Below are 57671 nucleotides of genomic sequence, written 5' to 3' on the forward strand. Positions count from 1 at the left end.
ATGACCGAAAAAGAGCATTTTTTTTGGAATAAGCTCTTAGAGCTGGCCAAAGAGGAACTAACACAAGCCACTTTTGATTATTATGTCCTAGATACCAAGCTCATCAAAGTTCAAGATAACGTTGCTACAATTCTGCTTGAGGAAGTCAAAAAGCTATTCTGGGAAAAGAATATGCAATCTTTCATTTTGATGGCTGGTTTTGAAGCCTATAATAGTGAAATCAAAGTTGAGTACGTCTTTGACGAAGCACTCTTAAACGAGGCAAATTCAACTGTAACAAACAATGACTTTGGCAATAAAAAGGAACCGCAAACACCTGCTCTTCCTACATTGGACTCTGACTTAAATAGTAAATACACCTTTGATAATTTTATTCAGGGGGATGAAAACCGTTGGTCAGTTGCTGCATCTTTAGCTGTAGCTGATTCACCAGGAGCTACGTATAACCCTCTATTTATTTATGGAGGACCTGGTCTCGGAAAAACTCACTTACTCAATGCCATTGGTAACAAGGTCTTACATGATAATCCTCAAGCACGTATCAAATACATTACTGCAGAGAATTTCATTAATGAATTTGTTGTCCATATCCGTTTAGATAAAATGGATGAACTAAAACTTAAATACCGTCATCTGGACGTTCTCTTAATTGATGATATTCAATCATTGGCTAAAAAATCAACGCAAGCCACTCAAGAGGAATTTTTCAATACTTTCAATGTCCTTCACAATAATAATAAACAAATTGTCCTGACCAGCGACCGTAATCCAGATCAATTGAACGAGATGGAAGAGCGTCTTGTCACGCGCTTTAAATGGGGGTTAACCGTCAACATCACACCACCTGATTTTGAAACGCGAGTGGCCATTCTTACTAATAAGATTATGGACTATGATTATCATTTTCCTCCTGAAACAATTGAGTATTTAGCTGGCCAATTTGATTCAAATGTCCGTGACCTAGAAGGAGCCTTAAAAGATATTAGCTTAGTTGCCAATGTTCGCCAGTTAGATACTATCACAGTTGAAGTAGCTGCTGAAGCCATTCGCGCACGTAAAATGGATGGTCCTAAGTTAACTCTTATTCCGATTGAGGATATCCAAACTGAGGTAGGAAAATTTTATAATGTCACAGTAAAAGAGATTAAAGCAACTAAACGAACACAAAATATTGTCTTGGCACGTCAGGTAGCCATGTATCTTGCGCGTGAAATGACTGATAACTCCCTTCCAAAAATTGGAAAAGAATTTGGAGGAAGAGATCACTCAACTGTCCTACATGCATACAATAAAATCAAAAATATGATTGCTCAAGATGACAGTTTACGCATTGAAATTGATACCATCAAAAACAAGATAAAATGACACTTGTGGATAACTATTGAAAATTATCCAAACTTTTCCACAGGCTGTGCACAAGTTTAAAGCCTTGATAAAACTATGTTTTGTAGACTTATGCACAGTGTCCACAAGACCTACTACTACTACTAAAATAATACTAATAAAATAAAGGAGCATCATGATTCAATTTGCGATTAATAAAGCTTATTTCTTACAAGCACTTCATACAACTCGCCGTGCTATTTCTTCTAAAAATGCTATCCCAATTCTATCAACGATTAAAATCGAAGTTACCAGTGATGGTATCTATTTGACAGGATCAAATGGGCAAATCTCAATTGAAAATAGTATCTCAGTTTCAGAAGAAAATGCAGGCCTCTTAATTACACAGCCAGGTAGTATCCTTTTGGAAGCAAACTTTTTCATTAATGTTGTCTCAAGCTTGCCTGATGTTACCCTTACTTTTGAAGAAATTGAACAATACCAAGTTTTACTGAAAAGTGGTAAATCAGAAATTACCTTGAAAGGGAAAGATGTTGAACAATATCCCCGTATTCAGGAAGTTGATAGCTTGACGCCATTACTCATGGACACAAAAGTGTTAAAATCTATCATTGCTGAAACTTCATTCGCAGCAAGCACCCAAGAAAGTCGTCCAATTTTAACCGGTGTTCACTTCGTTCTTTCAAATCATAAAGATCTCAAAGCTGTAGCAACTGACTCTCACCGTATGAGCCAACGCCAACTTGTTTTGGAGCATTCTGCAGATAACTTTGATGTTGTAATCCCAAGTCGCTCACTTAAAGAATTATCGGCAGTCTTTAGCGATGATATTGAAAACATAGAGGTTTTCTTCTCAGCAAATCAAATTCTATTCCGTAGTGAAACAATTTCTTTCTATACACGTCTACTTGAAGGAAATTATCCAGACACGAATCGTCTCTTGTCTGATTCATTTGAAACAGAAGTTGTTTTCGAGACAGCTAGCCTTCGTTCTGCTATGGAACGTTCATATTTGATTTCTAATGCTAGTCAAAGTGGTACCGTCAAACTCGAAATCATCAATGGCAGTGTCAGTGCCCATGTTAATTCACCAGAAGTCGGAAAGGTGAATGAGGATATTGATGTGCAAGATGTTTCTGGTAGTGATCTGGTCATTAGTTTCAACCCAACCTACCTAATAGATGCTTTGAAAGCTCTTAAGAGTGAGACTGTCCGTGTACGTTTCATTTCACCAGTGCGTCCATTTACTTTGACGCCAGCAGATGACAGTGAGAATTTTATTCAATTGATTACACCTGTAAGAACAAACTAAAATCGAAAAAGTTATCCACTGTGGATAACTTTTTTACTAGAGAGGAAGTCTATGTACCAAATTGGAAGTTTAGTTGAAATGAAAAAACCACATGCTTGTACCATCAAAGCAACAGGAAAAAAAGCTAATGAATGGGAAGTGACCCGTCTTGGAGCTGACATTAAGATTCGTTGTACGAATTGTGATCATGTGGTTATGATGAGTCGTCATGATTTCGAAAAGAAACTTAAGAAGGTTTTATAACAGACATTGGGGAGTCTATATAATGAGGTTCTTGTGTTAAGAAAATTAGTTTACTAGCAATATAAAAACTTTCTAGAGTCCCTAATTATCTTCTTTATAGCATTCTTTGCCTTGCTTTCCTTTTTATGATTCTCAAAGGGAAGTTGCCTATTTTTAACAATTTTTGTGTTATAATTAACTGAATTACTTTTTTATGGAGAAATAAATTAATGGCTTTAACAGCAGGTATCGTTGGTTTGCCAAACGTTGGTAAATCAACTCTTTTCAATGCAATTACAAAAGCGGGTGCGGAAGCTGCTAACTATCCTTTCGCGACAATTGATCCAAACGTCGGAATGGTTGAGGTACCAGATGAGCGTTTGACGAAACTGACTGAACTTATTACCCCTAAAAAGACAGTTCCAACCACATTTGAGTTCACAGATATTGCGGGTATCGTAAAAGGAGCATCAAAGGGTGAAGGTCTTGGAAATAAGTTCTTAGCGAACATTCGTGAAGTAGATGCGATTGTCCATGTGGTTCGTGCTTTCGATGATGAAAATGTTATGCGTGAACAAGGGCGTGAGGATGCCTTTGTAGATCCGATGGCTGATATTGATACAATCAACCTAGAATTGATTTTGGCTGACCTTGAATCAATTAACAAACGTTATGCGCGTGTCGAAAAAATTGCTCGTACACAAAAAGATAAAGATTCTGTGGCAGAGTTTAATATTCTTCAAAAGATTAAACCTGTTCTAGAAGATGGTAAGTCTGCACGTACGATTGATTTTACTGAGGAAGAGCAAAAAATTGTTAAGGGACTCTTCCTCTTGACAACAAAACCAGTACTTTATGTGGCTAACGTTGATGAAGACCAAGTCGCAAATCCTGATGATATTGATTATGTCAAACAAATTCGTGAGTTTGCAGCGACTGAAAATGCAGAAGTAGTTGTTATCTCGGCACGTGTTGAAGAAGAAATTTCTGAATTGGATGATGAAGACAAAGAAATGTTCTTGGAAGACCTTGGTTTGACAGAATCAGGAGTTGATAAACTGACACGCGCAGCCTATCACTTGCTTGGTCTTGGAACTTACTTTACTGCTGGTGAGAAAGAAGTACGTGCTTGGACCTTTAAACGAGGCATCAAGGCTCCACAGGCAGCTGGAATTATCCACTCTGACTTCGAGAAAGGCTTTATCCGTGCTGTAACCATGTCTTACGATGATCTTATTAAATATGGTTCTGAGAAAGCTGTTAAGGAAGCTGGTCGCCTTCGTGAAGAAGGAAAAGAATATGTTGTTCAAGATGGCGACATCATGGAATTCCGTTTCAACGTTTAGAAAATAAAAAATAGTGCACAAGGCTGAAAAGTATTTTTCAGTCCTTTTGCTGTTTATCAAAGAGGAGAAATAATGACAAAATTAGTAGTTGGCTTGGGAAATCCTGGTTCAAAATACCATGAGACACGTCACAATGTTGGTTTTATGGCCATTGACCTAATGGCTAAGGAACTAGGATTAACTTTTTCTGAAGAAAAGACCTTTAAGGCTGAAGTGGCTTCGACCTTTTTAAACGATGAAAAGGTTTATTTTGTGAAACCAACGACCTTTATGAATCTATCTGGTCTAGCTGTTAGAGCATTGCTAGCTTATTACAATATTCCCATGGAGGATTTTATCGTTATTTACGATGACTTAGATATGGAAGTTGGGAAATTGCGCTTTCGTCAAAAAGGTTCAGCAGGTGGTCATAATGGGATTAAATCTATCATTGCTGAAACTGGCACTCAAGAATTTGACCGTATAAAAATTGGTATTGGCCGCCCACAGAAAGGAATGACGGTCGTTAATCATGTCCTTGGAAAATTTAGTGAAGATGATTATGCCACAATTTTACTGACTTTAGACAAGGTAGAGACGGCCCTCAATCATTACCTTAAAACCAATGATTTCGAAGACACTATGAGGCGTTATAATGGCTAATACCCTATTAGATCTTTTTGAGAAGAATCCTCAATTGCTTGAGTGGAGTGATAAAGTAACTTTATTGAGTAGACAGTTGGTTATGGGATTTTCTGGTTCCAGCAAGGCAGTTGTCATGGCATCTGCCCTTTCTGAGCAGGTTCCTAAGATTCTAATCGTTACTTCAACACAAAATGAAGCTGAGCAACTAACAGGAGATTTGTCAGCTATCTTAGGAGAGGATAAGGTTTATTCTTTTTTTGCAGATGATGTAGTAGCTGCAGAGTTTATCTTCGCTTCTCCAGAAAAGACCCATTCTCGTCTCGAAAGTCTTAATTTTTTAATAGATAAAGAGTCAAGTGGAATCTTGGTTACGAGTTTAGTTGGTACTAAGTTACATTTGCCTAATCCTGAGGTTTATAAAGACTCTCGCATTGACTTAACACTAGGGGAGGAACATGATTTAGAGGCTCTCAGTAAGCATCTGACTCATATTGGATACCAAAGAGTAGAGCAGGTTCTCTCCCCTGGTGAGTTCAGTCGTAGGGGCGATATTTTAGATATTTATGAACTGACTGCAGAACTCCCCTACCGTTTAGAATTTTTTGGAGATGAGATTGATGGTATTCGTCAGTTTGATAGCGATAGTCAGAAATCTTTAGACAATTTAGAGCATATTATCGTATCTCCGGCAGATGATATTATCTTAACAAGAGAAGATTACCAACGTGCTGAGAAGGCCCTAGAAAGTGCGGTCTCAAAGGCAGAAGGTCCTCATAAGGCTTACCTTGAGGAGGTCCTGTCGGTTACGATTGATGGTTACCGTCATAAAGATTTACGTAAGTTTTTGTCTCTTTTTTATGATAAAGCTTACACCTTATTTGACTACCTTCCAAAGGGAACTCCTGTATTCATTGATGATTTTCAAAAGATAGTGGACCGCCATGGACGTCTTGAGTTGGAAGTGGCTAATCTTTTAACTGAGGATCTTCATCAGGGCAAGTCTCTGAGTCATCTAAATTACTTAGTGGATTCATTTAAGACTTTACGTAACTATCAGCCAGCTAGTTTCTTTTCGAATTTTCATAAGGGATTGGGAAATCTTAAATTTGATAAGTTGTATCAATTCACGCAATACCCTATGCAGGAGTTCTTCAACCAGTTCCCACTTCTAGTTGATGAAATACATCGCTATACCAAGAATAAGGCAACAGTTATTTTACAAGTGGGGTCTGAGAAGCAGCTCAAATCTTTGAAGGAAACCTTGGAAGAATATGATTTAGATTTACCCCTTAGTAGTTTTGGAGATTTGATACCTCATAAGCCTCAGTTAGTCTTAGGAAACTTATCCAATGGTTTTTACTTTGCGGATGAAAAGCTTGTTCTTGTCACTGAACGTGAGATTTTTCATAAAAAAGTAAAACGTCGTGCGCGTGCCAGTCACGTTTCCAATGCTGAGCGTCTCAAAGATTACAATGAACTTGAAAAAGGTGATTATGTTGTACACCAGACTCATGGTATCGGGCAATTTAAAGGTATCGAGACTATTGAGATTAAAGGGGTGCATCGTGACTACTTGACCATCCAATATCAGGATGCTGCAACAATTTCTCTACCTGTTGAGCAGATTGAGAGTCTCTCTAAGTATGTGTCAGCGGACGGGAAAGAGCCTAAAATTAATAAACTCAATGATGGGCGTTTCCAAAAAACTAAACAAAAAGTAAGCAAGCAAGTAGAGGATATTGCTGATGATCTCTTAAAACTTTACGCTGAGCGTAGTCAACTTAAAGGTTTTGCTTTTTCACCAGATGATGATAATCAAAGGGATTTCGAAGATGATTTTGCCTATGCTGAGACAGAGGATCAATTGCGTTCTATCAAGGAAATTAAGGCAGACATGGAGTCAGACAAACCCATGGATCGTCTCTTGGTGGGTGATGTTGGTTTTGGTAAGACAGAGGTAGCTATGCGAGCTGCCTTCAAGGCGGTCAATGATGGAAAGCAAGTTGCTATCCTAGTTCCTACAACAGTTCTTGCCCATCAGCACTATCTGAATTTTAAAGAACGTTTTGAAAATCATGCTGTTGAGGTAGATGAACTCAGTCGTTTTAGAAGTAAAAAAGAGCAAAATGAGACTATTGAAAATCTAGCTAAAGGGGGTATTGATATTATTATCGGTACCCATCGCCTGCTATCCAAAGATGTTAAGTTTTCTGATTTAGGCTTGCTAGTAATTGATGAAGAACAACGTTTTGGCGTGAAGCATAAAGAGAAACTTAAGGAGTTGAAAGCTAAGGTTGATGTCCTTACGCTAACTGCGACACCTATTCCTCGTACGCTTCATATGTCTATGTTAGGTATTCGTGATTTGTCGATTATTGAGACAGCACCTACCAACCGTTATCCAGTTCAAACTTATGTTATGGAAACCAATCCTGGTCTTATTCGAGAAGCGATATTAAGAGAGATGGACCGAGGCGGCCAGATTTTTTATGTTTATAATCGTGTTGAAACCATTGATCAAAAAGTTTCTGAACTACATGAGCTGGTCCCTGAAGCACGTATCGGATTTGTTCATGGTCAGATGAGTGAGGTTATGTTGGAGAATACTCTCTTGGATTTCTTGAATGGTGATTACGATGTTTTGGTAGCAACGACCATTATCGAGACAGGGATTGATATCTCTAATGTTAATACACTCTTCATTGAGAATGCAGATCATATGGGCTTATCTACTCTTTATCAGTTGAGAGGTCGTGTGGGGCGTAGTAATCGAATTGCTTATGCCTATCTCATGTATCGTCCTGATAAAGTGTTGACGGAAGTCTCTGAGAAGCGATTGGATGCTATTAAGGGCTTTACAGAACTTGGATCAGGTTTCAAAATTGCCATGCGTGATTTATCAATTCGTGGTGCCGGGAATATTCTTGGTGCTTCTCAAAGTGGATTCATCGACTCAGTCGGGTTCGAAATGTACTCACAACTCTTGGAAGAGGCTATCAATAAACGTCAAGGTAAAACTCAAGTTCGCCGTAAAGGAAATGCAGAGTTCAATCTTCAGATTGATGCTTACCTCCCTTCTGACTATATTTCTGACGAGCGCCAAAAAATTGAAATTTATAAGCGTATTCGAGAAATTGAGAATCAGAAAGACTATCAAGACCTTCAAGATGAGCTTATTGACCGCTTTGGAGAATATCCAGACCAAGTTGCCTATCTCATTGAGATTGGTCTGGTTAAGGCCTATTTGGATGCTGCCTTTGCAGAATTAGTCGAGCGTAAGAACGATACTATTATTGTTCGTTTCGAAAAAGCCTCTCTTAAATTCTTCTTGACTCAAGACTATTTCGAAGCCATCTCTAAAACGCATTTAAAAGCAAAAATCAGTGATAACCAGGGGAAAGTAGAGATTACTTTTGATGTTCGTAACAAGAAAGACTATGAGATTCTTGAAGAATTAAAAGTTTTTGGACAGACATTTATGGAAATCAAAGAACGTAAAGAAAAAAAGGAAGCTTAAGGAAAGTTTAAGTAAGTCTCTCTATACTATAAAACATCCTAAAACTTTTCTTTTTCATAAATCTCCTGAGAGGGTCGACTAGTGTCGATTCTCTTATTTTTGTACTTGAAAAGGCTTTAGTCCCCTATTTTCTCAAAAAAATGCTATCATAGAAGAGATATCCTAACGAAAAGGAAATAGTAACATTGAGATTAGACAAATATTTAAAAGTATCACGAATTATCAAACGCCGTCCAGTTGCTAAAGAAGTGGCTGATAAAGGACGTATAAAAGTAAATGGAGTACTCGCTAAGTCATCTACAGATTTAAAAATTGGTGACCAAGTGGAAGTTCGTTTTGGAAATAAACTTCTAACTGTACGTGTTTTAGAAATGAAAGACAGTACTAAAAAAGAAGATGCGACAAAAATGTACGAGATTATAAGTGAAACAAGGATTGAAGCAGATGAGCAAGAAGCCTAATATTGTACAGCTTACGAACGATTACATTGATAATGCCAATCAAGAGCAACGATTAGAGCGTGCCGAACACGAACAAAGGAATCGCTTTATGGGGTGGATTCTCTTTGTGGTTGTTTTACTCTTTATCTTGCCAACCTACAATCTGGTTGAGACCTATATGAATATCAAACAGCAAGAGAAGGAAGTCTTGTCGCTTCAGAAAGACTATGATAAATTGTCAGATCAGACAAAGGAACGAAAGGATTTGGCTAAGAAACTTAAGGATGATGCTTTCGCCGAGAAATATGCGCGTGCTAAGTACTATTATTCACGTGAAGGAGAGTCAATCTATCCTGTACCAAGCTTATTACCCTAATGAAAGATTTACTAAAAACTGTAGAAACTTTTTTAACCTATTCAGAAGCCAAGTTAGAGGAACTATCAGAAAAAAATCAGCAACTTAAAACGGAATTACCGAGGAAAGAGGAGGTGAAGAAGCAAGCATGAAAAAGCTCTTAATAGCTGCAACTGTTGTGCTTGTATCTTCTAGCCCCCTGGTCTTACTTCCTATGGAGAAGGAGCTAACTCTGACCCCAAAGCAGGTCCAAAAATTGACTCAAAATACTACAGCTAGCTTAACTCAATTTAAACAGATTCCTAAAAATCCAAGAACGATAACAACTATCCTAACTTATAAGAACAAGGATTTAACAGAATTTAAAACTAGTATCCAAGCGGATACCAAACTATCGATTTCTGCTATTTTTTGGAATGCTAAAGGTGAGCCTGTTTTCCAACTTCAAGATGGTGATTATGTAGCCGCTAGTCAGAAATCAATTGTAGACGACAGTATCTATAATCGAAAACCAGTAGATATGACCTTCTGGACTAAAGATGGTTTAACGGTATACAAAGAACCTTACGTTTTAGGAACTGAAAAAGCTGACTCCAAACTCGCTAGTTTTAAACCCATTAAGGTTAGCCAAGCAGCTCAGACGCATGCAGGAACCTACTATTTGGTAGACGGAGAGGGGTGGATTAACGCTTCTGATTTATCAACGACTGACAATCGCATCGAGGCTGTTCAAAAAGTCCTTAATGAGAAGTATAACAATCAAGAGCGCATCTCAGTTTATGTTAAACAGCTTGATACGGACCGAGTAGCTGCTATCAATGACGAAAAAAGCATGTATGCAGCAAGCGTAGCCAAGCTTGGAGTACTTTATTATGCACAGGAACGTCTGTCTCAAAAGAAATTATCATTATCAGATGAGTATCAATATACCGCAGCTGTGAATGGTTTTCCAGGTGCCTATGATCCAGATGGTTCTGGAAAGATTAGTAAGATGCCTGATGATAAGAATTATAGCTTGGAAAATCTGTTAAAGGCTGTAGCCCAAAACTCAGATAATGTAGCGACAAATATATTAGGTTATTATGTAACTAATCAGTATGACAAGGCCTTCCAAAAATCAGTAGATAAAGCCGCAGCGACTTCGTGGAATATGGATAAAAAGGAGTTGACTGCTAGAGCCGCAGGTACTTTGATGGAAGCTGTTTACAGACAAAATGGAGATATTATCAATTATCTTTCAAGTACGGACTATGATGGCGAACGTATTTCCAAAAACATTGATGTGCCTGTCGCTCATAAAATTGGTGATGCCTACGACTTTAAACATGACGTCGCTATTGTTTATGCAGATTCTCCCTTTATTCTATCGATTTTTACGGATAAAGAGGGCTATGACAAAATCACCTCAATTGCAGATGATGTTTATGGAATTTTAAAATAATGACACAAAAATTGTTGCAAATGATGCAAGCCAAGGGTTATTTTAACCAGCACAAGAAAATTTTAGTAGCAGTATCAGGTGGAGCAGACTCTATGAGTTTGCTGCACTTTTTGTATAACCATCAAAAAGATTTGGATATTCAGTTGGGAATTGCTCACGTTAACCATAAACAACGACAAGAGTCGGAGCATGAAGAAGCGTATTTACGTCATTGGGCAGAGGAACATAAGGTCCCTTTTCACTATAGTACCTTCTCAGGAAAGTTTTCAGAAAATGCTGCCCGTACCTTTCGCTATGAGTTTTTTAAGCGGGTCATGAAAGATTATGATTACTCTGCTCTTGTAACAGCCCATCATGCAGATGATCAAGCAGAGACGATTTTTATGAGACTGTTGAGAGGAAGTCGTTTAAGACACCTGACAGGAATTTCAGCTATCAGACCATTTGGTACTGGTCAGATTATTCGTCCCTTTTTGCATCTTACGAAAGATCGGCTTCCCGTAACTTTCCATTTTGAAGATAGGAGTAATACGTCACTAGCCTATTTTCGGAATCGCATCAGATTGACCTATCTTCCTACCTTATCTCAGGAAAATCCTAAATTTAAGGAGCACCTTTGTCTTTTAGCCGAGGAGATTGGTCTTATGAAGCAAGCTTTAGGGGAGTTAACAAAGGATATTACTATTACTGATTTATCTGTTTTTCAGCAACAGTCAGATGCTGTCCAGCTCTTTCTTCTTCAGAACTATTTAGATACCTTTCCTGATTTACAGCTTTCTAAAGGCCAATTTAATCAATTGATAAGTTATCTAAGGAAAAATGGTTCAGGAAAGATTCCCCTAAAAAATGGTTATGAACTAGTAAAAACACAGACTTCTTTCCTAATAAGGAAAGAAGAGGCTATCTCTTTATCCCCTTCTTGTCTCTTAGAATTTGGAAAATCTGTTGAGTTTGAGGATTATACCTTGACTTTTTCAGAATTCAATGACGTTTCTAACGCAGATACTATTAGTATTTGGTCAGATTCCCCTATAGTGATTCGTCATAGAAAAGAAGGCGATAAGATTGACCTTGGTAGTCACCATAAAAAATTAAGACGACTATTTATAGACAATAAGATTTTAGAGAAGGATCGTCAAAAAGCCATTATAGGAGAACAAGATGATCAGATTATTTTTCTTTATGTTGCTGGGCGTCTCTATTTGAAAAAAAGACCTGAAAATGCTATACTTTATGGCACTGTAGTCATTTATAAGAATTTCTAATCAAATACCATGTTCAAATAACGATGATTGAAGTAAAAGTGGTATAATAACAGAATATTGACTTCGAGAAAGGGAACCCAAATGTTAGAAAAAGACATTAAAAAAGTCCTCTTTTCCCAAGAGGATATCGTAGCTAAAACTAAAGAACTAGGACAACAATTGACAGAGGATTATGCGGGGAAAAATCCTCTACTAGTCTGTGTTTTGAAAGGTGCTGTTCCATTTATGGCAGAACTTATCAAACATATCGATACCCATATTGAGATGGACTTTATGGTCGTTTCAAGTTATGGTGGTGGAACTGTCAGCAGTGGTGAAGTAAAGATTCTTAAAGATGTTGACACTAATGTTGAAGGACGAGACATCATCTTTATTGAAGATATCATTGATACAGGTCGTACGCTCCTTTATCTTCGAGATATGTTCAAGTACCGTAAAGCCAATTCAGTCAAAATCGCAACTCTTTTTGATAAACCAGAAGGTCGTGTTGTTGATATTGAGGCAGATTACGTATGTTACGATGTTCCTAATGAATTTATCGTTGGTTTCGGACTAGACTATGATGAAAAATACCGTAACCTCCCTTATGTCGGTGTCCTAAAAGAAGAAATTTATACAAAATAAGTAAAGGTCTAATTAATTTATGAATAATAAAAATAATAATGGCTTCTTACGGAACGCTTTTCTCTACATCATAGTTATTATTGCGGTTGTAACCGGAGTACAATACTTTGCAGGAGGAAGCCAAAGCCCAAGTCAACAATTGTCTTACACACAGTTGGTTAAGAAAATTGAAGATGGTAAGGTAAAATCTATCACTTATCAGCCAGACGGTAGTATCATTGAAGTTAAAGGTAGCTACAAAAAGGCTGAAAAGGTTGATACTGACCTTAGTCTACCATTTTTAGGTAGTGCATCATCAGAGACACGTAGCTTTACATCGACTGTGCTGCAGAATGAAACAACCATGCAGAAATTGCAGTCAGCATCAGAAGCAGCTGATGTTAATGTTAAAATGATACGTGAAAGTTCAAGTGGTGCTTGGATTTCATATCTTTTTAGTTACCTACCTTTGATTGGGATTGCTATTTTCTTCCTTTTCATGATGAATCAAGGTGGTAACCGCGGTGCAATGAATTTTGGCCGCAACCGTGCTAAGACTCAATCAAAAGAGAATATTAAAGTTCGTTTCACAGATGTGGCTGGTGCGGAAGAAGAAAAAGAAGAACTTGTAGAAGTCGTAGATTTCCTCAAAAATCCACGAAAATATAAAGCACTTGGTGCACGTATCCCTAAAGGTGTTCTCCTTGAAGGCCCTCCAGGGACAGGTAAAACTCTGCTTGCTAAAGCTGTTGCTGGTGAAGCAGATGTTCCTTTCTTTAGTATCTCAGGTTCTGATTTCGTAGAGATGTTTGTCGGTGTCGGAGCAAGTCGTGTTCGTAGTCTTTTTGAAGACGCTAAGAAGGCCGAACGTGCTATTATCTTTATTGATGAAATCGATGCGGTTGGCCGTCGTCGTGGTACTGGAATGGGCGGCGGTAACGACGAACGTGAACAAACCCTTAACCAACTGTTGATAGAAATGGATGGTTTTGATGGAAATGAGAATATCATTGTCATTGCTGCAACCAACCGCAGTGATGTTCTTGATCCAGCCCTCCTACGTCCAGGACGTTTTGACCGTAAAGTTCTTGTTGGTCGCCCAGATGTAAAAGGCCGAGAAGCTATCTTGAAAGTCCATGCGAAGAATAAACCATTGGCTGAAGATGTTGACCTTAAAGTTGTTGCTCAACAAACTCCAGGTTTTGTTGGAGCTGACTTAGAGAATGTCTTGAATGAAGCAGCCCTAGTTGCCGCACGACGTAGTAAGACTAGAATTGATGCTAGTGATATCGACGAAGCAGAGGATCGTGTTATTGCTGGACCATCTAAGAAAGACCGCCAAGTTTCAGAACACGAACGTAAAGTTGTGGCTTACCATGAAGCAGGTCATACAATTGTTGGTTTAACACTTTCTAGCGCTCGTGATGTTCACAAGGTTACTATTGTTCCACGAGGTCGCGCAGGTGGTTATATGATTTCTCTACCAAAAGAGGATCAGATGTTGTCATCTAAAGATGAGCTAAAAGAACAATTGGCAGGACTTATGGGTGGACGTGTTGCAGAAGAAATTATTTTCAACGTTCAAACCTCAGGCGCTTCAAATGACTTTGAGCAAGCAACACAGTTAGCACGTGCAATGGTTACTGAATATGGTATGAGCGAAAAACTTGGACCAGTCCAATATGAAGGTAATCATGCGATGAATCCAGGACAATTTACGACAGATAAGTCTTACTCAGCTCATACAGCTCAACTTATTGACGAAGAAATTCGATCACTTTTAGTTGAGGCACATGACAAAGCAACTGAAATTATCAATGCAAACCGAGAAACACATGCTCTCATTGCAGAAGCTTTGCTTAAGTATGAAACACTTGATGCTGCACAAATCAAGTCAATTTATGAGACTGGTAAGATGCCGGAGGATTCTCTTGGAGATTCAGAAGAAGATAATCATGCCCTATCTTACGATGAAGTCAAAGAAAGAATTGAAAATAAAAATAAAGATGAAGAAGAGTAAGGAGTTTTACTCTTCTTTTTTTAGATAAATCGAGAGAAGAAATACTATGCCCTATTGTAAAATGAAGTGCAACACAAAAGACATGTTCATCTGATATACTAGAGTTGCGAAAAACAGTATAAAGGAAGATGAACATGTCCACTAATTATTCTACCACAAATCAATCATACAAGCACTTATCTGAAGCTGAGCGAGGGGAAATTGAAGCTTATTTAAGCGTAGGACTCAAACCTGCTGAGATTGCTCGTAGACTAGGGAGAAATCGCTCTACTATTACTCGTGAAATTAATCGTGGTTCCATAACACAAGTGAAAAAAGTAAATGGGCAAAAGGTCTATTACCAACACTATTATGCAGATGCTGCTCATAACCGTTATCGTCATGCTAGAGAAGCCAGCTATTATTTGAAACTGGATTCCGTATCGGATGACTTTCTGAGAGCATTTACAGAAGCAATGAGAGAGAAACCAAGGGTGCATAGCGTGGATACCTTTGTTCATACCTATAGACTCCAACATGTAGATGCAGTTGTTCCTTCAACCAAGACGCTCTATAACTATATCCATCAAGGATTGTTAGAGATTAAGGTCATTGATTTGCCAAGAGCAGTGCGGATCCGTAAGAAATTTACCAAGCGCCCCTCTACCAAGAAACATCTAGGAAAGTCAATTGAAGAAAGGCCAGAAGAAATCAATAATCGTTCCCGTTTTGGAGATTGGGAAATCGATTCTGTTCTGGGTGGAAAGACAATAGGAGAACCTTCTATTCTAACCTTGGTAGAACGACAAACACGCTATGCTGTCACAAAGAAACTCGTGGAAAAGAAAGCAGAGTATGTCAATCAAGCAGTCTTAGAGTGTATGAAACTTTATCCCATTAAGTCCATAACTGCAGATAATGGAAACGAATTTTCATCATTGAGTAAGATAGAGGGATTAGATGTTTATTTTGCACATGCCTATTCATCTTATGAACGAGGTACAAATGAGAATTTCAATGGACTACTAAGAGAGTTCATTCCGAAGGGGTGTTCGTTAAAAGAACTAAATCAGAATCTTTTAGAGGACTATACAAAGGCTATCAATGAAAGACCTAGACGAATTCATGGCTATCAGTCCGCAAAAAAGCTGTTTGAGCTAACTCAAACAGCTTGAAAGATACTCACTTAATCAGAGGAACATCTTTGTTGCACTTGACTTGACAATTAGGGGAAGAAATACTATTAAAAATATTATAAAAAAAGAAAATTAAAATCAATACAAGTTATTGACAAGACAGGTCAGAGATGATATTATAAATAAGCTGTTTCGCGAGAGACAGCGGACACGAGAAGTGAAAAAACTTCAAAAAAAGTGTTGACAAGGCATTCTAAATTTGCTAGAATATAGAAGTTGTCTTAAGAGAGACAAAGACCTTTGAGAACTGAATAAGAAACCAAGTGCAGGGTTATAGAAGAAATTATAACCTGTCAATTTACAAGAATAAATCGTCAGACGACGGTAATGAGTTAACGCTCGAACAATTATTAAATTTTTTAATGAGAGTTTGATCCTGGCTCAGGACGAACGCTGGCGGCGTGCCTAATACATGCAAGTAGAACGCTGAAGAGAGGAGCTTGCTCTTCTTGGATGAGTTGCGAACGGGTGAGTAACGCGTAGGTAACCTGCCTTGTAGCGGGGGATAACTATTGGAAACGATAGCTAATACCGCATAACAATGGATGACCCATGTCATTTATTTGAAAGGGGCAAATGCTCCACTACAAGATGGACCTGCGTTGTATTAGCTAGTAGGTGAGGTAACGGCTCACCTAGGCGACGATACATAGCCGACCTGAGAGGGTGATCGGCCACACTGGGACTGAGACACGGCCCAGACTCCTACGGGAGGCAGCAGTAGGGAATCTTCGGCAATGGGGGCAACCCTGACCGAGCAACGCCGCGTGAGTGAAGAAGGTTTTCGGATCGTAAAGCTCTGTTGTAAGTCAAGAACGAGTGTGAGAGTGGAAAGTTCACACTGTGACGGTAGCTTACCAGAAAGGGACGGCTAACTACGTGCCAGCAGCCGCGGTAATACGTAGGTCCCGAGCGTTGTCCGGATTTATTGGGCGTAAAGCGAGCGCAGGCGGTTTGATAAGTCTGAAGTTAAAGGCTGTGGCTCAACCATAGTTCGCTTTGGAAACTGTCAAACTTGAGTGCAGAAGGGGAGAGTGGAATTCCATGTGTAGCGGTGAAATGCGTAGATATATGGAGGAACACCGGTGGCGAAAGCGGCTCTCTGGTCTGTAACTGACGCTGAGGCTCGAAAGCGTGGGGAGCGAACAGGATTAGATACCCTGGTAGTCCACGCCGTAAACGATGAGTGCTAGGTGTTGGATCCTTTCCGGGATTCAGTGCCGCAGCTAACGCATTAAGCACTCCGCCTGGGGAGTACGACCGCAAGGTTGAAACTCAAAGGAATTGACGGGGGCCCGCACAAGCGGTGGAGCATGTGGTTTAATTCGAAGCAACGCGAAGAACCTTACCAGGTCTTGACATCCCGATGCTATTTCTAGAGATAGAAAGTTACTTCGGTACATCGGTGACAGGTGGTGCATGGTTGTCGTCAGCTCGTGTCGTGAGATGTTGGGTTAAGTCCCGCAACGAGCGCAACCCCTATTGTTAGTTGCCATCATTCAGTTGGGCACTCTAGCGAGACTGCCGGTAATAAACCGGAGGAAGGTGGGGATGACGTCAAATCATCATGCCCCTTATGACCTGGGCTACACACGTGCTACAATGGTTGGTACAACGAGTTGCGAGTCGGTGACGGCAAGCTAATCTCTTAAAGCCAATCTCAGTTCGGATTGTAGGCTGCAACTCGCCTACATGAAGTCGGAATCGCTAGTAATCGCGGATCAGCACGCCGCGGTGAATACGTTCCCGGGCCTTGTACACACCGCCCGTCACACCACGAGAGTTTGTAACACCCGAAGTCGGTGAGGTAACCTTTTGGAGCCAGCCGCCTAAGGTGGGATAGATGATTGGGGTGAAGTCGTAACAAGGTAGCCGTATCGGAAGGTGCGGCTGGATCACCTCCTTTCTAAGGAAAAACGGAATGTACTTGAGTTTCTTATTTAGTTTTGAGAGGTCTTGTGGGGCCTTAGCTCAGCTGGGAGAGCGCCTGCTTTGCACGCAGGAGGTCAGCGGTTCGATCCCGCTAGGCTCCATTGAATCGCAAGATTCAAGTATTGTCCATTGAAAATTGAATATCTATATCAAATTCCATATGTAATTAATTACATATAGATAGTAACAAGAAAATAAACCGAAACGCTGTGAATATTTAATGAGTTAGGTCGAAAGACCAAAATAAGGTTAAGTTAATAAGGGCGCACGGTGGATGCCTTGGCACTAGAAGCCGATGAAGGACGTGACTAACGACGAAATGCTTTGGGGAGCTGTAAGTGAGCAATGATCCAGAGATGTCCGAATGGGGGAACCCGGCAGGTAATGCCTGTCACTCATTACTGTTAAGGTAATGTAGAGGAAGACGCAGTGAACTGAAACATCTAAGTAGCTGCAGGAAGAGAAAGCAAAAGCGATTGCCTTAGTAGCGGCGAGCGAAACGGCAAGAGGGCAAACCGAAGAGTTTACTCTTCGGGGTTGTAGGACTGCAACGTGGACTTAAAGATTATAGAAGAACTACCTGGGAAGGTAGGCCAAAGAGAGTAATAGCCTCGTATTCGAAATAGTCTTTATACCTAGCAGTATCCTGAGTACGGCGAGACACGAGAAATCTCGTCGGAATCTGGGAGGACCATCTCCCAACCCTAAATACTCTCTAGTGACCGATAGTGAACCAGTACCGTGAGGGAAAGGTGAAAAGCACCCCGGGAGGGGAGTGAAATAGAACCTGAAACCGTGTGCCTACAACAAGTTCGAGCCCGTTAATGGGTGAGAGCGTGCCTTTTGTAGAATGAACCGGCGAGTTACGATATGATGCGAGGTTAAGTTGAAGAGACGGAGCCGTAGGGAAACCGAGTCTTAATAGGGCGTATTAGTATCATGTCGTAGACCCGAAACCATGTGACCTACCCATGAGCAGGTTGAAGGTGAGGTAAAACTCACTGGAGGACCGAACCAGGGCACGTTGAAAAGTGCTTGGATGACTTGTGGGTAGCGGAGAAATTCCAAACGAACTTGGAGATAGCTGGTTCTCTCCGAAATAGCTTTAGGGCTAGCGTCGATGTTAAGTCTCTTGGAGGTAGAGCACTGTTTGGGTGAGGGGTCCATCCCGGATTACCAATCTCAGATAAACTCCGAATGCCAACGAGATATAATCGGCAGTCAGACTGCGAGTGCTAAGATCCGTAGTCGAAAGGGAAACAGCCCAGACCACCAGCTAAGGTCCCAAAATATATGTTAAGTGGAAAAGGATGTGGGGTTGCACAGACAACTAGGATGTTAGCTTAGAAGCAGCTATTCATTCAAAGAGTGCGTAATAGCTCACTAGTCGAGTGACCCTGCGCCGAAAATGTACCGGGGCTAAAACATATTACCGAAGCTGTGGATACCTTTATAGGTATGGTAGGAGAGCGTTCTATGTGCGAAGAAGGTGTACCGTGAGGAGTGCTGGAGCGCATAGAAGTGAGAATGCCGGTATGAGTAGCGAAAGACAGGTGAGAATCCTGTCCACCGTAAGACTAAGGTTTCCAGGGGAAGGCTCGTCCGCCCTGGGTTAGTCGGGACCTAAGGAGAGACCGAAAGGTGTATCCGATGGACAACAGGTTGATATTCCTGTACTAGAGTATATAGTGATGGAGGGACGCAGTAGGCTAACTAAACCAGACGATTGGAAGTGTCTGGCCAAGCAGTGAGGTGTGATATGAGTCAAATGCTTATATCTATAACATTGAGCTGTGATGGGGAGCGAAGTTTAGTAGCGAAGTTAGTGATGTCACACTGCCGAGAAAAGCTTCTAGCGTTAATTATACTCTACCCGTACCGCAAACCGACACAGGTAGTCGAGGCGAGTAGCCTCAGGTGAGCGAGAGAACTCTCGTTAAGGAACTCGGCAAAATGGCCCCGTAACTTCGGGAGAAGGGGCGCTGACTTATGGTCAGCCGCAGTGAATAGGCCCAAGCAACTGTTTATCAAAAACACAGCTCTCTGCTAAATCGTAAGATGATGTATAGGGGGTGACGCCTGCCCGGTGCTGGAAGGTTAAGAGGAGTGCTTAGCAATAGCGAAGGTATGAATTGAAGCCCCAGTAAACGGCGGCCGTAACTATAACGGTCCTAAGGTAGCGAAATTCCTTGTCGGGTAAGTTCCGACCCGCACGAAAGGCGTAATGATTTGGGCACTGTCTCAACGAGAGACTCGGTGAAATTTTAGTACCTGTGAAGATGCAGGTTACCCGCGACAGGACGGAAAGACCCCATGGAGCTTTACTGCAGTTTGATATTGAGTATCTGTACCACATGTACAGGATAGGTAGGAGCCTATGACCTCGGGACGCCAGTTTCGAGTGAGGCGTTGTTGGGATACTACCCTTGTGTTATGGCTACTCTAACCCAGATAGGTTATCCCTATCGGAGACAGTGTCTGACGGGCAGTTTGACTGGGGCGGTCGCCTCCTAAAAGGTAACGGAGGCGCCCAAAGGTTCCCTCAGAATGGTTGGAAATCATTCGCAGAGTGTAAAGGTATAAGGGAGCTTGACTGCGAGAGTTACAACTCGAGCAGGGACGAAAGTCGGGCTTAGTGATCCGGTGGTTCCGCATGGAAGGGCCATCGCTCAACGGATAAAAGCTACCCTGGGGATAACAGGCTTATCTCCCCCAAGAGTTCACATCGACGGGGAGGTTTGGCACCTCGATGTCGGCTCGTCGCATCCTGGGGCTGTAGTCGGTCCCAAGGGTTGGGCTGTTCGCCCATTAAAGCGGCACGCGAGCTGGGTTCAGAACGTCGTGAGACAGTTCGGTCCCTATCCGTCGCGGGCGTAGGAAATTTGAGAGGATCTGCTCCTAGTACGAGAGGACCAGAGTGGACTTACCGCTGGTGTACCAGTTGTTCTGCCAAGAGCATCGCTGGGTAGCTATGTAGGGAAGGGATAAACGCTGAAAGCATCTAAGTGTGAAGCCCACCTCAAGATGAGATTTCCCATGATTTTATATCAGTAAGAGCCCTGAGAGATGATCAGGTTGATAGGTTAGAAGTGGAAGTGTGGTGACACATGTAGCGGACTAATACTAATAGCTCGAGGACTTATCCAAAGAAAGTAACTGAGACATATTGACAACGATTTGGTTTCTTGATACAGTATAGATATTCAATTTTGAGTTGAGAATACTCAGAGTTAAGTGACGATAGCCTAGGAGATACACCTGTTCCCATGCCGAACACAGAAGTTAAGCCCTAGTACGCCTGATGTAGTTGGGGGTTGCCCCCTGTTAGATACGGTAGTCGCTTAGCGCAAAGGGAGTTTAGCTCAGCTGGGAGAGCATCTGCCTTACAAGCAGAGGGTCAGCGGTTCGATCCCGTTAACTCCCATAGGTCCCGTGGTGTAGCGGTTATCACGTCGCCCTGTCACGGCGAAGATCGCGGGTTCGATTCCCGTCGGGACCGTTCAAATAGAAATATTTGAGACTCGTTAGCTCAGTTGGTAGAGCAATTGACTTTTAATCAATGGGTCACTGGTTCGAGCCCAGTACGGGTCATATATGCGGGTGTGGCGGAATTGGCAGACGCACCAGATTTAGGATCTGGCGCTTAACGGCGTGGGGGTTCAAGTCCCTTCACCCGCATTATAGAAAAGTTAGCCGGCTTAGCTCAGTTGGTAGAGCATCTGATTTGTAATCAGAGGGTCGCGTGTTCAAGTCATGTAGCCGGCATAAAATGCGAACGTAGTTCAGTGGTAGAACACCACCTTGCCAAGGTGGGGGTCGCGGGTTCGAATCCCGTCGTTCGCTTGAGGAGCCGGGGTGGCGGAACTGGCAGACGCACAGGACTTAAAATCCTGCGAAAGGAAACTTTCGTACCGGTTCGATCCCGGTCCTCGGCATAATATAATAATGAGCACCCTTAGCTCAACTGGATAGAGTACCTGACTACGAATCAGGCGGTTAGAGGTTCGACTCCTCTAGGGTGCATTTTATCGGGAAGTAGCTCAGCTTGGTAGAGCACTTGGTTTGGGACCAAGGGGTCGCAGGTTCGAATCCTGTCTTCCCGATTTATGGCGGTGTAGCTCAGCTGGCTAGAGCGTCCGGTTCATACCCGGGAGGTCGGGGGTTCGATCCCCTTCGCCGCTATATATATGGATTTCTTGGACCTTTAGCTCAACTGGTTAGAGCACTCGGCTCATAACCGAGCGGTCGTAGGTTCGAGTCCTACAAGGTCCATATATTAATTATAATATTTGGAGGATTACCCAAGTCCGGCTGAAGGGAACGGTCTTGAAAACCGTCAGGCGTGTAAAAGCGTGCGTGGGTTCGAATCCCACATCCTCCTTATAATTAACGCGGGATGGAGCAGCTAGGTAGCTCGTCGGGCTCATAACCCGAAGGTCGTAGGTTCAAATCCTGCTCCCGCAATATGGCTCGGTAGCTCAGTTGGTAGAGCAATGGATTGAAGCTCCATGTGTCGGCGGTTCGATTCCGTCTCGCGCCATTTTGTTAAGCGGGTGTAGTTTAGTGGTAAAACTACAGCCTTCCAAGCTGTTGTCGCGAGTTCGATTCTCGTCACCCGCTTTATTTGGATATTATAGCCAAGCATTTGCTTGGGCGCGTAGCTCAGATGGTTAGAGCGCACGCCTGATAAGCGTGAGGTCGGTGGTTCGATTCCACTCGTGCCCATATTGGAGAATTACTCAAGAGGCTGAAGAGGACGGTTTGCTAAATCGTTAGGTCGGGTAACTGGCGCGGGGGTTCGAATCCCCCATTCTCCGTACTATTAAGACGAATTATCTTTTAGATAATTCGTTTTCTTTTTTTGAGGTGACAAAATGAAAAATAGTTTTTATCGATTTCTTCTTTATGGGTTTATTATTGTTCTATTTTTTGTAATGCTTTTTTCTTTTGTCTTTACTAATAAAAAATTAACGAAGGATATCTCATCTAATGTTTCGGGTTTCGTTACCAAAGTAGACTCAGTGGTTTCAGTTCCATTTACTGCTTTATCAAAATCTCATAATGTTATTTCTGATCTCTTATCAACCTATAATGAGAATCGAGATTTAAAAAAATCTTTATCAAATTTAGAAAATCAATCATCTATTATTTCTAACTTGCAAGAAGAGAACGATTCTTTAAGAGCTTCGCTTAATCTTTCGGACAAACTAAGTCGTGATAATGTTCTCACTGCTGAAGTTTCTATGCGACCTTCTGTGACTTGGTTAAAAGAGTTAACAATTAATGTCGGTAAGTCTAAGAATGTTAGTAAATCTATGTTAGCAACTTCTAATGGTGGAGTAATTGGTTTGGTAACTAAGGTATATGATGATACTACTACTATTTCTTTACTTTCTAGTAGTTCTAGTGATAGTTACCTTGCTTCTAGCGTCAAATCAGAGGATGATAACCATATTTTCGGGATTATATCTCGTTATGATAATAAAAAGAAGCTGTTAGAGATGACACAACTCAATTCATCTTCTAACGTTAAGGTTGGCACTGAAGTAGTTACAAGTGGTCTTGATGATGTATCAGTAAAGGATGTTCCAATTGGTACTGTAGACTCTGTGAGTGATTATGAAGGAAATCGTACGATTTTGGTGAAACCTTATGCTGATTTTGATAAAATTTCTTATGTTACTCTAGTTGGAGATGGTAAATAATATGAAATTATCCAAGTATTCTATTATTCCTTTCTTACTGAGTATTGTTCCTTTTCTATGGGATGGTCATATTTCGATGATATTTAATCATTATTTATCTCCTGAATTTTTTCTATCATCTCATCTTTTTATTATTTATATTTTCATCTTAACTCTTGATTTTCCAAATAAGTATTCCTTTCTTTACCTTGTTTATTTTGGATTTCTTTATGATACCTATTATTTCAAAACAGTTGGTATAGTAATTCTAACTTTGCCACTGTTATGCTATCTGTTAACTCAGCTAGGTCGAATTATTAAGAGAAATACCTATGTTGATTTTTTGTTAATGTTTTTATTCCTCTTTCTATTTGATACTATAAATTTTGGCTTTGCCTTATTTTATGGTTTCTCCAATGAGTCTGTGACGAATTTTATTATTTATCAACTAAGTCCTAGTATAGTGTTTAATCTTTTGATCTTTATCTTTATTAAACCTATTCTTGAAAAATTATTTTTGTATCTGTCAGTTGATAGATTTAAATAGAACTGTAATATTGGCGTAACAAAATTTGCGCCATTTTTTGATACAATTAAAAGGTCTTATCGAAAAGGAGTAGTATTTTATATTATGAAAAAACGTATTCTTTCAGCAGTGTTGGTAAGTGGTGTAACCTTATCAGCAGCTGCATCAGTACATGCAGAGGATTATGATTCGCAAATCGCTGCTGCAGATAACGCAATTAGTAACCTTGCTTCTCAACAAGAGACTGCACAAGCGCAAGTTGCTACAATCCAATCTCAAGTATCTACACTTAGAACACAAAAATCAGAATTGGAAACTAAAAATGCTGAACTTGAAAAAGTATCAGCAGATTTGGAATCTGAAATTCAAGAATTATCAAGTAAAATTGTAGCTCGTCAAGATTCTTTGGCGAAACAAGCTCGTAGTGCTCAACAAAATAATACTGCGACTAGCTACATCAACTCTATCTTGAACTCTAAGTCAATCTCTGAAGCTATTACTCGTATCACAGCTATTTCAAAAGTTGTTACAGCTAATAATGACATGTTGACAAAACAAGAGTCTGATCAAAAAGAGCTTGCTGCAAAACAAGAACAAAACCAAGCTGCTATTAATGAGATTGCAACTAATAAAGCAGAACTTGAAACTACAGAAGCTGGTTTGACAACTCAACAAGCAGAACTAGAAGCAGCACAAGTTGCTTTGGCTGCAGAATTGGCTACAGCTCAAGATGAAAAAACATCACTTGTTTCTGCTAAATCAACTGCAGAATCAGTGGCAGCTTCAACTGCAGCATCAGTTGCTCAATCTCAAGCAATTGCAGAATCAGAGGCAGCAGCACAAGCAGTAGCTTCTTCAGAAGCAGCAGCATTTGTAGCTCAATCAGAAGCGGCAGCAACTTCAGAAGCTACTGTTTCAGAAACAGCAACATCTGAAGTAGCACAAGAACCTGTTTCATCAGAAACTTCAGAAACTACTCAAGCGCCTGCTGCTCCAGCAACATCTGAAGCACAGCCAGAATCAGCTGCTCCAGCAGCTTCAGAAGCACCAGCTCCTGCTAGCGAAGCACCTGCAGCTTCAGAAGCACCAGCTCCAGCAGCTGAAACACCTAAAGTATCAGCTGCCTCAACTCCTAATACATATCCTGTTGGTCAATGTACTTGGGGTGCTAAATCATTAGCTTCATGGGTTGGTAATTACTGGGGTAATGCTAAAAACTGGATTGCTAGCGCACAAGCAGCTGGCCACTCAGTTGGTACAACTCCTGTAGCCGGAGCAATTGCGGTTTGGCCAAATGATGGTGGTGGTTATGGTCACGTAGCTTACGTAACATCAGCATCAGGTGCAAATTCAATTCAAGTTATGGAATCAAACTATGCTGGTAACATGTCAATCGGTAACTACCGTGGTACATTTGATCCAACATCTTCAGCTCATGGTGGTTCTGTATACTATATTTACCCATAATGACTACAAGAAGGCGATTCGAATTTTCTCGAATCGTTTTTTATTTTATAGCAAAATGTCTTTACTTTCTGGAATTACTTTTAGACGGGAAAATGTCGAGGTTAAGGTTAAATCTTTTTAGTCTTGTTAAGTTACTGTGACACCATTTATTTTGCATTGAAAATCAATCTAAAAAAAGGTAGAATGGTTTAGTAGATATTTTGGAGGAAATCATGTCTTATACGAATTTGAAGTTGTTTGCTTTATCGTCTAACCAGGAATTAGCAGCAAAAGTTGCTGATAAAATGGGTATTGAACTCGGAAAATCAAGTGTTCGTGAATTTTCAGATGGTGAGATTCAAGTTAATATTGAAGAATCTATCCGTGGTCATCACGTTTTTATTCTTCAATCTACAAGCTCTCCTGTAAATGATAACTTGATGGAAATTTTGATTATGGTTGATGCGCTAAAACGTGCAAGTGCAGAAACGATCAGTGTTGTTATGCCTTATTATGGTTATGCACGTCAAGACCGTAAGGCACGTTCACGTGAGCCAATCACATCTAAATTGGTTGCTAATATGCTTGAGGTTGCAGGTGTTGATCGACTTTTGACAGTTGACCTCCATGCTTCTCAAATTCAAGGATTCTTTGATATTCCTGTAGACCATTTGATGGGTGCTCCACTTATCGCAGATTACTTTGATCGTGCTGGTCTTACTGGAGATGATGTTGTTGTTGTTTCTCCAGACCATGGTGGTGTGACTCGTGCACGAAAACTTGCTCAATGTTTGAAAACACCAATCGCAATCATTGATAAACGTCGTAGTGTTGATAAAATGAACACTTCTGAGGTTATGAATATCATTGGTAACGTTGAAGGTAAAACATGTATCTTGATTGATGATATGATTGATACTGCGGGTACCATCTGTCATGCGGCGGATGCGCTTGCTGAAGCTGGTGCAACTCATGTCTATGCCTCATGTACTCACCCTGTATTGTCAGGTCCAGCACTTGATAATATTCAAAAATCTGCTATTGAGAAGCTTGTTGTATTGGACACGATTTATCTTCCAGAAGAACGTTTGATTGATAAGATTGAACAAATTTCAATTGCTGATTTGATTTCAGAGGCAATTATTCGTATTCATGAAAAACGTCCATTGTCACCTTTGTTTGAAATGGGCCATAAATAGACTAAAGCTAGCTTGGGCTAGCTTTTTTTGGTGTTTAAATGCGTTTGAGTTTTTGATATAATGTAAGGCATAATTGCAAAGAGGTGACAGTGATGGATTTAACACAACGTTTTAATAAAAATTTAGATAAGATTGAAGTTTCGATGATTCGTCAGTTTGACCAATCAATTTCAGATGTACCAGGTATCAAAAAGTTGACACTTGGTGAACCTGATTTTACGACTCCAGATCATGTGAAAGAAGCAGCTAAAGCTGCTATCGATGCTAACCAGTCTCACTATACAGGTATGGCAGGACTTCCTGCTTTGCGTCAAGCTGCGGCAGATTTTGTTAAGGAAAAATATAATCTTACTTATAACCCAGATAATGAAATATTGGTGACTATTGGAGCTACAGAAGCCCTTTCTGCAACATTGACTGCTATTTTGGAGCCAGGAGATACGATTCTTTTACCTGCACCAGCCTATCCTGGATATGAGCCGATTGCAAATTTAGTTGGTGCTGAAATTGTTGAAATTGATACAACAGCTAATGATTTTGTTTTGACTCCGGAGATGTTAGAAAAGGCAATTTTGGAGCAGGGAGATAAGCTTAAAGCTGTTTTGCTTAACTACCCAACTAACCCAACAGGTGTGACTTACTCACGTCAACAGATTAAAGATTTGGCTGAAGTTCTGAAAAAATACGATATTTTTGTTGTTAGCGATGAAGTTTACTCTGAGCTAACTTATGTGGACCAACATGTATCTATTGCTGAGTATTTGCCAGAACAAACGATTTTGATTAATGGTTTGTCTAAATCTCATGCGATGACGGGCTGGCGTATTGGTTTGATTTTTGCACCTGCAGTCTTGACGGCTCAGTTGATTAAGAGTCACCAGTATTTGGTAACAGCTGCAGCTACTATGGCACAATTTGCAGCTATTGAAGCCTTATCTGCTGGTAAAGATGATGCCCAACCAATGAAAGTTGAGTATTTGAAGCGTCGTGATTATATTCTTGAAAAAATGACTGAACTTGGTTTCAAAATTATTAAACCTGATGGTGCTTTCTACATCTTTGCTAAGATTCCAGAAGGCTATACTCAAGATTCCTTTAAGTTCTGTCAAGACTTTGCTCGTGAAAAAGCTATTGCGATTATCCCAGGGGTTGCTTTTGGGAAGTATGGCGAAGGCTATGTTCGTTTGTCGTATGCAGCTAGCATGGATACTATTGAAACAGCTATGACTCGTTTGAAAGAGTTTATGGAAGAGCATGCAGAAGCTTGAGAGTAGAGGGCTTGTCCTCTTCAATCGTAATTATCGTGAGAATGATAAGCTAGTTAAGATTTTTACCGAGCAAGCTGGGAAACGGATGTTTTTTGTTAGAGGTGGTGGGTCAGGTAAATTAAGTGCTGTGATTCAACCTTTAACCATCGCTGAATTCATGATGACTGTAAATGATGAGGGCTTATCTTTCATAGAGGATTATAGCCAAGCAGAATCCTTTAAGGAAATTACAAGCGATATTTTCAAGCTGTCTTATGCGACTTATTTAGCTGCTCTGACGGATGCTGCTATTGCTGACGGTGTGGCAGATGCGCAATTATTTGCATTCTTGGAGAAGACGCTTGAATTAATGGAAGAAGGCTTGGATTATGAAATCTTGACTAATATCTTTGAGATTCAGGTTTTAGACCGTTTCGGTGTACGATTGAATTTTCACGAGTGTGTCTTTTGCCATCGTGTAGGCCTTCCTTTTGATTTTTCGTATAAGTTCTCGGGGCTACTTTGTCCAAATCACTATGCAGAGGATGAAAGGCGTAGTCACTTGGATCCTAATGTACCTTATCTTTTAGATCGTTTTCAGGGGCTTTCTTTTGAGGAATTGAGAAGCATATCTGTTAAGGATGACATGAAACGAAAGCTACGACATTTTATTGATGACCTCTATGATAATTATGTTGGAATACATCTTAAAAGTAAGAAGTTTATTGATAATCTAAATTCTTGGGGTCATATTATGAATAAAGAAGATAGTGCTGACTAGACATTATCTTCTTTTTGTTTCACGTGAAACAGGAAAGTAATGGTTTTCAGTCTCAGGGGTTAAAATGCAAGTCAGTTCGTGCTATAATAAGAAGATAATAAGCTGAAAGACTCTGCTAGAAACAGTGAACTACTCTATTTTAGTTACATAATATTTTATTGATAGAAATCTGAGTTTATGTTTTATGGCAGAGGACGAGAGGGAGAATGCTATGCATGTAATTGCAGTAGATGCTATGGGTGGCGATAATGCGCCACAAGCAATTGTAGAGGGTGTCAACCAAGCTATAGCAGATTTCAAAGATATTGAAATCCAGCTTTATGGTGATGAAGCTAAAATTAAGACCTATTTGACAGCGAATGAACGTGTGAGCATTGTGCATACTGATGAAAAGATAAATTCGGATGATGAGCCAGCTAAAGCCATTCGTAAGAAGAAAAAAGCTTCAATGGTCTTAGGTGCACAGGCTGTTAAGGAGAAAAAAGCAAGTGCCGTGATTTCTGCGGGAAATACAGGTGCCCTTCTGGCTGTAGGTCTCTTCGTGGTCGGACGTATTAAGGGAGTTGAGCGTCCAGGTCTTATGTCAACAATGCCAAGTTTTACTGGTCAACCCTTTGATATGCTTGATTTGGGTGCTAATGCGGAAAATACATCTAGTCATTTGCATCAATATGCTATTTTAGGATCTTTCTATGCTAAAAATGTGCGTGGAATTGCCAACCCTCGTGTAGGTCTCCTTAATAATGGGACTGAGGAAACAAAGGGGGATAGTCTTCGTAAGGAGGCTTTTGAGCTCTTATCTAAGGAGCCAAGTATTAACTTTGTTGGTAATGTTGAGGCGCGTGAAATTATGTCTGGAGCTGCTGATGTGGTAGTTGCTGATGGTTTCACAGGAAATGCAGTTCTCAAGGCAATCGAGGGAACGGGACTTGGTGCCATGAAGACTCTTAAGTCAGCTATCATGAATGGTGGTCTTAAAGCTAAGTTAGGTGCCTTCCTATTGAAAGACAGCCTAAAAGGTATGAAAGAGACTATGGATTACTCTAGCGCTGGAGGTGCGGTTCTCTTTGGTCTTAAAGCTCCTGTAGTAAAATGTCATGGATCTAGTGATGCTAAGGCGGTTTACTACACCATTAAGCAGGTTCGTACGATGCTTGATACTAAGGTTGTTGAGCAGCTAGTTGAAGCCTTTAGTCCGAAAGAGGAGGCTAACTGATGAGTAGAGTAGAAATTCTTCAGAAAATGCAGCTCGTTATTCAAGAGCAGATGGGTAAAGAGGACATTGTTTTAACCGAAGCTACCAAATTAGATGACTTGGGTGTGGATTCAATAGAGCTTATGGAATTCATTATTAATTTGGAGGATGAGTTCGACCTTGAGATTTCCGATGATACTATTGACCATATGGTTAAGGTAGCTGATTTGTTGGACTATTTGTCTGAGGAATTGAATAAAGAATAAGAAAGCTAGACGTAATAATATAATCGTTGTGTACTATACGATTGTTATTTTGTTGGAGTGAGGCAAGAAACTAAATGTTATATGGATTTAGTTCTGTCACACTCCTTTTTTCTATACATTATTTATTAAGAAACTCTAAAAAAGAACTAAAACACGAACGTTGTTTTTTTACCCAAGTAATAAAGTTTGCTATATGTTGGTTTTTGGATTCTGGTGTGGTATAATTAAGACGAATAAACTTGAAAGGCGAACAATTCCATGTCAAACCAACTGATTTATACTGGGAAAGCTAAAGATATTTATAGTACAGAAGACGAAAATGTGATTAAGTCGGTCTATAAGGACCAGGCAACCATGCTTAATGGTGCTCGTAAGGAGACTATTAAAGGAAAAGGTGTGCTAAATAATCAGATTTCGTCTCTTATTTTTGAAAAATTGAATGCTGCGGGTGTAGCTACTCACTTTATCGAACGTATTTCTGATACCGAACAACTTAACAAGAAAGTTACTATCATTCCTTTGGAGGTTGTTCTTCGTAATGTGACTGCGGGTTCTTTCTCTAAACGTTTTGGCGTTGAAGAAGGTTTGGACTTGAAAACTCCAATCGTTGAATTTTACTACAAGAACGATGATTTGGATGACCCATTCATCAATGATGAGCATGTGAAGTTCTTGGATATTGCCAATGATGAACAAATTGCTTATATCAAGGAAGAAACGCGTCGTATCAATGAATTACTAAAAGATTGGTTTGCACAAATTGGTCTTCGCTTGATTGACTTTAAATTGGAATTTGGTTTTGATAAGGATGGCAAGATTATCTTGGCAGATGAATTCTCACCAGATAACTGCCGCCTTTGGGATGCTGAAGGGCACCATATGGACAAGGATGTTTTCCGTCGTGATCTTGGTAGCTTGACAGATGTTTATGAAGTTGTATTGGAAAAATTGCAAGGATTGAAGTAGCCTTTTACAAATAGAATACTTGGTCTTCACTACAATCTTTAAGTAGAAATAGATAAAGGAAATAAAATGGATAAACGTATTTTCGTTGAGAAAAAAGCTGATTTTCGTGTGAAATCTCAGTCTTTAGTAAAAGAATTAAAGCATAATCTTCAGTTGAAAACTTTGAATGATCTTCGTATTGTTCAGGTTTACGATGTCTTTAATTTGGCAGAGGACTTGTTTGCGCGTGCGGAAAAACACATCTTCTCTGAGCAAGTGACTGATACTGTTTTGGACGAGGCTGCGGTTAAGGCTGATCTTGAGAAGTATGCTTTCTTTGCTATCGAAAGTTTGCCCGGTCAATTTGACCAACGTGCGGCATCTTCACAAGAAGCTTTGCTGTTGCTTGGTAGTTCAAATGACGTAACAGTGAACACAGCGCAATTGTACTTGGTTAACAAGGATATTGATGCGAATGAGTTGGAAGCTGTCAAAAACTACCTTTTGAACCCAGTGGATTCTCGTTTCAAAGATATCACTGTTGGCATTGCTAAACAGGATTTCTCTGAGTCTGACAAGACCATTCCAAGCTTGGATTTCTTTGAAACTTATACGGCAGAAGATTTTGCTAAGTATAAGGCTGAGCAAGGATTGGCAATGGAAGTGGATGACCTTCTCTTCATTCAAGATTACTTCAAATCCATTGGACGTGTACCAACTGAGACTGAGTTGAAGGTTTTGGATACTTACTGGTCTGACCACTGTCGTCACACGACTTTCGAAACTGAGTTGAAAAACATCGACTTCTCAGCTTCTAAATTTGAAAAACAATTGCAAGCGACTTATGACAAGTATATTGCCATGCGTGATGAGTTGGGACGTACAGAAAAACCTCAAACCTTGATGGATATGGCGACTATTTTTGGTCGTTATGAGCGTGCTAATGGTCGTTTGGATGATATGGAAGTGTCTGATGAAATTAATGCCTGCTCAGTTGAAATTGAAGTGGATGTCAATGGTGTGAAAGAACCATGGCTTCTCATGTTCAAGAATGAAACCCACAACCACCCAACTGAAATCGAACCATTTGGTGGAGCGGCTACTTGTATCGGTGGTGCCATTCGTGACCCATTGTCAGGTCGTTCATACGTTTACCAAGCTATGCGTATCTCAGGTGCTGGTGATATTACAACACCAATTGCTGAAACTCGTGCTGGTAAATTGCCACAACAAGTGATTTCTAAAACAGCGGCACACGGTTATTCTTCATACGGTAACCAAATTGGTTTGGCAACAACTTATGTTCGTGAATACTTCCACCCAGGTTTCGTTGCTAAGCGTATGGAGCTAGGTGCAGTTGTCGGTGCGGCTCCTAAAGAAAATGTTGTCCGTGAAAAACCTGAAGCAGGTGATGTGATTATCTTGCTTGGTGGTAAGACTGGACGTGACGGTGTCGGTGGTGCGACAGGTTCTTCTAAAGTTCAAACGGTTGAATCTGTTGAAACAGCTGGTGCTGAAGTTCAAAAAGGGAATGCCATCGAAGAACGTAAGATTCAACGTCTTTTCCGTAATGGGGATGTGACACGTCTTATCAAGAAATCAAATGACTTTGGTGCTGGTGGTGTATGTGTGGCTATTGGTGAATTGGCAGATGGTCTTGAAATTGATCTAGACAAAGTGCCATTGAAATACCAAGGCTTGAACGGTACAGAAATTGCCATCTCGGAATCTCAGGAACGTATGGCTGTAGTGGTTCGTCCAGAAGATGTAGATGCCTTCGTTGCTGAATGTAATAAAGAAAATATTGATGCTGTTGTCGTTGCGACAGTAACTGAAAAACCAAATCTTGTCATGCACTGGAATGGTGAAACAATCGTTGATTTGGAACGTCGTTTCCTTGATACAAACGGTGTACGTGTGGTTGTAGATGCTAAGGTGGTTGACAAGGATGTCAAGCTTCCAGAAGAACGTCAAACATCTGCTGAAACCCTTGAAGCTGATACTCTTGAAGTCTTGGCTGACCTTAACCATGCCAGTCAAAAAGGTTTACAAACCATCTTTGATAGTTCAGTTGGTCGTTCAACAGTCAATCATCCACTCGGTGGTCGCTACCAAATCACACCAACGGAAGCTTCTGTACAGAAATTGCCAGTCCAACATGGCGTTACAACAACTGCTTCTGTTATGGCGCAAGGATTCAACCCTTATGTAGCAGAATGGTCTCCATATCATGGCGCTGCCTATGCAGTAATCGAAGCAACAGCTCGTTTGGTTGCTGCTGGTGCAAATTGGTCTAAGGCTCGTTTCTCTTATCAAGAATATTTCGAGCGTATGGATAAACAAGCAGAGCGTTTTGGTCAACCAGTATCAGCTCTCCTTGGATCAATCGAAGCTCAGATTCAACTTGGTTTGCCATCTATCGGTGGTAAAGACTCTATGTCTGGTACCTTTGAAGAATTGACAGTACCACCAACCTTGGTTGCTTTTGGGGTAACAACTGCAGATAGCCGTAAGGTTCTTTCTCCAGAATTCAAAGCTACTGGTGAAAATATTTACTACATTCCTGGTCAAGCTTTGGCACAAGAAATTGACTTCGATCTTATCAAGTCTAACTTTGCTAAGTTTGAAGCCATCCAAGCTGACTATAAAGTCAGATCTGCATCAGCTGTCAAATATGGTGGTGTGGTTGAAGCTCTTGCCCTTGCAACATTTGGTAACCATATTGGTGCCACTGTAACCCTTGAAAATCTTGAGACTGCCTTGACAGCTCAATTGGGTGGATTCGTCTTCACATCTCCGGAAGAGATTTCAGGTGTTGCCAAGATTGGACAAACAGCAGCTGACTTTACACTTACTGTCAATGGTGTAACGCTTGATGGACACAAACTTGACAGTGCCTTCCAAGGTAAATTGGAAGAGGTTTACCCAACGGAATTTGCACAAGCAACTGAGTTGGAAGAAGTACCAGCTGTGGCATCAGATGCTGTGATCAAAGCTAAAGAAACAGTTGAGATACCAGTGGTTTACATCCCAGTATTCCCAGGTACTAACTCTGAGTACGATTCAGCTAAGGCCTTTGAAAAAGAAGGTGCAAAAGTTAACTTGGTACCATTTGTAACACTTAATGAGGAAGCTATTGTCAAGTCTGTTGACACCATGGTTGACAATATCGAAAAAGCTAACATTATCTTCTTTGCAGGTGGCTTCTCAGCAGCGGATGAACCAGATGGATCAGCTAAATTTATCGTTAACATCTTGCTCAATGAAAAAGTACGTGCAGCCATTGATAGCTTCATCGAACGTGGTGGTTTGATTATTGGTATCTGTAACGGATTCCAAGCCCTTGTTAAATCAGGTCTTCTTCCATACGGTAACTTTGAAGATGCAAGCAGCACTAGTCCAACCCTCTTCTACAATGATGCCAACCAACACGTGGCTAAGATGGTTGAAACACGTATTGCCAACACGAACTCACCATGGCTTGCTGGAGTAAAAGTTGGTGACATCCATGCCATCCCAGTATCACACGGTGAAGGTAAATTTGTCGTGACAGCTGAGGAATTCGCAGAGCTTCGTGACAATGGTCAAATCTTTACCCAATATGTTGACTTTGAAGGTAAACCAAGCATGGATTCTAAATACAATCCTAACGGATCTGTAAATGCTATCGAAGGTATCACAAGTAAGAACGGTCAAATTATTGGTAAGATGGGTCACTCAGAACGTTTTGAAGACGGTCTCTTCCAAAATATTCCAGGAAATAAAGACCAACACCTCTTTGCGTCAGCGGTTAAATACTTTACTGGAAAATAGGACTGGAGTGACTAGGACGATTGGTGTGTTTTGAGAAGTAAAAGAAGGCTTGTGAAGTATTTGAATAAATTAATTGATATACCTGATGTTGAAAAAAAGATTCAATTGAAAAAAATATTATCTAGAGAGATGAAAGTAATGAAGGAGGAATTAAAGCCAAGAAAGTGTTTGCTTTGTGATAAAGATACTACAAGTTTTTGTAACTCTCACACCATTCCACGGTTATCGTTAAAAAATATTTCTGAGACTGGTAAGTTGACTCAAGCAGGTTATTTAATAGGGAGCGATCTGTCAGATAATGATAAGGGAGTGAGTAATTCGGGAACAATACAAATTATCTGTCGTAAATGCGATTCATTTTATTTTCAGGAATATGAAAATGAAATGAATCTCATGTCTTATCCTAGCGATAAAATGTTATCACAACTTGCGTTGAAAAATTTCCTTTTGGAATTAGTTAGAAGAAGAGAGGAAAAATATTTTTTTGAAAAATCAATGTCTGATAATACGATTAAGAAAGCTTTATACATAAGGATACCGGAGATTTCTAATAAAACATTAGAGAATACATCTCAAAAAATAAAGGATTTTCACAATTCTTTTGATTATGATATTGAAGATTTTCAAAATGAAATTTTACTCCATAAAACTGCTATTGAAGACAATCTTAAAGGAGCATATCAAATTATTTTTCATGAGGTGCTCCCCTATAAGACACCAATTGCGTTTCAAGGATCATTAACTTTGATTAGAGATATGTATGGATATCCAGTGAATGATACGAATAACCATTCAAAAAATAATCGTATTCAGAAGTTGCATCTAGCTATTTTACCATTAAAAGAAAAGACAACGGTGCTAGCTTTTTATCATAAAAGGGATAGGAAATATAAATCTCTAAAAAGTCAATTTAATAGTAGCGCTCGATTGAAGAAACTGGATTTTCTTAATTATTTAATATTTGCCTATACTGAAAACTATTACTTTAGCCCGAAAATTAAAGAAAAAATTAGAACAAATGATAAGCTTGTGTTACTTAGTCAAGAACTTTTCGGTAAACCTAATTTGGGTCAGTATGTAGGAGTTGATAGTTATAAGAGAGTCGAGCCAGACGAAATTCCTAATTTTCTTTTAGAAGAGTGGGCTATAATATAAAAATAAATAAAAGGTATAAAAAATGACATACGAAGTTAAATCTCTTAATGAAGAATGTGGTGTTTTTGGTATCTGGGGTCACCCGGATGCTGCCAAATTAACTTATTTCGGACTTCACAGTCTCCAACACCGTGGTCAAGAGGGAGCAGGAATTCTCTCAAATGATGCGGGTCAATTGAAGCGTCATCGTGATATGGGGCTTCTCTCAGAAGTTTTCCGTGATCCAGCCAACTTGGATAAGCTAACTGGAACGGCTGCTATCGGTCATGTTCGTTATGCGACTGCTGGTGAAGCTTCTGTAGACAATATTCAACCATTCATGTTTAAGTTTCACGATGGACAGCTTGGTCTTGCTCATAATGGGAATTTGACTAATGCAGAGTCACTAAGACATGAGTTGGAGAAAAATGGAGCTATCTTAAACTCAACTTCTGACTCAGAAATCTTAGCTCACTTGATTCGTCGTAGCCACAACCCATCATTCATGGGTAAAGTAAAAGAAGCTCTGAGCACTGTTAAAGGTGGATTTGCTTATCTTCTTATGATTGAGGACAAGCTTATTGCAGCTTTGGATCCAAATGGCTTCCGTCCCCTTTCTCTTGGTAAGATGAGCAATGATGCTATCGTGGTTTCATCTGAAACATGTGCCTTTGAGGGTGTTGGTGCAGAATGGATTCGGGATGTAAATCCAGGTGAGGTTGTTATCATCGATGATAATGGCATCACTTACGATAACTATACAACGGATACGCAATTGGCTGTTTGTTCGATGGAGTATATCTACTTTGCCCGTCCTGATTCAAATATCCAAGGGGTCAATGTCCATACAGCTCGTAAACGTATGGGGGCTCAATTGGCACGTGAATTCAAACATGAAGCAGATATAGTCGTTGGTGTGCCTAATTCATCACTTAGCGCAGCCATGGGATTTGCGGAAGAATCAGGCTTGCCAAATGAAATGGGTTTGATTAAAAACCAATACACTCAACGTACCTTTATCCAACCAACACAAGAATTGCGTGAGCAAGGAGTTCGTATGAAGCTCTCTGCCGTATCAGGTGTTGTGAAAGGAAAACGTGTGGTTATGATTGACGACTCTATTGTACGTGGGACAACATCACGTCGTATCGTTAATTTGCTAAAAGAAGCAGGAGCAACAGAGGTCCACGTAGCAATCGGTAGCCCAGCCCTTGCCTACCCATGTTTCTACGGTATCGATATTCAAACACGTAAGGAATTGATCGCCGCCAATCATACGGTTGAGGAAACACGCGAAATCATTGGTGCGGATAGCTTGACTTACTTGTCCATTGATGGCTTGATTGATTCTATTGGAATTGACACAGATGCACCAAACGGTGGCCTTTGTGTGGCTTACTTTGATGGTAAATATCCAACACCATTGTATGACTACGAAGAACGCTATTTGGAAAGTTTGAAAGAACACACTTCTTTCTATTAAGAGCAGTGCAGAAGAAAAAAGAGGAAAAAATTATGTCTAAAAATGCTTACGCTTCACGTCTCACTACTGACTAAAAGCTAAAGCATTTGTCAGTAGACACTTTGCCCTATGGGGTCAAAGCTAGAGACCTGACTAGTATTTTTAGATAAAAAGATGGTTCATCTAAAAATACGTCGCACTCTTTCTCGAAAAAAGAAAAGGAATAAATAAAATGACAAATAAAAATGCTTACGCTCAATCGGGTGTGGATGTTGAAGCAGGTTATGAAGTTGTTGAACGTATCAAAAAACACGTTGCCCGTACAGAGCGTGCAGGTGTCATGGGAGCTCTCGGTGGCTTCGGTGGTATGTTCGACCTTTCAAAAACAGGTGTTAAAGAGCCTGTTTTGATCTCAGGTACAGATGGTGTCGGTACTAAACTCATGCTTGCTATTAAGTACGACAAACACGATACTATCGGTCAAGACTGTGTTGCTATGTGTGTTAACGATATCATCGCCGCAGGTGCTGAGCCCCTTTACTTCCTTGACTACGTAGCAACTGGTAAAAATGAACCAGCTAAATTGGAGCAGGTCGTTGCTGGTGTTGCTGAAGGTTGTGTGCAAGCTGGTGCAGCCCTTATTGGTGGTGAAACTGCTGAAATGCCTGGTATGTATGGTGAAGACGACTATGATTTGGCAGGTTTCGCGGTAGGTATCGCAGAAAAATCTCAAATCATCGACGGCTCAAAAGTAGCTGAAGGTGACGTGCTTCTTGGACTTGCTTCAAGCGGTATCCACTCCAACGGTTACTCACTCGTGCGTCGTGTATTTGCTAATTACACAGGGGAAGAAGTTCTCCCAGAGCTTGAAGGCAAAAAACTTAAAGACGTTCTTCTTGAACCAACTCGTATCTACGTCAAAGCAGCTTTGCCACTCATCAAAGAAGAATTGGTTAACGGTATTGCCCACATCACAGGTGGTGGTTTCATCGAAAATGTACCACGTATGTTCTCAGATGACTTGGCTGCTGAAATTGATGAAAGCAAAGTGCCAGTTCTTCCAATTTTTAAAGCCCTTGAAAAATATGGTGAAATCAAACATGAAGAAATGTTTGAAATCTTCAACATGGGTATTGGTCTCATGCTTGCGGTTAAACCAGAAAATGTTGAACGTGTCAAAGAACTTCTTGACGAACCTGTTTATGAAATTGGTCGTATTGTGAAGAAAGATGGCGCAAGTGTGGTGATAAAATAATGGTGAAATCACCATTTTATACGGAGAAATTGTAGAAAGGAGTGTTTAGTTAGCAAGCCTAACTGAACACGGGACTCATTTTCTAGGAAAAAAGAGAAATCATTGCTGGGTGCTTGCACACAAAATGATTTCCTATTTTTCTACGAAACTGTTCGGCTAGCCGAAACGTCCCTTTGTATCGAATATGAAGATTGCTGTTTTTGCCTCTGGCAACGGCTCAAACTTTCAGGTGATTGCGGAACAATTTCCAGTAGAATTTGTTTTTTCAGATCACCGTGATGCCTATGTCTTAGAACGTGCCAAGAATCTTGGTGTGACTAGCCATGCCTTTGAGCTCAAGGAATTTGACAATAAAACGGCTTATGAAGAAGCTATCGTCAAACTCTTGGATGAACACCAGATTGATTTGGTTTGCTTGGCGGGTTATATGAAAATCGTTGGCCCAACCTTGCTGGCAGCTTATGAAGGTCGTATCATAAATATCCACCCGGCTTATCTTCCTGAATTTCCAGGTGCTCATGGCATTGAGGATGCTTGGAATGCAGGTGTTGACCAGTCTGGTGTGACTATTCACTGGGTGGATTCTGGTGTTGATACCGGTAAGGTTATCAAACAAGTCCGTGTGCCACGCCTTGAAGGTGATACCCTTGATACTTTCGAAACTCGTATCCACGAAACAGAGTACAAGCTCTATCCAGAAGTCTTGGATAGTTTGGGAGTTGCACGAAAATAAGAAAGCCCTAGAGCTGAAAGATAATTTTTGACTGTAGCAGCTAAAGAACTTTTTTAAAAAAGGAAAAGAAAGAAAATGACTAAACGAGCACTTATTTCAGTCTCAGACAAAGCGGGCATTGTTGAATTTGCCCAAGAACTCAAGAAACTTGGTTGGGATATCATCTCAACAGGTGGGACCAAAGTTGCCCTTGATAATGCTGGGGTAGACACCATTGCCATCGATGATGTGACTGGTTTCCCAGAAATGATGGACGGTCGTGTGAAGACTCTCCACCCAAATATCCATGGTGGTCTCCTCGCTCGTCGTGACCTCGATAGCCACCTCCAAGCGGCTAAGGATAATAATATCGAACTTATCGACCTTGTTGTGGTAAACCTTTACCCATTCAAGGAAACCATCCTCAAACCAGACGTAACTTATGCTGATGCGGTTGAAAACATCGATATCGGTGGGCCATCTATGCTTCGTTCAGCAGCTAAAAACCACGCTAGCGTAACAGTTGTGGTAGACCCTGCTGACTATGCTGTTGTTCTTGACGAATTGTCAGCAAACGGCGAAACAAGTTACGAAACTCGTCAACGTTTGGCAGCAAAAGTATACCGTCACACAGCTTCATACGACGCTTTGATTGCGGAATACTTCACAGCTCAAGTGGGTGAAACAAAACCTGAAAAACTCACTTTGACCTATGACCTCAAGCAACCAATGCGTTACGGTGAAAACCCTCAACAAGACGCAGACTTCTACCAAAAAGGTTTGCCAACGGCTTACTCAATTGCTTCAGCTAAACAGCTTAACGGTAAAGAATTGTCTTTCAACAATATCCGTGACGCTGATGCCGCTATCCGTATCATCCGTGATTTCAAAGACCGTCCAACAGTTGTGGCTTTGAAACACATGAACCCATGTGGTATCGGTCAAGCTGACGACATCGAAACAGCTTGGGACTACGCTTATGAAGCTGACCCAGTATCAATCTTCGGTGGTATCGTAGTCCTCAACCGTGAAGTTGACGCTGCGACAGCTAAGAAAATGCACGGTGTCTTCCTTGAAATCATCATTGCACCAAGCTACACAGACGAAGCGCTTGAAATCTTGACAACTAAGAAGAAAAACTTGCGTATCCTTGAGTTGCCATTTGACGCTCAAGACGCTAGCGAAGTGGAAGCAGAATACACTGGTGTTGTTGGTGGTCTCCTCGTTCAAAACCAAGACGTTGTTAAAGAAAGTCCAGCTGACTGGCAAGTGGTTACTAAACGCCAACCAACAGAGACAGAAGCGACAGCTCTTGAGTTTGCTTGGAAAGCTATCAAGTATGTGAAATCAAATGGTATCATCGTAACTAATGACCACATGACACTTGGTGTTGGCCCAGGTCAAACCAACCGTGTGGCTTCAGTCCGTATCGCCATTGAGCAAGCTAAAGACCGCCTTGATGGTGCTGTTCTTGCTTCAGATGCCTTCTTCCCATTTGCAGATAACGTAGAAGAAATCGCCAAAGCAGGTATCAAAGCAATCATCCAACCAGGTGGATCAGTACGTGACCAAGAGTCAATCGAAGCTGCTGATAAACATGGTTTGACAATGATCTTTACAGGCGTTCGTCACTTCCGTCATTAAGAATTTACAAAGCATCCAAGAAATTGGATGTTTTTTAGATTCCTTAAGCTTCCTTTAAGCTCTCCAAGTTATACTAATACCATCCTAAATAACTTTTTTCATTTTCATAATCTCCCAAGAGGTGGTCCAAGTGGCTGCCTTTTTTGTGTCCAAATTTGGATACATACCCATATCTCCGAACAAATATGTTATAATGGTTATGTATAATTCGTGAAAATTGCTAATTTTTCCGAATGATTGTCGTTAACGGGCATTTGCCCCTAGTCTTATTTGATATTGAGGTATCTTTCAAATGAAACTTTTGGTTGTTGGTTCTGGTGGTCGTGAACATGCGATTGCCAAGAAATTATTGGAGTCTAAGGACGTTGAGCAAGTTTTCGTGGCTCCTGGTAATGACGGGATGACATTGGACGGTCTTGATTTGATCAATATCGGAATTTCCGAACATTCTAAGCTGATTGACTTCGCAAAAGCGAACGATATTGCTTGGACCTTTATCGGTCCAGATGATGCCCTTGCAGCTGGTATCGTGGATGATTTCAATGCGGCTGGACTCAAAGCCTTTGGTCCTACCAAGGCTGCGGCTGAGCTTGAGTGGTCTAAGGATTTTGCTAAGGAAATCATGGTCAAGTACGACGTTCCGACAGCAGCCTATGGCACATTTTCAGATTTCGAGGAAGCCAAGGCCTACATTGAGGAAAAAGGCGCTCCAATCGTCGTCAAGGCAGACGGCTTGGCCCTTGGGAAAGGTGTCGTCGTTGCTGAAACGGTTGAGCAAGCCGTCGAAGCTGCTCACGAGATGCTTTTGGACAATAAATTCGGTGATTCAGGTGCGCGTGTGGTCATCGAGGAATTCCTTGACGGGGAAGAGTTTTCTCTCTTTGCCTTTGTCAATGGGGAAAAGTTCTACATCATGCCAACGGCTCAGGACCACAAACGTGCTTATGATGGCGACAAGGGTCCTAACACTGGTGGGATGGGTGCCTATGCGCCAGTTCCTCACTTGCCACAGAGCGTGGTTGACACAGCGGTTGACACTATTGTCAAGCCAGTTCTTGAAGGTATGATCAAAGAAGGTCGTCCTTACACTGGTGTCCTTTACGCTGGACTTATCTTGACAGCTGATGGCCCTAAAGTCATCGAGTTCAACTCACGTTTTGGTGATCCTGAAACACAAATCATCTTGCCTCGTTTGACATCTGACTTTGCACAAAACATCACTGACATTTTGGAAGGTAAAGAGCCAGCCATCACTTGGACGGACAAGGGTGTGACACTTGGTGTGGTTGTAGCCTCAAACGGCTACCCACTCGCTTATGAGAAGGGTATCAAACTTCCAGCCAAGACAGAGGGTGACATCATCACTTACTATGCTGGTGCTAAATTCGCTGAAAATGGCCAAGACCTCCTCTCAAACGGAGGACGTGTCTACATGCTTGTCACAACAGCAGATACCGTCAAAGATGGCCAAAACATTATCTACAACGAACTCAGCAACCAAAACACAGAAGGCCTCTTCTATCGTACGGATATCGGTAGCAAGGCTAACAAATAAAACTCTTTGAAAATCTTCGATTGACTGTGTTAAAGCTCCTTGATGAACGTTAGTTCTATCTTCGTCGCTTTGCCTTGTCACTCTGTGATTTTCTTTGAGTTTTCGAATATCAATGCTATTTTAGGCGACGAAGTCGCCAATCCGATAATGGTCGCCGTGGTGAAAAGACCAGAACAGGATCTGTTCTGGTCGGGGGAAACTTTGAGACTTTAGGCTCAAAGTTTAGGAATGAAACCGAAGGTTTGCTTCCGTCCCCACCACCTAAGACCATTATCAAAAAAGAAAAAGGATATTAACTATGAAACCAGTAATTTCCATTATCATGGGCTCAAAATCTGACTGGGCAACCATGCAAAAAACCGCTGAAGTCCTCGACAACTTCGGTGTTGCTTACGAAAAGAAAGTTGTTTCCGCCCACCGTACACCGGACCTCATGTTCAAACATGCCGAAGAAGCACGTAGCCGTGGTATCAAGGTCATCATCGCTGGTGCAGGTGGCGCTGCTCACTTGCCAGGTATGGTCGCTGCTAAAACAACCCTTCCAGTCATCGGTGTTCCAGTCAAATCACGTGCTCTTAGCGGTGTGGATTCGCTTTATTCTATCGTTCAGATGCCAGGTGGTGTACCAGTCGCAACTATGGCTATCGGTGAAGCTGGTGCAACTAACGCTGCTCTCTTTGCCCTCCGTCTCCTCTCAGTAGATGACAAGGCCATTGCGGATGCGCTTGCTAACTTTGCTGAAGAACAAGGAAAAATCGCAGAGGAGTCTACAAATGAGCTCAACTAAAACCATTGGTATCATCGGTGGCGGTCAGCTCGGTCAGATGATGGCTATCTCAGCTATCTACATGGGCCACAAGGTTATCACCCTTGATCCTGCAGCAGATTGCCCATCTTCTCGTGTGTCTGAGGTTATCGTGGCACCCTACGATGACGTAGATGCCCTTTGTCAGTTGGCGGACCGCTGTGACGTTCTCACTTATGAGTTTGAAAATGTCGACGCTGACGGCCTTGATGCTGTTATCAAAGAAGGACAGCTCCCGCAAGGGACAGACCTGCTTCGCATCTCACAAAACCGTATTTTTGAGAAGGACTTTCTCTCAAACAAGGCTAAAGTAACAGTTGCCCCTTACAAGGTTGTAACATCTAGCCTTGATTTGGAAGATATTGACCTTTCTAAAAAATACGTCCTCAAGACTGCGACAGGTGGTTACGATGGCCACGGTCAAAAAGTCATCACGTCAGCTGACGATTTGGAAGAGGCAAATGCCCTTGCTAACTCAGCAGAGTGTGTCTTGGAAGAGTTCGTCAACTTCGACCTTGAAATTTCAGTCATCGTGTCTGGTAACGGCAAGGATGTGACAGTTTTCCCAGTTCAGGAAAATATCCACCGCAACAATATCCTCTCTAAAACCATCGTGCCTGCTCGCATTTCTGATAGTCTAGCTGAGAAAGCTAAAGCTATGGCTGTGAAGATTGCTGAACAACTTAACCTCTCTGGTACCCTCTGTGTGGAAATGTTTGCGACAGCTGATGACATCATCGTCAACGAAATCGCACCACGCCCACACAATTCTGGCCACTACTCAATCGAAGCTTGTGACTTTTCACAGTTTGACACACATATCTTGGGCGTTCTCGGAGCACCACTTCCAGCAATCCATCTCCATGCACCAGCTGTCATGCTCAACGTCCTCGGCCAACACGTCGAAGCAGCTGAGCGTTATGTCACAGAAAATCCAAGCGCCCACCTCCACATGTATGGTAAACTAGAAGCGAAGCACAATCGCAAAATGGGTCATGTGACTTTGTTTAGTAATGATCCAGACAATGTGGTTGAGTTCGGGAAAGGAATTGATTTTTAGGTGAAAATAGCAATCCTAGGACTCGGAGTCATTGGAACGACTTATGCCTATGCTTTTCAAAAAGCAGGTCATCAAGTAGAACATGTCCTTAGAGACAGTAAGCGGAACAATGCTCCCAAATCCCTCTCGGTTGATTTGCTAGATGGTCGCTATCATTCCAAAGGTGAGAACAAGCATGATACCTATGAGGTTCATGTGGCGAAAGCTGATTCGGAATATGATTTTATTTTTCTCAGTGTTCGTCATGGTTTTGTCAAAGAAGCCGTGGAAACCTTGCGAAAAAATAATATCAAAGGCACCCTCGTTTTCTTCTGCAATTTCTGGAATACACGAAAAGATGTCCAAGAGTGGGCAGGAGATTATGACTATATTCTGGCCTTTCCAACAGCTGGAGGTCACATGCAAGAGGACCATTTGGATGGTGTCTTGTTTGACCATTTAATGCTCGAAAGTGAGCAAAAAGCACACATTTCTAACTATTCTGATTTGACGACTTTGCTGAGTTCTGCAGATTTGAAGTGGGAAGTTCCTCATGATATGGTCGAGTGGATTTGGATTCACATGGCGATTAATGCGGGTGTTACTTCGACAGCTGCTCGTTCAGGAAATCTGGAAAATCCAGAAGAATTGGCTCTGAACTTGATGAATAGTTCTTCGGAATTGTCATTGGCTATCAAGGCCATTCGAGAGGCTTTGAAAGTTGTAGAAGCGCGTGGTGTGAATTTGAAACTTTACAAAGCCGAACTCTTGCCCTACAAAATTCCCGCTTGGATTGCAGGAAAAGCCATGAAAATCATGTTTGCGAAAAATGAGCTGACACGAAAAATCATGACCTTACACAATGATAAACAGGACATCTTCTATTGTTGTCAAAGTGTCTATCAGACCGGTCAGGAATTAGGTGTTGAAATGCCCATTCTTGAAGCAAATATGAAGGGAATTTCGATTTAGGAGATTATATGATTCAACTCATCGTCAACGCATTTGTTGAAAAAGATAAGACTGGCGCAGTCGTCGAAGTCTTGTATGCTAGTAGCAATCACGAAAAAGTGAAAGCTAAGTATGAAGAGTTGGAGTAGGAGATACAAAAATGGAAGAGTTAGCATTAAAAAAAGATATCAAAGAGCAGAAAGATAATAGTCTACTCGAGATTAAGCTTTTTCAGAATAAAAATAGGACATTTGAAAATGTTGAAAATTTTTTTGTTACAATCATTGACTCCTATAACGAAATAAAACAGAATATCGATCCTAGAGAAGTTTATGTTGTTAAATTTACTCAAGAACAACTAGATAAATTCAATAGGGGGGATATTAATTTTCAAAAAACAGCAGATATGAAGTCTTTGTTGCCAAACTTTGTATCAAAAGGAACTAATAATGATATTGTTTCAATGGCTAGACTTGAAAAAATCGTATTAGACAATCCAGAAGCTTTTAAAAATGTTGTGTCAAATGTAAATCGTTTGGTTGAAATTAAAAAAGTAGGTGACCTAGATTTATTATTGTCAGAAGTTAAACAGATTGCTGTAGATATTAAACAAGGTCAAAAAGATGATAGGCGTTCTAAAATATTAGGTGCAGAAAGGACAATAGAGCAAGCATTATTAATGGACGATGAAAATCCTCAGAAAGAGTATCTATTATTGAATGCGGTTAGTCAATTAAACGAGGGGCGAGAAGCTATTATAGAAGAATTTAAAGGTGTAGTGAGTAAGAATTTATCTATACCTCAAAATAAAGTTATTCTGTTTCTAAAATCAACTTTTGATGAGAAGTTTAATGATGATGTTTCAGATAGCTTTGTGGAACTAAACGACCAATTCTCATATATTGTTAAGGCAAGTGATTTGCTAGCAAAAATATATACAGTAACAGGAAATAATGGAATTATTGACACTGTTTATGAACCAATTAAGAACTTGATTGAAGATAACCATGAGTATGTATCAAAACTTGTAGAATTACAGGAAGTAAGCTCTGATGAAAAACGACGATTAAAATGGTGTATAGATCCAGCAGACTTTATTGGAAAAATTGGAGCAAAAGAGTTATCTGCCGATGATATTATTACTATTGAATTTACAGGTCAGGAATTATTAAAGGAGGTGAAAAATGGATAGAAAACAAATACATAAAATTGGAAAAAACTTGAATAAGCCCGTTACGTTTGTCAAGAAAAATACAAGAAATGTTTTGATAGGAGTTAGTGGAGTCGCATCATTAATTGCATTGTTTAAAAACAACAAAAAATAGAAGGACTAACATTCATAGAATTAAATAAACAAAAAAGAAAGGAACAAGGGTACTCGTATTCATTAAAATTGAATACGGGCTGCGGACTTTGTTAAAAAGATAGTTTTTCCTAGAAGCTGACGCTTCTTCGTCTAAACTCCTATTTTGACTGTGTCCGCTTAACGCCCTTAATATCTTAATTATGATCGAACGTTATTCACGCCCAGAAATGGCGAACATTTGGACTGAAGAAAATAAATACCGTGCTTGGCTTGAGGTGGAAATCTTGGCTGACGAAGCATGGGCTGAGTTGGGAGAAATCCCTAAGGAAGATGTGGCTTTGATTCGTGAAAAAGCGGACTTTGACATCGAACGTATTTTGGAAATCGAGCAGCAAACTCGTCACGATGTGGTTGCCTTCACACGTGCGGTTTCTGAGACTCTTGGTGAAGAACGTAAGTGGGTTCACTATGGTTTGACTTCTACTGACGTGGTAGATACTGCCTATGGTTACCTCTACAAACAAGCCAACGACATCATCCGCAAGGACCTTGAAAACTTCCTCAATATCATCGCTGACAAAGCGAAAGAACACAAGTTCACTATCATGATGGGTCGTACCCACGGTGTGCACGCTGAACCTACAACTTTTGGTCTTAAATTGGCAACTTGGTACAGCGAAATGAAACGTAACATCGAGCGTTTCGAGCACGCAGCTGCTGGTGTGGAAGCTGGTAAGATTTCTGGTGCGGTTGGTAACTTTGCCAACATCCCACCATTCGTTGAAAAATACGTCTGTGACAAATTAGGTATCCGTGCTCAAGAAATCTCTACACAGGTCCTTCCTCGTGATCTTCACGCTGAGTACTTTGCAGTTCTTGCGAGCATCGCAACATCTATCGAGCGTATGGCGACTGAAATCCGTGGTCTTCAAAAATCTGAACAACGTGAAGTGGAAGAATTCTTTGCCAAAGGTCAAAAAGGGTCTTCAGCAATGCCTCACAAACGTAACCCTATCGGTTCTGAAAACATGACAGGTCTTGCGCGTGTTATCCGTGGTCACATGGTAACAGCTTATGAAAACGTAGCCCTTTGGCATGAACGTGATATCTCTCACTCATCAGCTGAGCGTATCATCGCACCAGACACAACCATCTTGATTGACTACATGCTCAACCGTTTCGGAAACATCGTTAAGAACTTGACAGTCTTCCCAGAAAACATGATCCGCAACATGAACTCTACATTTGGTCTTATCTTCAGCCAACGTGCTATGCTTACTTTGATTGAAAAAGGCATGACACGTGAGCAAGCTTACGACCTCGTTCAACCTAAGACAGCCCAATCATGGGATAACCAAGTAGACTTTAAACCACTTCTTGAATCAGATCCAGAGGTAACATCTCGTCTCACTCAAGAAGAGATCGACGAAATCTTCAACCCAGTTTACTACACTAAACGTGTTGATGAAATCTTCGAACGCATCGGTTTGGGTGACTAATCTAAACAAAATAGCAGAAAGCAGGTTTGCCCTGCTTTTTTTGATGGTGACATTTATGTCACTAGTTTTGTTTCCTTTTCAGCCTTATAATAGGGTCATGGCAAGAAAACTATCAGAAAGGAGAAGTTAGTAATCTTAAAAGGACGACTTAACTATTTACCGGAACTTAGCCTCTTAATAGTAAGCATTGCTTATAATATCATCCGCATCATGAATAATCTAGGAAGTATTAAAGCCCCCTCTTGGTTTTTAGATATGGACATTCCTAGTGGTTCCTTACTATTACTTATTTTGCTTATTATTTTAAAAAGTGACAAAAGATAATAATCTCTTAATCTACTTTTAAGTTTATTAAGATGTATTATAACCATCCTAGTAAGGAACTAGCTTTTGTGAGCTAGAGGTAACATAATTTTTTCATAACTAATCTCCCCGAAGAAAGTCTAGAAATCTAGGCTTTTTTCTTCTTTTTTGAGGTTATATTAGAATATTTTAAGAAAATACTTGAAAACCCTTCCAAAACAAGGTAATATAGTTATATAAAGATTCTATTGGACAAGCGGTCACCTTGGAGGATTAGGAAGAAGAGGTTGGGAAGCCTGTACAATTGTATCTTTTCAGCGGTCTTTGGACTGTTGTGAAAATCCCTTAGGGGATTTTTTTCTGTGATTTAAGGTTTCTTTAAGGTAGAGAGGTTATACTTTAAGTCTCCTAAATAACTTTTACTGAACCTTGTTCAGTAAGTCTCGTTGGCTTACACTTTTTGTAGAACAACGAACTTTTCTTTTTCATAATCTCCAAAAGAGCTCAACACCATGTGTTGGGTTCTTTTTTTGGTCACTAAAAAAACGCCCTTAGGCGTTTTAAATATGGCTTACATCTCGTCTGGAGCTTCAACACCGAGAAGGCGAAGGGCTTCTTTGAGGACTGTTGCTGTTGCGTAGCAAAGAGCCAAACGGCTGTCACGTTCTGGGCTTTCGTCCAAGATACGTGTGTGCGCATAGTATTTGTTGAAGGCTTGGGCCAAGCTGATAGCAAATTTAGCAACGATAGATGGTTCAAAGTTATCTGATGCACGGTTGATGATACGTGGGAAGTCTTGGATGAGTTTGATGATTTCCCAGCTTTCAACGTCGTTTAGGCTGTATGTGGCATCTGCAGATGGCGTGAAGTCAGCCTTGCGCAAGATAGATTGGATACGAGCGTGAGCATACTGTACGTAAGGTCCAGTTTCCCCCTCGAAGGATACCATGGCATCAAGGTCGAAGTCATAACCATTCATGCGGTCTGTTTTAAGGTCGTAGAACTTGATAGCTCCGACACCAACAGCGTGGGCAACAGCTTCCTTGTTAGGCAAGTTTGGATTCTTAGCTTCGATTTGAGCTTGAGCACGGTTAACAGCTTCAGCGATAGTTGGCTCAAGTAAGATAACGTTACCCTTACGAGTTGACAATTTCTTACCGTTCTTAGTTACTAGACCAAAGGCAACGTGAGTCATGTCGTCAGACCAGTCGTAACCCATTTCTTTAAGAACAGCTTTCAACTGTTTGAAGTGGGCAGATTGTTCATTACCAACCACATAGATGGCTTTGGCAAAGTCGTAAGTACGTTTACGGTAGAGGGCAGCAGCCAAGTCACGTGTGATGTAGAGTGTCGCACCATCTGATTTTTTGATGAGGGCTGGGTGTTCGATACCGTATTTTTCAAGATTAACCACTTGGGCACCTTGAGATTCTTGGAGAAGTCCTTTTTCTGTCAAGATGTCAACGACTTCATCCATCTTATCATTGTAGAAGGCTTCACCGTTGTAGCTATCAAAAGAAACACCGAGTTCATCATAGAGACGGTTGAATTCCACCAAGCTTTCGTCACGGAACCATTGCCAGAGGGCAGTTGCTTCCTCGTCACCAGCTTCCAATTTACGGAACCATTCACGAGCTTCTTCGTCTACAGATGGGTCTTCTTCAGCTTCGGCATTGATGCGCACATAAAGTTGAAGGAGTTCATTGATAGGGTTGGCTTTGACAGCTTCCTCGCTACCCCATTTCTTATAGGCAACAATCAGCATACCAAACTGTTTACCCCAGTCACCCAAGTGGTTGATGCGGACTGGTTTGTAGCCTTGTTTAGCTACGATGTTGGCAAGAGCATCAGCGATAACCGTTGAACGCAAGTGACCGATAGAGAAAGGTTTAGCGATGTTAGGACTAGACATATCAAAGGCGATGTTACGTCCGTGACCGATGTTTTGGTCAGCGTAGTGGCTGCCTTGAGCGATGACTTGTCCAAGAACGTCCGCTGAGATTTTTGATTTATCAAGGAAAAAGTTGATGTAAGGACCAACAGCTTCAACCTTTTCAAAGTTTGAGGCATCGATTTTTTCAGCGATGTCTGCTGCAATCATTTGAGGAGCCTTACGCAAGACTTTAGCCAATGAGAAGGCAGGAAAGGCGAGGTCTCCCATGTCAGCATTTTTAGGGGTTTCAAGCAGATTTTGAATGTTTTCTTGTTCCAATTCAGGAACAACTTTGGCAATTTCTGCTGCAATGAGTTCTTTAGTATTCATAGGTACTCCATTTCAAATCTTGTCATTCATACCTATTTTACCATTATTTTAGTTAATAGGGTAGGGACAAGAAAGCATCTATTAGGAAGAATTCCATGAAAAAATACAAAAATTCTGTTATAATATGCAAGGAATATACATAAAAAGAGGAAAGATAATGAAGAGAGATCGTCAAGCTGTTATCAAACAGATGATTTCAAGAGATAAGATTGGGACACAAGAGGAAATTAAGCAACGCCTAGAGGCGGAAGGTATCACGGTTACTCAGGCTACCTTGTCACGTGACTTGCGTGAGATTGGCCTCTTGAAGCTTCGTGATGAAGAAGGCAGACTCTACTATAGTTTGTCTGAGCATGTGCTTCCAAGTTTGGATCCTACGGTTAAGGACTATGTTAAATCAGTTTCACGTGCTCAGTTTATGCTGGTCCTTCACACAGAGTTGGGTGAAGCTGATGTTTTGGCCAACTTAATTGACAGTGATGGCAACCCTGAAATTTTAGGAACCGTTGCTGGTGCAGATACCCTCTTGGTAATCTGTAAGGATGCTGTGGTTGCTGAAAAACTGGAAAGCGAGTTTCACTGATGAACACTCCTCATCAGGATCTCCAAAAAGCCAAAGAAGAGTTAATCGACCTCCTCAAACACCATGAGGCGGTTCTTGCTTTTCAAGATGCTGAGAAGGCCATTGGACAGGTACCTCAAATCAGTCATCTAGCTGGACAGATGAAGGCTTATCAACAAGAAGCAGTGCTTTTTCAAAAAATTGAGAAACAACGTGCCTATGAGGAGGCAGGCGAACAAGCAGATTTGATTCAGCATGAGTTGGAAAATTTGCCTATTGTTCAGGACTACCGTCAAAAAATGCAGGATGCCAGTGACTTGATCCAATATGTGACCAAGTCTATCGAAGAAAGGATTAACGAGGAGTTAAGACATGGCTAAGGAAAAAATATCTCCAGGAATGCAGCAGTATTTGGATATCAAGGAAAATTATCCAGATGCTTTTTTGCTCTTCCGTATGGGTGATTTTTACGAATTATTTTATGATGATGCCGTTAAGGCTGCCCAGATTTTGGAAATTAGCCTAACCAGTCGTAATAAGAACGCCGATAATCCCATTCCTATGGCTGGTGTTCCTTATCATTCAGCTCAATCCTATATTGATGTCTTGGTTGAGATGGGCTACAAGGTAGCCATTGCTGAGCAGATGGAGGATCCTAAACAGGCTGTTGGTGTGGTTAAGCGTGAGGTGGTTCAGGTTATCACGCCAGGGACAGTGGTTGACAGTTCTAAACCTGATAATGCCAACAATTTCTTGGTAGCCATTGACAAGGCTGGAAGTCGTTTTGGTCTGGCCTATATGGATGTGTCAACGGGTGAATTTTTTGCGACAGAGTTGGACGATTTCAGTTCAGTTTGTAGTGAAATTCAGAACCTTAAGGCACGTGAAGTAGTAGTTGGTTATGATTTACCTGAAGCTGATGAACAAGTTTTGGTGAAGCAACTCAACCTTCTACTCTCTAAGGAAACAGAGGTTTACGATGATGTCCACTTGATTGACACTAGCTTGACAGACTTAGAAAGCAGTGTAGCGGGTAAACTTCTCCAGTATGTGCACCGTACTCAGATGCGTGAGCTCAGCCATTTACAAAAGGCTCAGCACTATGAGATTAAGGATTACTTGCAGATGTCCTATGCGACCAAGTCAAGTTTGGATTTGCTGGAAAATGCTAGAACAGGTAAGAAACACGGTTCTCTTTTCTGGCTCTTGGATGAAACCAAGACAGCTATGGGAATGCGTCTCTTGCGTACTTGGATTGACCGTCCTTTAGTGAATCAGGCTGCAATCGTGGAGCGTCAGAATATTATCCAAGTTTTCTTGGACAATTTCTTCGAGCGTAGTGACCTGACAGAGAGTCTTAAAGGGGTTTACGACATTGAGCGCTTGGCTAGTCGTGTTTCCTTCGGAAAGGCTAACCCTAAAGATTTGATTCAGCTAGGTCATACCCTAGCTCAGGTTCCAGTTATTAAGGCGATTTTGGAGTCTTTTAATGATGAGGCCTTGTCACGTCTTTTACAAGAATTGGATGCTCTGCCAGAATTAGAGAGTCTGATTCGGTCGGCTATTGATCCCGATGCTCCTGCAACCATTACAGAAGGTGGCATTATCCGTGCTGGTTTTGATGAGACCTTGGACAAGTATCGCAAGGTGATGAGCGAGGGGACATCGTGGATCGCAGATATCGAAGCCAAGGAACGTGAAGCGTCTGGTATTACAACACTAAAAATAGATTATAACCGTAAAGATGGTTATTACTTCCATGTGACCAACTCTAATCTTAGCTTGGTTCCTGACCACTTCTTCCGCAAGGCAACTCTGAAAAACTCAGAGCGCTTCGGAACTGCTGAGTTGGCTAAGATTGAAGGTGAGATGCTCGAGGCACGTGAAAAGTCATCAACGCTAGAGTATGATATTTTCATGCGTGTCCGTGAGCAGGTGGAACGCTATATTGATCGTTTGCAATCTTTGGCTAAGGCTATTGCGACAGTCGATGTACTTCAGAGTTTGGCAGTTACAGCAGAGACTAATCATTATGTTCGTCCTGTGTTCAATGATGAGCATCGTATCGTTATTGATCAAGGCCGTCATGCGGTGGTTGAGAAGGTTATGGGTGTTCAGGAATACATTCCAAACACGATTACCTTTGACAGTCAGACCAATGTTCAGCTCATCACAGGACCAAATATGAGTGGTAAATCTACTTATATGCGTCAGTTGGCCTTGTCAGTCGTTATGGCTCAGATGGGGTCTTACGTACCAGCAGATAGTATTGATTTGCCAGTTTTTGACGCCATCTATACGCGTATTGGTGCTTCAGATGACCTGATTTCAGGTCAGTCGACCTTCATGGTTGAGATGATGGAGGCTAATCAGGCCATTAAGCGCGCGACACCTAATTCCTTGATTATTTTTGATGAGTTGGGGCGTGGGACAGCCACCTATGATGGTATGGCTTTGGCCCAGTCTATCATTGAGTTTATTCATGACAAGGTGGGGGCTAAAACCATGTTTGCTACCCATTATCATGAGTTGACAGCACTGTCAAATACTTTGACACACCTTGTCAACGTTCATGTGGCGACACTTGAAAAGGACGGAGAGGTGACTTTCCTTCACAAGATTGTCGATGGCCCAGCCGATAAATCTTACGGTATTCATGTAGCTAAGATTGCAGGTTTACCAGCAGATTTACTGGAACGTGCTGACACCATCTTGACACAATTAGAGGGCGAGACAGTTACCATCCAACCTCAGGAAAAGGTATCGCCTCAAGAGAAGCCTGCCACTGAAACGCATATCAACGAGCAAATCTCTCTCTTTGATGATTTTACTGAAAATCCGGTTCTTCAAGAGTTACGTGATTTGGATATTTACAATATGACACCGATGCAGGTCATGATGGCTGTAGCAGATTTGAAACAGAAACTATAAAAGAAGCTTGTCGATTGACAGGCTTCTTGTCTTTTATAGGTGTTTCAATTCTTGGTTGAGTTGTTCAATATCCTTTTTCATTTTCCAATAAGAGAAGACCCAAACGAGGAGATAGATAAGGCTGAATTCAATGACTAGCTCCAAGTAGAAAGTTAAACGTAGAGGGAACCATCCGCTGAGGGTAGCTAGTGGAATGAAACCTAGACAGGTCAAGGCGTAGTGAGTGAGGGTTGCACGAAGCAAACTCCATTCAGCCTTACGGAAAATATAACTAGCGACTTCAAAGAGGATACCGATAGCAAACCAAGTGATGAGGCAGTAGGCCAATACCATGGATCCGTGAACCTGATGTGACGTCATCCATTGTCCAATAGCTGAATGAGGATTAAGAGGCATGTAGCTTGGTGCCCAGATAAGAGACATAATCATGGATACGACAAGTCCGATAAGGATGCCTTTTTTGCCTGATTTAAAAAGTTGCTTTTTCATTGTAATTTCTCCTTTATTGCTTTGAGGTAACGGCGTGATGAGTAGGTGGTTTCCTTGTTTTTTAGGTGAATTTCAACGAGGCCATTAGGGGTAATGTTGAAGCGTTCAATTTCTTTAAGGTTGACAATCTCTGATTGTGAGATTTTGATAAAGTAAGATGGCAGTTTTTCTAAAACTTGATAGAGACGTAAGCCTAAGTGGTACTCTCCTTGAATAGTTTCAGCTAGAACTTGGCGATTTTCGATGTAAATTCTGGAAATAGCATTAGACTTGATGAGATAAGTTTCGCCATCTTTTTTTCCTCTGAGTCGTTGGTTATCATCCAAAGATTCGACAAACTCGACAACTTGTTGAATCTTGGGCGTCCGACTAGGTGCCTGAATCTGCAACATTTCTTCTTGAAATACTGAGTCAATCTGAACTTTTATTTTCATAACTATCCTTTCTTATTGGTAATTGAGGAGGCCTCCTCCCTTTCACACCTTTATTAAACACTATTTACTAGTCCACAGCAATAGCGTTTGTCTATGTGGTCCTGTATGGTGTCTAAGTGGTTGAAAATATTTTCGAAAACCCCTATACTTAATGAAAACGTACTGACGAGGTAATCACATGAAATCTATAATGAAATGGCTAGCAGGAATTTTTCTTGCCTGCAGTCTGATTTTGAGCTTTTTTACACCTTTTGAAAAGGCACTAACACTGAACTTGCTTTTGCTTTATTTCTTTGTTAAGCAGTTTATGGATTCGACAAGTTCACCCAAAACCTACCAATGGATTTTCCAAGTCATCTACCTCTTGATTTTTTCTGGGCTCATTTGGTTCAACCTTCGTCATGGGGATATGATTGTTATAGCCACAGCCTTATCTTGGCTAACAGTTGTGTGTGAGTTATGGCTTTATAGGAAGCATCAGTAACAGTTAGAAACATTGTTCTCTCAACCTTTTAGAAGGGAAAATAATAATTATGCCAAAAATCATCGAATTGCCTGAGGTGTTAGCCAACCAGATTGCTGCTGGTGAGGTCGTAGAGCGTCCAGCTAGTGTTGTCAAAGAGTTAGTGGAAAATGCTATTGATGCAGGTAGCACCCAGATTACCATTGAAGTTGAAGAATCAGGCCTCTCAAAAATTCAAATCACAGACAATGGTGAAGGAATGGCTCAAGCTGATGTGGCCATGAGTTTGCGCCGTCATGCAACAAGTAAAATCAAAAATCAAGGAGATCTCTTTCGTATTCGAACCCTTGGTTTTCGAGGTGAGGCCCTACCATCAATAGCTTCTATCAGCCACCTAACTATTGTGACAGCAGCGGATGGAGAAGCCTATGGGACTAAACTGGTTGCTAAAGGTGGAGAAATTGAGAGTCAGGACCCTATTTCAACACCAGTTGGAACAAAGATTACCGTTGAAAACCTATTTTATAATACCCCAGCTCGTCTCAAGTATATGAAGAGTTTACAGGCTGAGTTGGCTCATATTGTCGATGTTGTCAATCGTCTAAGTCTAGCTCATCCCGAGGTTGCCTTTACCTTGCTTAATGATGGTCGTCAGTTGACACAGACATCAGGTACTGGAGACCTCCGTCAAGCTATTGCTGGTATTTATGGTTTGACAACGGCTAAAAAAATGGTGGAGATTTCAAATTCTGACCTTGATTTTGAAGTTTCTGGATATGTTAGTCTCCCTGAGTTGACCCGTGCAAATCGTAACTACATCACGATTCTCATTAACGGACGTTATATTAAAAACTTCCTGCTTAACCGTGCTATTTTTGATGGATATGGCTCTAAACTCATGGTAGGACGCTTCCCTATTGCAGTTATTGATATTCAGATTGATCCTTACTTGGCCGATGTCAATGTTCACCCAACAAAGCAGGAAGTACGTATCTCTAAAGAAAAAGAGCTCATGGCCCTTATCAGCTCAGCCATTGCTCAAAGCCTTAGAGAGCAGGATTTGATTCCTGATGCCCTTGAAAATCTAGCCAAGTCTAGTACCAGAGGTGCAGCTAAGCCAGTTCAAACCAGTCTTCCACTCAAACAAACCAATCTTTACTACGATAGCAGTCGTAATGATTTCTTTGTCAAACCAGAGACAGTCCAAGAAGATATCAAACCTCTTGTATCAGAGTCACCAGTTTCATCGGTAGAAAATAAACCGCAACCTTCTGTTAAACAGGCACAACGTTCAGTAGATGAAGGTGATAGCGAACACGAAAAACTTGATTATAAAAACAAGTCGAAAATGAAGCGCATGCTTGAAACTCTGGATAATGAGGAAACATCAACCTTCCCTGAATTAGAGTTTTTTGGTCAAATGCATGGAACCTATCTCTTTGCGCAAGGACAAGGCGGACTTTACATCATTGACCAGCATGCTGCCCAAGAACGTGTCAAGTATGAGTACTATCGCGAAAAGATTGGTGAGGTTGACAGCAGTTTACAGCAGCTTTTGGTTCCCTATCTCTTTGAATTTTCAGGTTCAGACTACATTAGTTTACAAGAAAAAATGTCCCTTCTTAACCAGGTTGGTATCTATTTAGAGCCTTATGGGAACAACACTTTCATTCTTCGTGAACATCCTATCTGGATGAAGGAAGAAGAGATTGAATCAGCGGTCTATGAAATGTGTGACATGCTTCTTTTGACGAATGAAGTGTCTGTTAAGACCTACCGTGCTGAGTTGGCCATCATGATGAGTTGTAAACGTTCAATCAAGGCCAATCATGCTCTTGATGATTACTCTGCGCGTGACCTCCTAGTACAGCTTGCACAGTGTAAAAATCCCTACAATTGCCCTCACGGACGTCCAGTACTTGTCAACTTTACCAAGTCTGATATGGAAAAAATGTTCCGTCGTATCCAAGAAAATCATACGAGTCTACGTGACCTAGGGAAGTATTAAAACTTTTTTTGGTCTTGCTTTACGAATAGGAATGTTAGATTTATAATAGTGGTGAAGATGAGGAATCTTCTAATGTTTTAGCGGATTATTGTAGGATGATTGCCTGATTTTTAAGTTAGGAGGTATAGTGATGAGACACCTAACAAAAACTAATAAAC

Annotated in this window: 45 protein-coding genes, 18 tRNA genes, 3 rRNA genes and 1 pseudogene (1 of these 67 running past the window's edge); 64 read left to right on the top strand and 3 right to left on the bottom strand. The window is 40.9% G+C overall.

Going from position 1 to position 57671, the window contains the following annotated elements; translation table 11 throughout:
• The 58 genes and pseudogenes from dnaA (at position 1) to purB (ending at position 48060) form a co-directional block, all read left to right on the top strand.
• Positions 1-1365, top strand: coding sequence for a chromosomal replication initiator protein DnaA (dnaA, locus tag NSQ79_RS00005; RefSeq protein ID WP_013989871.1), 1365 nt, complete (start codon positions 1-3; stop codon positions 1363-1365).
• Between the two features lie 154 nt (positions 1366-1519).
• Positions 1520-2656, top strand: a complete 1137-nt coding sequence (dnaN, locus tag NSQ79_RS00010) for a DNA polymerase III subunit beta (RefSeq protein WP_002886270.1) — start codon at positions 1520-1522, stop codon at positions 2654-2656.
• A gap of 51 nt (positions 2657-2707) precedes the next feature.
• The gene (locus NSQ79_RS00015) at positions 2708-2899 is read left to right on the top strand and encodes a DUF951 domain-containing protein (RefSeq protein WP_002886272.1); all 192 of its coding nucleotides are present in this window, start codon (positions 2708-2710) and stop codon (positions 2897-2899) included.
• A gap of 209 nt (positions 2900-3108) precedes the next feature.
• Complete coding sequence (ychF, locus tag NSQ79_RS00020; protein WP_002883967.1) at positions 3109-4224, top strand: redox-regulated ATPase YchF; 1116 nt, start codon at positions 3109-3111, stop codon at positions 4222-4224.
• 72 nt (positions 4225-4296) lie between these two features.
• Positions 4297-4866, top strand: a complete 570-nt coding sequence (pth, locus tag NSQ79_RS00025; RefSeq protein ID WP_002886273.1) for an aminoacyl-tRNA hydrolase — start codon at positions 4297-4299, stop codon at positions 4864-4866.
• On the top strand, positions 4859-8365 hold the full coding sequence (mfd, locus tag NSQ79_RS00030) for a transcription-repair coupling factor (RefSeq protein ID WP_002886274.1): 3507 nt from the start codon (positions 4859-4861) through the stop codon (positions 8363-8365). Before pth ends, mfd begins: the two co-directional genes overlap by 8 nt.
• 185 nt (positions 8366-8550) lie before the next feature.
• Positions 8551-8826, top strand: coding sequence for an RNA-binding S4 domain-containing protein (locus tag NSQ79_RS00035; protein WP_002886275.1), 276 nt, complete (start codon positions 8551-8553; stop codon positions 8824-8826).
• Positions 8810-9181, top strand: coding sequence for a septum formation initiator family protein (locus tag NSQ79_RS00040; RefSeq protein ID WP_002886276.1), 372 nt, complete (start codon positions 8810-8812; stop codon positions 9179-9181). The genes NSQ79_RS00035 and NSQ79_RS00040 overlap by 17 nt, the downstream gene beginning before the upstream one ends.
• Entirely contained in the window at positions 9181-9312 is a 132-nt protein-coding gene (locus NSQ79_RS00045; RefSeq protein WP_002883955.1) for an SP_0009 family protein, read from the top strand. Before NSQ79_RS00040 ends, NSQ79_RS00045 begins: the two co-directional genes overlap by 1 nt.
• Complete coding sequence (locus tag NSQ79_RS00050; RefSeq protein WP_045769297.1) at positions 9309-10601, top strand: serine hydrolase; 1293 nt, start codon at positions 9309-9311, stop codon at positions 10599-10601. Before NSQ79_RS00045 ends, NSQ79_RS00050 begins: the two co-directional genes overlap by 4 nt.
• The gene (gene tilS / locus NSQ79_RS00055) at positions 10601-11866 is read left to right on the top strand and encodes a tRNA lysidine(34) synthetase TilS (RefSeq protein ID WP_339313674.1); all 1266 of its coding nucleotides are present in this window, start codon (positions 10601-10603) and stop codon (positions 11864-11866) included. Before NSQ79_RS00050 ends, tilS begins: the two co-directional genes overlap by 1 nt.
• 81 nt (positions 11867-11947) lie before the next feature.
• Complete coding sequence (hpt, locus tag NSQ79_RS00060; protein ID WP_002883962.1) at positions 11948-12490, top strand: hypoxanthine phosphoribosyltransferase; 543 nt, start codon at positions 11948-11950, stop codon at positions 12488-12490.
• A 19-nt stretch (positions 12491-12509) separates the two neighbouring features.
• The gene (gene ftsH / locus NSQ79_RS00065; RefSeq protein WP_049528173.1) at positions 12510-14489 is read left to right on the top strand and encodes an ATP-dependent zinc metalloprotease FtsH; all 1980 of its coding nucleotides are present in this window, start codon (positions 12510-12512) and stop codon (positions 14487-14489) included.
• Positions 14490-14623: 134 nt separating this feature from the next.
• Complete coding sequence (locus tag NSQ79_RS00070; RefSeq protein ID WP_171021848.1) at positions 14624-15643, top strand: IS30-like element IS1139 family transposase; 1020 nt, start codon at positions 14624-14626, stop codon at positions 15641-15643.
• A 379-nt stretch (positions 15644-16022) separates the two neighbouring features.
• A 16S ribosomal RNA gene (locus tag NSQ79_RS00075) occupies positions 16023-17570 on the top strand.
• Positions 17571-17624: 54 nt separating this feature from the next.
• Positions 17625-17697: transfer RNA gene (locus NSQ79_RS00080), tRNA-Ala, on the top strand.
• A 146-nt stretch (positions 17698-17843) separates the two neighbouring features.
• A 23S ribosomal RNA gene (locus tag NSQ79_RS00085) occupies positions 17844-20743 on the top strand.
• Positions 20744-20826: 83 nt separating this feature from the next.
• Positions 20827-20942 (top strand): 5S ribosomal RNA (gene rrf, locus NSQ79_RS00090).
• Together the 16S, 23S and 5S rRNA genes with 18 tRNA genes alongside form the textbook arrangement of a ribosomal RNA operon.
• Positions 20943-20947: 5 nt before the next feature.
• A tRNA-Val gene (locus NSQ79_RS00095) sits at positions 20948-21020 on the top strand.
• 2 nt (positions 21021-21022) lie between these two features.
• Positions 21023-21095: transfer RNA gene (locus tag NSQ79_RS00100), tRNA-Asp, on the top strand.
• Between the two features lie 19 nt (positions 21096-21114).
• A tRNA-Lys gene (locus NSQ79_RS00105) sits at positions 21115-21187 on the top strand.
• 5 nt (positions 21188-21192) lie between these two features.
• Positions 21193-21274, top strand: a tRNA-Leu gene (locus tag NSQ79_RS00110).
• 14 nt (positions 21275-21288) lie between these two features.
• Positions 21289-21361: transfer RNA gene (locus NSQ79_RS00115), tRNA-Thr, on the top strand.
• Between the two features lie 6 nt (positions 21362-21367).
• Positions 21368-21439 (top strand) — tRNA-Gly (locus NSQ79_RS00120).
• 6 nt (positions 21440-21445) lie between these two features.
• A tRNA-Leu gene (locus tag NSQ79_RS00125) sits at positions 21446-21531 on the top strand.
• Positions 21532-21545: 14 nt separating this feature from the next.
• A tRNA-Arg gene (locus NSQ79_RS00130) sits at positions 21546-21619 on the top strand.
• 6 nt (positions 21620-21625) lie between these two features.
• Positions 21626-21699: transfer RNA gene (locus NSQ79_RS00135), tRNA-Pro, on the top strand.
• Positions 21700-21704: 5 nt separating this feature from the next.
• Positions 21705-21778, top strand: a tRNA-Met gene (locus NSQ79_RS00140).
• A 16-nt stretch (positions 21779-21794) separates the two neighbouring features.
• Positions 21795-21868, top strand: a tRNA-Ile gene (locus tag NSQ79_RS00145).
• 19 nt (positions 21869-21887) lie between these two features.
• A tRNA-Ser gene (locus tag NSQ79_RS00150) sits at positions 21888-21977 on the top strand.
• A 9-nt stretch (positions 21978-21986) separates the two neighbouring features.
• A tRNA-Met gene (locus tag NSQ79_RS00155) sits at positions 21987-22060 on the top strand.
• 3 nt (positions 22061-22063) lie between these two features.
• Positions 22064-22136, top strand: a tRNA-Phe gene (locus NSQ79_RS00160).
• A gap of 9 nt (positions 22137-22145) precedes the next feature.
• A tRNA-Gly gene (locus NSQ79_RS00165) sits at positions 22146-22216 on the top strand.
• A gap of 31 nt (positions 22217-22247) precedes the next feature.
• Positions 22248-22321: transfer RNA gene (locus tag NSQ79_RS00170), tRNA-Ile, on the top strand.
• 4 nt (positions 22322-22325) lie between these two features.
• Positions 22326-22413, top strand: a tRNA-Ser gene (locus NSQ79_RS00175).
• Positions 22414-22470: 57 nt separating this feature from the next.
• A complete protein-coding gene (gene mreC / locus NSQ79_RS00180; RefSeq protein WP_013989878.1) occupies positions 22471-23301 on the top strand; it encodes a rod shape-determining protein MreC in 831 nt (276 codons plus the stop codon).
• 1 nt (position 23302) lies between these two features.
• Positions 23303-23827, top strand: a complete 525-nt coding sequence (gene mreD / locus NSQ79_RS00185) for a rod shape-determining protein MreD (protein WP_049527614.1) — start codon at positions 23303-23305, stop codon at positions 23825-23827.
• A gap of 84 nt (positions 23828-23911) precedes the next feature.
• A complete protein-coding gene (locus NSQ79_RS00190) occupies positions 23912-25273 on the top strand; it encodes a CHAP domain-containing protein (protein ID WP_339313676.1) in 1362 nt (453 codons plus the stop codon).
• A gap of 212 nt (positions 25274-25485) precedes the next feature.
• Positions 25486-26451: a ribose-phosphate diphosphokinase gene (locus NSQ79_RS00195; protein ID WP_002886286.1), complete on the top strand. Its 966-nt coding sequence runs from the start codon at positions 25486-25488 to the stop codon at positions 26449-26451.
• A gap of 92 nt (positions 26452-26543) precedes the next feature.
• The gene (locus NSQ79_RS00200; protein ID WP_049527609.1) at positions 26544-27719 is read left to right on the top strand and encodes a pyridoxal phosphate-dependent aminotransferase; all 1176 of its coding nucleotides are present in this window, start codon (positions 26544-26546) and stop codon (positions 27717-27719) included.
• On the top strand, positions 27706-28479 hold the full coding sequence (recO, locus tag NSQ79_RS00205) for a DNA repair protein RecO (protein WP_049527607.1): 774 nt from the start codon (positions 27706-27708) through the stop codon (positions 28477-28479). Before NSQ79_RS00200 ends, recO begins: the two co-directional genes overlap by 14 nt.
• A 211-nt stretch (positions 28480-28690) precedes the next feature.
• The gene (gene plsX, locus NSQ79_RS00210) at positions 28691-29695 is read left to right on the top strand and encodes a phosphate acyltransferase PlsX (RefSeq protein ID WP_164332330.1); all 1005 of its coding nucleotides are present in this window, start codon (positions 28691-28693) and stop codon (positions 29693-29695) included.
• A complete protein-coding gene (locus tag NSQ79_RS00215) occupies positions 29695-29940 on the top strand; it encodes a phosphopantetheine-binding protein (RefSeq protein WP_004181960.1) in 246 nt (81 codons plus the stop codon). Before plsX ends, NSQ79_RS00215 begins: the two co-directional genes overlap by 1 nt.
• 258 nt (positions 29941-30198) lie before the next feature.
• Complete coding sequence (gene purC, locus NSQ79_RS00220; RefSeq protein WP_002886293.1) at positions 30199-30906, top strand: phosphoribosylaminoimidazolesuccinocarboxamide synthase; 708 nt, start codon at positions 30199-30201, stop codon at positions 30904-30906.
• Positions 30907-30972: 66 nt separating this feature from the next.
• Complete coding sequence (locus NSQ79_RS00225) at positions 30973-34698, top strand: phosphoribosylformylglycinamidine synthase (RefSeq protein ID WP_061652479.1); 3726 nt, start codon at positions 30973-30975, stop codon at positions 34696-34698.
• Positions 34699-34749: 51 nt separating this feature from the next.
• Entirely contained in the window at positions 34750-35853 is a 1104-nt protein-coding gene (locus tag NSQ79_RS00230) for a hypothetical protein (protein ID WP_049527599.1), read from the top strand.
• A 22-nt stretch (positions 35854-35875) separates the two neighbouring features.
• Positions 35876-37315, top strand: a complete 1440-nt coding sequence (gene purF / locus NSQ79_RS00235; protein WP_014633732.1) for an amidophosphoribosyltransferase — start codon at positions 35876-35878, stop codon at positions 37313-37315.
• Between the two features lie 211 nt (positions 37316-37526).
• The gene (gene purM, locus NSQ79_RS00240; RefSeq protein ID WP_002886298.1) at positions 37527-38549 is read left to right on the top strand and encodes a phosphoribosylformylglycinamidine cyclo-ligase; all 1023 of its coding nucleotides are present in this window, start codon (positions 37527-37529) and stop codon (positions 38547-38549) included.
• Positions 38550-38733: 184 nt separating this feature from the next.
• Positions 38734-39282: a phosphoribosylglycinamide formyltransferase gene (gene purN, locus NSQ79_RS00245; protein WP_002886299.1), complete on the top strand. Its 549-nt coding sequence runs from the start codon at positions 38734-38736 to the stop codon at positions 39280-39282.
• Positions 39283-39357: 75 nt separating this feature from the next.
• On the top strand, positions 39358-40905 hold the full coding sequence (purH, locus tag NSQ79_RS00250; RefSeq protein ID WP_004181944.1) for a bifunctional phosphoribosylaminoimidazolecarboxamide formyltransferase/IMP cyclohydrolase: 1548 nt from the start codon (positions 39358-39360) through the stop codon (positions 40903-40905).
• Between the two features lie 292 nt (positions 40906-41197).
• On the top strand, positions 41198-42460 hold the full coding sequence (purD, locus tag NSQ79_RS00255) for a phosphoribosylamine--glycine ligase (protein ID WP_014633731.1): 1263 nt from the start codon (positions 41198-41200) through the stop codon (positions 42458-42460).
• Between the two features lie 298 nt (positions 42461-42758).
• Positions 42759-43247, top strand: coding sequence for a 5-(carboxyamino)imidazole ribonucleotide mutase (gene purE / locus NSQ79_RS00260; RefSeq protein WP_014633730.1), 489 nt, complete (start codon positions 42759-42761; stop codon positions 43245-43247).
• Positions 43234-44325: a 5-(carboxyamino)imidazole ribonucleotide synthase gene (purK, locus tag NSQ79_RS00265; RefSeq protein ID WP_049527589.1), complete on the top strand. Its 1092-nt coding sequence runs from the start codon at positions 43234-43236 to the stop codon at positions 44323-44325. Before purE ends, purK begins: the two co-directional genes overlap by 14 nt.
• Complete coding sequence (locus NSQ79_RS00270; protein ID WP_138261839.1) at positions 44326-45276, top strand: 2-dehydropantoate 2-reductase N-terminal domain-containing protein; 951 nt, start codon at positions 44326-44328, stop codon at positions 45274-45276. It abuts the gene before it with no gap.
• 8 nt (positions 45277-45284) lie between these two features.
• Positions 45285-45398, top strand: a pseudogene (locus tag NSQ79_RS00275) (phosphoribosylaminoimidazole carboxylase); the annotation flags it as partial.
• A gap of 17 nt (positions 45399-45415) precedes the next feature.
• Positions 45416-46447 (top strand): hypothetical protein, encoded by a 1032-nt coding sequence (locus NSQ79_RS00280; RefSeq protein WP_339313681.1) that lies wholly within the window; start codon positions 45416-45418, stop codon positions 46445-46447.
• Positions 46440-46580, top strand: coding sequence for a hypothetical protein (locus NSQ79_RS00285; RefSeq protein WP_164332331.1), 141 nt, complete (start codon positions 46440-46442; stop codon positions 46578-46580). The genes NSQ79_RS00280 and NSQ79_RS00285 overlap by 8 nt, the downstream gene beginning before the upstream one ends.
• A 181-nt stretch (positions 46581-46761) precedes the next feature.
• The gene (purB, locus tag NSQ79_RS00290) at positions 46762-48060 is read left to right on the top strand and encodes an adenylosuccinate lyase (RefSeq protein ID WP_049527584.1); all 1299 of its coding nucleotides are present in this window, start codon (positions 46762-46764) and stop codon (positions 48058-48060) included.
• Between the two features lie 874 nt (positions 48061-48934).
• On the opposite strand, the gene argS is transcribed toward purB, so the two are convergent.
• The gene (gene argS, locus NSQ79_RS00295) at positions 48935-50626 is read right to left on the bottom strand and encodes an arginine--tRNA ligase (protein WP_045772358.1); all 1692 of its coding nucleotides are present in this window, start codon (positions 50624-50626) and stop codon (positions 48935-48937) included.
• A 154-nt stretch (positions 50627-50780) separates the two neighbouring features.
• Between argS and argR the strand changes: the two genes are divergently transcribed.
• Genes argR through mutS form a run of 3 tightly spaced genes read left to right on the top strand, consistent with a single transcriptional unit; the run spans position 50781 to position 54119 of the window.
• Positions 50781-51209, top strand: a complete 429-nt coding sequence (gene argR / locus NSQ79_RS00300) for an arginine repressor (RefSeq protein WP_170314548.1) — start codon at positions 50781-50783, stop codon at positions 51207-51209.
• The gene (locus NSQ79_RS00305; RefSeq protein WP_045772359.1) at positions 51209-51568 is read left to right on the top strand and encodes a YlbF family regulator; all 360 of its coding nucleotides are present in this window, start codon (positions 51209-51211) and stop codon (positions 51566-51568) included. The genes argR and NSQ79_RS00305 overlap by 1 nt, the downstream gene beginning before the upstream one ends.
• Positions 51561-54119, top strand: a complete 2559-nt coding sequence (gene mutS / locus NSQ79_RS00310) for a DNA mismatch repair protein MutS (protein ID WP_049527574.1) — start codon at positions 51561-51563, stop codon at positions 54117-54119. The genes NSQ79_RS00305 and mutS overlap by 8 nt, the downstream gene beginning before the upstream one ends.
• A 33-nt stretch (positions 54120-54152) precedes the next feature.
• On the opposite strand, the gene NSQ79_RS00315 is transcribed toward mutS, so the two are convergent.
• The gene (locus NSQ79_RS00315; protein WP_049527571.1) at positions 54153-54608 is read right to left on the bottom strand and encodes a DUF3021 domain-containing protein; all 456 of its coding nucleotides are present in this window, start codon (positions 54606-54608) and stop codon (positions 54153-54155) included.
• Positions 54605-55042: a LytTR family DNA-binding domain-containing protein gene (locus NSQ79_RS00320; protein ID WP_045772361.1), complete on the bottom strand. Its 438-nt coding sequence runs from the start codon at positions 55040-55042 to the stop codon at positions 54605-54607. Before NSQ79_RS00320 ends, NSQ79_RS00315 begins: the two co-directional genes overlap by 4 nt.
• A gap of 178 nt (positions 55043-55220) precedes the next feature.
• Between NSQ79_RS00320 and NSQ79_RS00325 the strand changes: the two genes are divergently transcribed.
• The 3 genes from NSQ79_RS00325 to NSQ79_RS00335 all read left to right on the top strand — a co-directional run.
• Entirely contained in the window at positions 55221-55526 is a 306-nt protein-coding gene (locus tag NSQ79_RS00325; protein WP_002886319.1) for a hypothetical protein, read from the top strand.
• A 49-nt stretch (positions 55527-55575) separates the two neighbouring features.
• Positions 55576-57513, top strand: a complete 1938-nt coding sequence (gene mutL, locus NSQ79_RS00330; protein WP_021143432.1) for a DNA mismatch repair endonuclease MutL — start codon at positions 55576-55578, stop codon at positions 57511-57513.
• A gap of 130 nt (positions 57514-57643) precedes the next feature.
• A protein-coding gene (locus NSQ79_RS00335) for a hypothetical protein (protein WP_002886321.1) crosses the window boundary here: on the top strand, positions 57644-57671 show its 5' end (the start). 194 nt of this gene lie beyond the right edge of the window; only the first 28 of its 222 coding nucleotides appear in the window; it begins with the start codon at positions 57644-57646; its stop codon lies off the right edge, out of view.

Source organism: Streptococcus sp. FSL W7-1342 (genome assembly GCF_037966635.1).
Classification (GTDB): Bacteria; Bacillota; Bacilli; order Lactobacillales; family Streptococcaceae; genus Streptococcus; species Streptococcus salivarius_D.

Excerpts from the sequence above, each read along its gene's own strand:
- plsX (WP_164332330.1), top strand. The coding sequence starts at position 28,691 with ATGCATGTAATTGCAGTAGATGCTATGGGTGGCGATAATGCGCCACAA.
- NSQ79_RS00070 (WP_171021848.1), top strand. The coding sequence starts at position 14,624 with ATGTCCACTAATTATTCTACCACAAATCAATCATACAAGCACTTATCT.
- NSQ79_RS00225 (WP_061652479.1), top strand. The coding sequence starts at position 30,973 with ATGGATAAACGTATTTTCGTTGAGAAAAAAGCTGATTTTCGTGTGAAA.
- purC (WP_002886293.1), top strand. The coding sequence starts at position 30,199 with ATGTCAAACCAACTGATTTATACTGGGAAAGCTAAAGATATTTATAGT.
- purE (WP_014633730.1), top strand. The coding sequence starts at position 42,759 with ATGAAACCAGTAATTTCCATTATCATGGGCTCAAAATCTGACTGGGCA.
- purF (WP_014633732.1), top strand. The coding sequence starts at position 35,876 with ATGACATACGAAGTTAAATCTCTTAATGAAGAATGTGGTGTTTTTGGT.
- hpt (WP_002883962.1), top strand. The coding sequence starts at position 11,948 with ATGTTAGAAAAAGACATTAAAAAAGTCCTCTTTTCCCAAGAGGATATC.
- NSQ79_RS00015 (WP_002886272.1), top strand. The coding sequence starts at position 2,708 with ATGTACCAAATTGGAAGTTTAGTTGAAATGAAAAAACCACATGCTTGT.
- recO (WP_049527607.1), top strand. The coding sequence starts at position 27,706 with ATGCAGAAGCTTGAGAGTAGAGGGCTTGTCCTCTTCAATCGTAATTAT.
- purM (WP_002886298.1), top strand. The coding sequence starts at position 37,527 with ATGACAAATAAAAATGCTTACGCTCAATCGGGTGTGGATGTTGAAGCA.
- purH (WP_004181944.1), top strand. The coding sequence starts at position 39,358 with ATGACTAAACGAGCACTTATTTCAGTCTCAGACAAAGCGGGCATTGTT.
- NSQ79_RS00320 (WP_045772361.1), bottom strand. The coding sequence starts at position 55,042 with ATGAAAATAAAAGTTCAGATTGACTCAGTATTTCAAGAAGAAATGTTG.
- ychF (WP_002883967.1), top strand. The coding sequence starts at position 3,109 with ATGGCTTTAACAGCAGGTATCGTTGGTTTGCCAAACGTTGGTAAATCA.
- NSQ79_RS00215 (WP_004181960.1), top strand. The coding sequence starts at position 29,695 with ATGAGTAGAGTAGAAATTCTTCAGAAAATGCAGCTCGTTATTCAAGAG.
- pth (WP_002886273.1), top strand. The coding sequence starts at position 4,297 with ATGACAAAATTAGTAGTTGGCTTGGGAAATCCTGGTTCAAAATACCAT.
- NSQ79_RS00285 (WP_164332331.1), top strand. The coding sequence starts at position 46,440 with ATGGATAGAAAACAAATACATAAAATTGGAAAAAACTTGAATAAGCCC.
- dnaN (WP_002886270.1), top strand. The coding sequence starts at position 1,520 with ATGATTCAATTTGCGATTAATAAAGCTTATTTCTTACAAGCACTTCAT.
- NSQ79_RS00195 (WP_002886286.1), top strand. The coding sequence starts at position 25,486 with ATGTCTTATACGAATTTGAAGTTGTTTGCTTTATCGTCTAACCAGGAA.
- mutL (WP_021143432.1), top strand. The coding sequence starts at position 55,576 with ATGCCAAAAATCATCGAATTGCCTGAGGTGTTAGCCAACCAGATTGCT.
- NSQ79_RS00305 (WP_045772359.1), top strand. The coding sequence starts at position 51,209 with ATGAACACTCCTCATCAGGATCTCCAAAAAGCCAAAGAAGAGTTAATC.
- NSQ79_RS00315 (WP_049527571.1), bottom strand. The coding sequence starts at position 54,608 with ATGAAAAAGCAACTTTTTAAATCAGGCAAAAAAGGCATCCTTATCGGA.
- argS (WP_045772358.1), bottom strand. The coding sequence starts at position 50,626 with ATGAATACTAAAGAACTCATTGCAGCAGAAATTGCCAAAGTTGTTCCT.
- purD (WP_014633731.1), top strand. The coding sequence starts at position 41,198 with ATGAAACTTTTGGTTGTTGGTTCTGGTGGTCGTGAACATGCGATTGCC.
- mreD (WP_049527614.1), top strand. The coding sequence starts at position 23,303 with ATGAAATTATCCAAGTATTCTATTATTCCTTTCTTACTGAGTATTGTT.
- NSQ79_RS00045 (WP_002883955.1), top strand. The coding sequence starts at position 9,181 with ATGAAAGATTTACTAAAAACTGTAGAAACTTTTTTAACCTATTCAGAA.
- mfd (WP_002886274.1), top strand. The coding sequence starts at position 4,859 with ATGGCTAATACCCTATTAGATCTTTTTGAGAAGAATCCTCAATTGCTT.
- NSQ79_RS00200 (WP_049527609.1), top strand. The coding sequence starts at position 26,544 with ATGGATTTAACACAACGTTTTAATAAAAATTTAGATAAGATTGAAGTT.
- NSQ79_RS00280 (WP_339313681.1), top strand. The coding sequence starts at position 45,416 with ATGGAAGAGTTAGCATTAAAAAAAGATATCAAAGAGCAGAAAGATAAT.
- mutS (WP_049527574.1), top strand. The coding sequence starts at position 51,561 with ATGGCTAAGGAAAAAATATCTCCAGGAATGCAGCAGTATTTGGATATC.
- ftsH (WP_049528173.1), top strand. The coding sequence starts at position 12,510 with ATGAATAATAAAAATAATAATGGCTTCTTACGGAACGCTTTTCTCTAC.
- NSQ79_RS00050 (WP_045769297.1), top strand. The coding sequence starts at position 9,309 with ATGAAAAAGCTCTTAATAGCTGCAACTGTTGTGCTTGTATCTTCTAGC.
- mreC (WP_013989878.1), top strand. The coding sequence starts at position 22,471 with ATGAAAAATAGTTTTTATCGATTTCTTCTTTATGGGTTTATTATTGTT.
- NSQ79_RS00325 (WP_002886319.1), top strand. The coding sequence starts at position 55,221 with ATGAAATCTATAATGAAATGGCTAGCAGGAATTTTTCTTGCCTGCAGT.
- purB (WP_049527584.1), top strand. The coding sequence starts at position 46,762 with ATGATCGAACGTTATTCACGCCCAGAAATGGCGAACATTTGGACTGAA.
- tilS (WP_339313674.1), top strand. The coding sequence starts at position 10,601 with ATGACACAAAAATTGTTGCAAATGATGCAAGCCAAGGGTTATTTTAAC.
- purN (WP_002886299.1), top strand. The coding sequence starts at position 38,734 with ATGAAGATTGCTGTTTTTGCCTCTGGCAACGGCTCAAACTTTCAGGTG.
- purK (WP_049527589.1), top strand. The coding sequence starts at position 43,234 with ATGAGCTCAACTAAAACCATTGGTATCATCGGTGGCGGTCAGCTCGGT.
- NSQ79_RS00040 (WP_002886276.1), top strand. The coding sequence starts at position 8,810 with ATGAGCAAGAAGCCTAATATTGTACAGCTTACGAACGATTACATTGAT.
- NSQ79_RS00190 (WP_339313676.1), top strand. The coding sequence starts at position 23,912 with ATGAAAAAACGTATTCTTTCAGCAGTGTTGGTAAGTGGTGTAACCTTA.
- dnaA (WP_013989871.1), top strand. The coding sequence starts at position 1 with ATGACCGAAAAAGAGCATTTTTTTTGGAATAAGCTCTTAGAGCTGGCC.